The organism is Streptomyces sp. HB132 (assembly GCF_016909575.1).
Classification (GTDB): Bacteria; Actinomycetota; Actinomycetes; order Streptomycetales; family Streptomycetaceae; genus Streptomyces.
The window spans coordinates 1-57,671 of sequence record NZ_JAFBGA010000021.1; the positions used below are offsets into that span (position 1 = coordinate 1).

The 57,671-nt window shown below is 71.6% G+C and carries 32 protein-coding genes and 3 pseudogenes (1 of these 35 running past the window's edge); 23 read left to right on the forward strand and 12 right to left on the reverse strand.

Annotated elements, in window-relative coordinates:
* Positions 1-9: 9 nt before the first annotated feature.
* The 8 genes and pseudogenes from JOC24_RS34300 to JOC24_RS30235 all read left to right on the forward strand — a co-directional run.
* Positions 10-162 (forward strand): annotated as a pseudogene (locus JOC24_RS34300) (KR domain-containing protein); the annotation flags it as partial.
* Between the two features lie 81 nt (positions 163-243).
* Positions 244-936, forward strand: coding sequence for a phosphopantetheine-binding protein (locus tag JOC24_RS30205; protein WP_239581199.1), 693 nt, complete (start codon positions 244-246; stop codon positions 934-936).
* Between the two features lie 48 nt (positions 937-984).
* Positions 985-9,918 (forward strand): annotated as a pseudogene (locus JOC24_RS30210) (type I polyketide synthase); the annotation flags it as partial.
* A 56-nt stretch (positions 9,919-9,974) separates the two neighbouring features.
* Positions 9,975-11,762 carry a carbamoyltransferase family protein gene (locus tag JOC24_RS30215; protein ID WP_205023614.1) on the forward strand — a complete coding sequence of 596 codons (1,788 nt, stop codon included), beginning with the start codon at positions 9,975-9,977 and terminating at the stop codon, positions 11,760-11,762.
* The gene (locus tag JOC24_RS30220) at positions 11,759-13,306 is read left to right on the forward strand and encodes an ABC transporter ATP-binding protein/permease (RefSeq protein WP_205023615.1); all 1,548 of its coding nucleotides are present in this window, start codon (positions 11,759-11,761) and stop codon (positions 13,304-13,306) included. The genes JOC24_RS30215 and JOC24_RS30220 overlap by 4 nt, the downstream gene beginning before the upstream one ends.
* The gene (locus JOC24_RS30225) at positions 13,303-14,904 is read left to right on the forward strand and encodes an ABC transporter ATP-binding protein (RefSeq protein WP_205023616.1); all 1,602 of its coding nucleotides are present in this window, start codon (positions 13,303-13,305) and stop codon (positions 14,902-14,904) included. Before JOC24_RS30220 ends, JOC24_RS30225 begins: the two co-directional genes overlap by 4 nt.
* A 2-nt stretch (positions 14,905-14,906) precedes the next feature.
* Positions 14,907-15,203: a hypothetical protein gene (locus tag JOC24_RS30230; RefSeq protein ID WP_205023617.1), complete on the forward strand. Its 297-nt coding sequence runs from the start codon at positions 14,907-14,909 to the stop codon at positions 15,201-15,203.
* Between the two features lie 94 nt (positions 15,204-15,297).
* Positions 15,298-16,065 carry a thioesterase II family protein gene (locus tag JOC24_RS30235; RefSeq protein ID WP_205023618.1) on the forward strand — a complete coding sequence of 256 codons (768 nt, stop codon included), beginning with the start codon at positions 15,298-15,300 and terminating at the stop codon, positions 16,063-16,065.
* Positions 16,066-16,098: 33 nt separating this feature from the next.
* Here the strand turns inward: JOC24_RS30235 and JOC24_RS30240 are convergent, their stop codons facing one another.
* The 4 genes from JOC24_RS30240 to JOC24_RS30255 all read right to left on the reverse strand — a co-directional run bounded on the left by JOC24_RS30240 (position 16,099) and on the right by JOC24_RS30255 (position 30,868).
* Positions 16,099-26,946, reverse strand: a complete 10,848-nt coding sequence (locus JOC24_RS30240; RefSeq protein WP_205023619.1) for a non-ribosomal peptide synthetase/type I polyketide synthase — start codon at positions 26,944-26,946, stop codon at positions 16,099-16,101.
* Positions 26,906-28,192, reverse strand: coding sequence for an MFS transporter (locus tag JOC24_RS30245; RefSeq protein WP_374104544.1), 1,287 nt, complete (start codon positions 28,190-28,192; stop codon positions 26,906-26,908). The genes JOC24_RS30240 and JOC24_RS30245 overlap by 41 nt, the downstream gene beginning before the upstream one ends.
* A gap of 99 nt (positions 28,193-28,291) precedes the next feature.
* Positions 28,292-29,572 carry a valine--pyruvate transaminase gene (locus JOC24_RS30250; RefSeq protein ID WP_205023621.1) on the reverse strand — a complete coding sequence of 427 codons (1,281 nt, stop codon included), beginning with the start codon at positions 29,570-29,572 and terminating at the stop codon, positions 28,292-28,294.
* Positions 29,573-30,577: 1,005 nt separating this feature from the next.
* Positions 30,578-30,868 carry a hypothetical protein gene (locus JOC24_RS30255; RefSeq protein ID WP_205023696.1) on the reverse strand — a complete coding sequence of 97 codons (291 nt, stop codon included), beginning with the start codon at positions 30,866-30,868 and terminating at the stop codon, positions 30,578-30,580.
* A 148-nt stretch (positions 30,869-31,016) separates the two neighbouring features.
* Between JOC24_RS30255 and JOC24_RS30260 the strand changes: the two genes are divergently transcribed.
* From JOC24_RS30260 to JOC24_RS30290, 7 genes are all read left to right on the forward strand, one after another.
* The gene (locus tag JOC24_RS30260; protein ID WP_307792784.1) at positions 31,017-32,474 is read left to right on the forward strand and encodes an amino acid adenylation domain-containing protein; all 1,458 of its coding nucleotides are present in this window, start codon (positions 31,017-31,019) and stop codon (positions 32,472-32,474) included.
* A gap of 157 nt (positions 32,475-32,631) precedes the next feature.
* Complete coding sequence (locus tag JOC24_RS30265) at positions 32,632-33,960, forward strand: condensation domain-containing protein (protein ID WP_307792786.1); 1,329 nt, start codon at positions 32,632-32,634, stop codon at positions 33,958-33,960.
* Positions 33,953-35,197 (forward strand): cytochrome P450, encoded by a 1,245-nt coding sequence (locus JOC24_RS30270; RefSeq protein WP_205023624.1) that lies wholly within the window; start codon positions 33,953-33,955, stop codon positions 35,195-35,197. Before JOC24_RS30265 ends, JOC24_RS30270 begins: the two co-directional genes overlap by 8 nt.
* Entirely contained in the window at positions 35,187-38,297 is a 3,111-nt protein-coding gene (locus tag JOC24_RS30275; protein ID WP_205023625.1) for a non-ribosomal peptide synthetase, read from the forward strand. Before JOC24_RS30270 ends, JOC24_RS30275 begins: the two co-directional genes overlap by 11 nt.
* 32 nt (positions 38,298-38,329) lie before the next feature.
* Positions 38,330-40,105, forward strand: a complete 1,776-nt coding sequence (locus JOC24_RS30280; RefSeq protein ID WP_205023626.1) for a non-ribosomal peptide synthetase — start codon at positions 38,330-38,332, stop codon at positions 40,103-40,105.
* A 4-nt stretch (positions 40,106-40,109) separates the two neighbouring features.
* The gene (locus JOC24_RS30285; RefSeq protein ID WP_205023627.1) at positions 40,110-40,883 is read left to right on the forward strand and encodes a hypothetical protein; all 774 of its coding nucleotides are present in this window, start codon (positions 40,110-40,112) and stop codon (positions 40,881-40,883) included.
* Entirely contained in the window at positions 40,865-41,920 is a 1,056-nt protein-coding gene (locus JOC24_RS30290) for a phosphopantetheine-binding protein (protein ID WP_205023628.1), read from the forward strand. The genes JOC24_RS30285 and JOC24_RS30290 overlap by 19 nt, the downstream gene beginning before the upstream one ends.
* A gap of 11 nt (positions 41,921-41,931) precedes the next feature.
* Here the strand turns inward: JOC24_RS30290 and JOC24_RS30295 are convergent, their stop codons facing one another.
* Both JOC24_RS30295 and JOC24_RS30300 read right to left on the reverse strand, forming a co-directional pair.
* Positions 41,932-42,711, reverse strand: coding sequence for a thioesterase II family protein (locus JOC24_RS30295; RefSeq protein ID WP_205023629.1), 780 nt, complete (start codon positions 42,709-42,711; stop codon positions 41,932-41,934).
* A gap of 691 nt (positions 42,712-43,402) precedes the next feature.
* Positions 43,403-43,903: a GNAT family N-acetyltransferase gene (locus JOC24_RS30300; RefSeq protein WP_205023630.1), complete on the reverse strand. Its 501-nt coding sequence runs from the start codon at positions 43,901-43,903 to the stop codon at positions 43,403-43,405.
* A gap of 216 nt (positions 43,904-44,119) precedes the next feature.
* Between JOC24_RS30300 and JOC24_RS33600 the strand changes: the two are divergent.
* The 3 genes and pseudogenes from JOC24_RS33600 to JOC24_RS30310 all read left to right on the forward strand — a co-directional run.
* A pseudogene (locus JOC24_RS33600) lies at positions 44,120-44,324 on the forward strand (transposase); the annotation flags it as partial.
* Between the two features lie 613 nt (positions 44,325-44,937).
* On the forward strand, positions 44,938-45,591 hold the full coding sequence (locus JOC24_RS30305; protein WP_205023631.1) for a 4'-phosphopantetheinyl transferase family protein: 654 nt from the start codon (positions 44,938-44,940) through the stop codon (positions 45,589-45,591).
* Between the two features lie 754 nt (positions 45,592-46,345).
* The gene (locus JOC24_RS30310) at positions 46,346-46,906 is read left to right on the forward strand and encodes a hypothetical protein (RefSeq protein WP_205023632.1); all 561 of its coding nucleotides are present in this window, start codon (positions 46,346-46,348) and stop codon (positions 46,904-46,906) included.
* Positions 46,907-47,205: 299 nt separating this feature from the next.
* Here JOC24_RS30310 and JOC24_RS30315 read toward each other — a convergent pair whose 3' ends face one another.
* Entirely contained in the window at positions 47,206-47,667 is a 462-nt protein-coding gene (locus JOC24_RS30315) for a DUF5709 domain-containing protein (RefSeq protein ID WP_205023633.1), read from the reverse strand.
* A 387-nt stretch (positions 47,668-48,054) separates the two neighbouring features.
* Here JOC24_RS30315 and JOC24_RS30320 point away from each other — a divergent pair, with 387 nt between their 5' ends.
* The 4 genes from JOC24_RS30320 to JOC24_RS30335 are packed head-to-tail and all read left to right on the forward strand — an operon-like array spanning position 48,055 to position 52,213.
* Positions 48,055-49,809 (forward strand): bifunctional phosphatase PAP2/diacylglycerol kinase family protein, encoded by a 1,755-nt coding sequence (locus tag JOC24_RS30320; RefSeq protein ID WP_205023634.1) that lies wholly within the window; start codon positions 48,055-48,057, stop codon positions 49,807-49,809.
* 1 nt (position 49,810) lies between these two features.
* Positions 49,811-50,764 (forward strand): YihY/virulence factor BrkB family protein, encoded by a 954-nt coding sequence (locus JOC24_RS30325; RefSeq protein WP_205023635.1) that lies wholly within the window; start codon positions 49,811-49,813, stop codon positions 50,762-50,764.
* The gene (locus JOC24_RS30330; RefSeq protein ID WP_205023636.1) at positions 50,765-51,550 is read left to right on the forward strand and encodes a phosphatase PAP2 family protein; all 786 of its coding nucleotides are present in this window, start codon (positions 50,765-50,767) and stop codon (positions 51,548-51,550) included.
* A gap of 36 nt (positions 51,551-51,586) precedes the next feature.
* Positions 51,587-52,213 carry an alpha-ketoglutarate-dependent dioxygenase AlkB gene (locus JOC24_RS30335; protein WP_205023637.1) on the forward strand — a complete coding sequence of 209 codons (627 nt, stop codon included), beginning with the start codon at positions 51,587-51,589 and terminating at the stop codon, positions 52,211-52,213.
* A 41-nt stretch (positions 52,214-52,254) separates the two neighbouring features.
* Here the strand turns inward: JOC24_RS30335 and JOC24_RS30340 are convergent, their stop codons facing one another.
* The 4 genes from JOC24_RS30340 to JOC24_RS30355 form a co-directional block, all read right to left on the reverse strand.
* Positions 52,255-53,610, reverse strand: coding sequence for an MFS transporter (locus JOC24_RS30340; RefSeq protein ID WP_205023638.1), 1,356 nt, complete (start codon positions 53,608-53,610; stop codon positions 52,255-52,257).
* A 43-nt stretch (positions 53,611-53,653) separates the two neighbouring features.
* Positions 53,654-54,574, reverse strand: a complete 921-nt coding sequence (locus tag JOC24_RS30345) for an amidohydrolase family protein (protein ID WP_205023639.1) — start codon at positions 54,572-54,574, stop codon at positions 53,654-53,656.
* Positions 54,575-54,710: 136 nt separating this feature from the next.
* Positions 54,711-55,394 carry a 4-carboxy-4-hydroxy-2-oxoadipate aldolase/oxaloacetate decarboxylase gene (gene ligK, locus JOC24_RS30350; protein ID WP_205023689.1) on the reverse strand — a complete coding sequence of 228 codons (684 nt, stop codon included), beginning with the start codon at positions 55,392-55,394 and terminating at the stop codon, positions 54,711-54,713.
* 26 nt (positions 55,395-55,420) lie between these two features.
* Positions 55,421-56,446, reverse strand: coding sequence for an amidohydrolase family protein (locus tag JOC24_RS30355; protein WP_205023640.1), 1,026 nt, complete (start codon positions 56,444-56,446; stop codon positions 55,421-55,423).
* A gap of 220 nt (positions 56,447-56,666) precedes the next feature.
* Between JOC24_RS30355 and JOC24_RS30360 the strand changes: the two genes are divergently transcribed.
* Complete coding sequence (locus JOC24_RS30360; RefSeq protein WP_205023641.1) at positions 56,667-57,335, forward strand: GntR family transcriptional regulator; 669 nt, start codon at positions 56,667-56,669, stop codon at positions 57,333-57,335.
* Positions 57,336-57,429: 94 nt separating this feature from the next.
* Here the strand turns inward: JOC24_RS30360 and JOC24_RS30365 are convergent, their stop codons facing one another.
* Positions 57,430-57,671: the 3' portion of an SHOCT domain-containing protein gene (locus tag JOC24_RS30365; protein ID WP_205023642.1), read on the reverse strand. It continues 166 nt past the right edge of the window; 242 of the gene's 408 nt are visible here — the last part of the coding sequence; the start codon falls outside the window, past its right edge; its stop codon occupies positions 57,430-57,432.

The window sequence follows — 57,671 nt, forward strand, 5'->3', positions numbered from 1 at the left end:
ACTCGGGGGTTGGAGCTGGATCTGTTCGTGGTGTTCTCGTCGGCGGCGGGGGTGTTCGGTACTCCGGGGCAGGCGAATTATGCGGCGGCCAATGCCTTTGTGGACGCGTTGGTGTCGGAGCGGCGGGCGGGTGGTCTGCCGGGTCATTCGTTGTCGTGGGGGTTGTGGGAGGAGACGAGTGGGCTGACGGCGTCCTTGGACGAGGGGGGCCGGGACCGGTTGAGTCGTGGTGGTGTTCGTGCGTTGAGCACGTCCGATGGGCTGGCACTCCTTGACCGTGCGTTGGCTTCGGACGAGGCTCATACGGTTCCCGTCGGGCTGGATCTCGCGAGCCTGCGGGAGGGTGGGTCTGTACCCGCGTTGTTGCAGGGGCTGGTACGCAAACCCCCACGCCGAACAGCCACGGCTGACGCGGGATCGCTGCGCGACAGGCTGCTGGCGCTTCCCGGGGCTGAGCGTGCGGACGTCCTGCTCGACGTGGTCCGCGAAAACGTCGCTGCCGTCCTGCGGTACGCCACGGCCACGGGGATCGCCCCCACCCAGTCCTTCGCCACGCTCGGATTCGACTCACTCACCGCCGTCGAACTGCGCAACCGGCTCGCCTCCGTCGTCGGCAGCAGGCTGCCCACCTCGCTCGTCTTCGACTACCCCACCCCCGTCCTGCTGAGCGGACATCTCCTCGGACTGCTCCTGCCGGCGACGGACCCGGCCGAGCGGAGCGCGGAGACGCTCGACCGGCTCGAGGCGATGCTCGCCGAGGAGTGGGACGGCGCCGAGGCCAGCAGGGTCACGGCCCGCCTGGAGACCCTGCTGGTGCGCTGGCGGGACCGGGCCAAGGCCGTCGTCGGCAGTGTGTCCGACGGTGACGACGACCTCGACTCGGCGACGGACGACGAAGTCCTCCGCTACATCGACGACGAACTCGGGCTCAGCTGATGGCCGCCGCGACCACGCGTGTGTGTCACTCCAAGAAAGGTTCTGAGCATGGCTGACAAGGTGCAGGTCGTCGAATACCTGAAGCGGGTGACGGCAGACCTGAAACGGACCAGGCAGCGTGTCCGGGACCTGGAGGACGCGCATCGCGAGCCGATGGCCATCGTGGGGATGAGCTGCCGGTTCCCCGGACACGCGGGCACCCCCGAAGCGTTCTGGGACTTCGTGCGGGACGGCGGTGATGCCATGGGCCGGTATCCGGACGACCGCGGATGGCTGCTGGACAACGAGCAGGACCCGGACGGGACGGAGCCCCTCAGGCAGGGCGGGTTCATCGACGCGGCCGCCGATTTCGACGCGGGTTTCTTCGGCATCTCCCCCCGCGAGGCCATGGAGATGGACCCGCAGCAACGCGTGCTGCTGGAAGCCTCCTGGGAAGCGTTCGAACGTGCCGGCATCGACCCGACGACCCTTCAGGGCAGCCGGACCGGAGTGTTCGTCGGAGTGAACGGTGCCGACTACGGGGCCCTGCTCAACCATTCCCGGCACGAGTCGCACGGATATGTGCTGACCGGCACCGCGTCGAGCGTGGTCTCGGGCCGCGTCGCCTTCACCTACGGCTTCGAAGGGCCCGCGGTCACGGTCGACACCGCGTGTTCTTCGTCGCTGGTGGCGCTGCACCTCGCCGCTCAGGCGCTGAGGGCCGGTGACTGCCCGCTCGCGGTGGTGAGCGGGGTGACCGTGATGTCGACCCCCGGCGTGTTCGCGGAGTTCGGCAAACAGCGCGGGCTGGCGGCCGACGGCCGGTGCAAGGCGTTCGCCGCCTCGGCCGACGGCACGGCCTGGGGCGAGGGCGTCGGCGTGCTGCTTGTGGAGCGGCTGTCGGACGCGCGCCGCAACGGTCACCGCGTCCTCGCCGTGGTGAAGGGCTCCGCCGTGAACCAGGACGGCGCGTCGAACGGGCTGACCGCGCCGAACGGCCCCTCCCAGCAACGTGTGATCAGGGACGCGCTGGCCAACGCCGGAGTCGCGTCGAGTGACGTGGACGTGGTGGAGGCGCACGGTACGGGGACGTCGCTGGGCGATCCGATCGAGGCGCAGGCGCTCCTCGCGACGTACGGGCAGGGGCGCCCGGACGGGCGGCCGGTGCTGCTGGGCTCGGTGAAGTCCAACATCGGGCACACCCAGGCTGCGGCGGGCGTCGCCGGGATCATCAAGATGGTCCTGGCACTGCGGCATCAGGAGGTGCCGCCGACCCTGCACGTGGACGAGCCCAGCCCGCACATCGACTGGTCGTCCGGCGCCGTCGAGCTGGCGACCGAGGCAATGCCCTGGCCGGAGACGGACAGGCCGCGCCGCGCGGCCGTGTCGTCCTTCGGGATCAGCGGCACCAACGCCCACGTCATCCTGGAAGAGGCCCTGGAAGAACCCGTCGCCGGCGAACCGGTCGCGGCGGGCGGGGTCCTGCCCTGGGTGCTCTCCGCCAAGACGGCCGACGCCCTGCGGGGCCAGGCGGAACGGCTCCGCGACTACGCCGGTGTGGCCAGGGAGAACGCTGCCACGGCCCAGGACGCCGGCGCGGTCGCCATGGAACTGGCCTCCTCCCGGGCGGCGTTCGACCACCGCGCGGTGGTCCTCGGCGAGGACTTCGAAGGGTTCGAGCAGCTGCTGGGCACGCTGGCGGGCCAGGACCGGGCGGCAACCGGACGGCACATGGTGTCGGCCGCGGTGCGCCCCGGAGCCAAGGTGGCCTTCGTCTTCGCCGGGCAGGGAGCCCAGTGGGCGGGCATGGGCCGACAGTGGCACGACGAACTCCCCGCCTTCGCAGCGGCGTTCGACGCGGTGTGCGAGGAGGCCGACAGAGGGCTCGAGGTCCCGCTGGCGGACGTCGTCCTCGCCCCGGAGCACTCCGCCCACGCGAACCTGATCGACCGGACCGAGTACACCCAGGTCGCCATGTTCGCGATCGAGGTCGCGCTGTTCCGCACGCTGGAAGCCTGGGGGGTGCGCCCGGACGTCGTGATGGGCCACTCGATCGGAGAGATCGCCGCGGCCCACGTGGCCGGGGTGCTGTCGCTGTCCGACGCCGTGAGGCTGACGGTCGCCCGCGGCAGGCTCATGCAGCAACTGCCCGACGGCGGGACCATGCTGGCGGTCGAAGCCGGTGAGGCCGAGGTCGAGGAGTGGCTTCGGAGCACCTCCGGGCGCCAGGTGTCGATCGCGGCGGTGAACGGCCCGACGGCCGTCGTCGTCTCGGGCGCGGCCGATGACGTGCGGAGCCTCGCCGAGGCCGCCGAACGGGCCGGGCGCCGTACCCGCGGGCTGCGGGTCAGCCACGCCTTCCACTCACCGCTCATGGAGCCGATGCTCGCCGAGTTCCACACCGTCCTCGACGGGCTGGCCTGGGCGCCGCCGACGATCCCCATGGTGTCCACAGTCACCGGCGCCGCGGTGTCCACGGAGGAGCTGACCTCACCGGGGTACTGGGTACGCCACGCGCGCGAGGCGGTCCGGTTCCAGGACGCCGTCCGTTCCCTGGAGGGACGCGTCGACGCCTTCCTCGAACTCGGCCCGCACACGGTGCTGACCAGGCAGATCGAGGACAGTCTGCGCGAAGGGGAGCCGGTCGTCACCTCGGTCGCCCACCGGGAACGGCCCCAGGTCGCGAGTCTGCTGCGCGCCGTGGGGACGCTGTGGACCCGGGGGATCGACGTGGACTGGGCCTCTGTGCTGCCCGCTCCGGCAGGCCGGCCCGACCTGCCCACCTACGCCTTCGAACGGCAGCGCTTCTGGCCCCGGATGTCGCCGCGCGGCCTCGCCGGTGACGCTGCGGCTGCCGGCCTCACCGGTATCGAACACCCGCTGTTGGGCGCGGCGGTCAGCGTGGCGCAGGGCGACACAGTCGTCCTCACCGGGCGGCTCTCCCTCGCGACGCACCCCTGGCTGGCCGACCACGCCGTGCTGGGCGCAGTGCTGTTACCGGGTACCGCCTTCGTGGAACTGGCCCTGCGCGCCGGACAGGACGTGGGACTCGGGCAGCTGGCTGACCTGACGCTGGAGACTCCGCTGGTGCTCGAGGCATCGGGCGCCACCCAGATCCAGGTGATCGTGGAGCAGGCCGACTCCACCGGTTGCCGGTCGCTCACCATCCACTCGCGCCCCGAACCCGCCGCCGACGCCACAGGGCCCGGATCGGTGGAGTGGACCCGACACGCTCGCGCCGTGATCGAGGCACTGCCCAACGGACCGAACGTCACCGACTTCGGTGCGGTGACCGGGACCGTCTGGCCGCCGCGGGGTGCCACCGGCATCGACATCGAGGACTTCTACCCGGCGCTGGCCCGCCAGTCCTACGCCTACGGCCCTACGTTCCAGGGACTGCGCGCCGTCTGGCGGCGCGGTGACGACGTCTTCGCCGAGGTGGCCCTGCCCGACGGCGCGACGGCCGACGCATTCGGAATCCACCCGGCACTGCTGGACGCGGCGCTGCACACGGTCGGGCTCGGCGTGCTGCCCGACGAGGCAGGCGATGCGGCGAGACTGCCGTTCACGTGGTCCGGAGTGCGGCTGTGGGCGAGCGGTGCACGGTCGGTCAGGGTCTGGCTGTCGGCCGCCGGTACCGCGGCGGTCCGGGTCCGGGCCGCCGACGAGGCCGGTGCCCCGGTCATGGGGATCGACGAACTGGTGTTGCGCCCGGCGTCGACGGCCCGGGTCGCGCGGCCCGTGGTGGCGGAGTCGCTGTTCATACCGCGGTGGGAGCGGTGGGAGCAGGCAGCCACGCCCGGCGGGAAGCCACCGCTGCTGTGGGCCGACGGCGTGAGTGCCGCCGACCTCGCGGCCGAGGAGCCGGATCTCGTGCTGCTGGACGGCGCGAGCCGGTCGGGATCCGGCCGGCACATGCCGGATCAGGCCCTGGAAGCGGTGACCACCGTGCTGGAACGGGTGCGGGAGTGGCTGACGCACGACGGTCTCGCGAGTGCGCTGCTGGTCGTGCTGACCCGGGGCGGGACCCGGGTGACCGCCGCTGACGGCATCGATCCGGCGCAGGCGTCGACGCACGGACTGGTGCGCTCGGCGTGCTCGGAGCACCCGGACCGGTTCGTGCTGCTCGACACCGACACCGACGAGGTGCCGGTGGCCCCGCTGCGAGCGGCGATCGAGGCGGGCGAGACGGAGATCGCCGTCCGCGGCGGCGCGGTGTTCGTACCCCGGCTGGTCCGTGGCGCCGTACCCGCCCAGGCTTCGACCGCTCCCCGGCCGGGCGGCGGCACGGTGCTCGTCACCGGCGGCACCGGCGTCATGGGCTCCGCCGTCGCCCGGCACCTCGTCACCGCGCACGGAGTCACCGACCTGGTGCTGGCCGGCCGTCGTGGCCCCGACGCCCCCGACGCCGCCGAGCAGGCCGAACGGCTGCGGGAACTCGGTGCCACCGTGCGGCTGGAGGCCTGCGACGTCGGCGACAGGGACGCGGTCGCGGAACTGCTGGCGGGGATCCCCGGCCTCCGTGGCGTGGTGCACGCGGCCGGGGTCCTGGACGACGGGGTGATCACGTCGCAGACGCCGGAGCGCGTGGCGACGGTCTTCCGGCCGAAGGCCGCCGCCGCGTGGCACCTTCACGAACTGACCCGGGACATGGACCTCGACCTGTTCGTGATGTTCTCCTCCGCCGCCGGGATCTTCGGCTCCCCGGGGCAGGCCAACTACGCCGCCGCCAACAGCTTCCTCGACGCGCTGGCCCGGCACCGTCACGCCGAGGGCCTGCCCGCCCACTCGCTGGCCTGGGGACTCTGGGCCGAAACCAGCGCGATGACCGGCACCCTGAGCGACACCGACCTAGGCCGGATCAACCGCAGCGGTCTGCGGGCGTTCTCCGAGGAGGAGGGACTGGCGCTGTTCGACGCCGCGACCCGGTTGTCCGAACCGGTCGTCCTCCCGGTACGCCTCGACCTGCGTGGCCGGAACGACCCGCCCCCACTGCTGCGCGGGCTGGTCACCGCCCCCCGGCGCAAGGCGTCCGCCGGCTCCGGCGCGCCGGCCGAGCAGGGCTGGCATGACCGGCTGACGGGACTGACGGCCGCCGAACGCTCCCACACACTGGTCGAGTTGGTGCGCGGACACGTAGCCGCGGTGCTGGGCCACGCCACTGCCACCGACATCGGGCCCGAGCAGTCCTTCGCCACGCTCGGCTTCGACTCCCTGACGGCCGTGGAACTGCGTAACCAACTGGCCGCGATCACCGGTGTGCGGCTGCCCACGACCCTCGTTTTCGACTACCCCAGTCCGGAGGCGCTGGCCGGGTTCCTCGGCTCGGTCCTGGTCGGTCGGGAGGAGACGGGGGAGCGGGCGGAGCGGCCGGCCGTGACGGCCGACGAGCCGATCGCGATCATCGGTATGAGCTGTCGGTATCCGGGCGACGTGGGCTCCCCGGAGGACCTGTGGGACCTGGTGGTCGACAACCGTGAGGGCATCGCCGGATTTCCCACCGACCGCGGCTGGGACCTGGAGGCCCTCTACGACGCCGACGGCACCACCCCGGGCACGACCTATGTGCGGGAGAGCGGCTTCCTCTACGGCGCGGCCGACTTCGACGCGGGCTTCTTCGGCGTCGGGCCCCGAGAGGCACTGGCGATGGATCCGCAGCACCGGCTGCTGCTGGAGCTCTCCTGGGAGGTGCTGGAGCGGGCCGGCCTCGAGACGACGAGCCTGCGGGGCAGCAGCACAGGTGTCTTCTCGGGTCTGATGCACCACGACTACGTGGCCCGGCTGCAGTCGGTCCCCGAAGAGGTCGCGGGGTATCTGAGCAACGGGAACGCGGGCAGCGTGGCGTCGGGCCGGGTGGCCTACACGTTCGGCTTCGAAGGGCCTGCGGTGACCGTCGACACGGCGTGCTCCTCGTCGCTGGTCGCGCTGGACATGGCCGTGTCGGCGCTGCAGCGAGGATCCTGCGACCTGGCGCTCGCGGGAGGAGTCGCCGTCGTCTCGACCCCGGCGGCGTTCACCGAGTTCACCATGCAGCGCGGACTGGCGGCCGACGGCCGCTGCAAGGCGTTCGCCGGCTCGGCGGACGGCACGGCCTGGAGCGAGGGCGTCGGGGTGCTCCTGGTGGAGCGGCTGTCCGACGCGCGCCGCAACGGTCACCGCGTCCTGGCCGTGGTGCGGGGTTCGGCGGTCAACCAGGACGGTGCGTCCAACGGGATGACCGCGCCCAACGGCCCCTCCCAGCAACGGGTCATCCGCCAGGCGCTGGCCAACGCCGGACTGGCTCCGTCCGACGTGGACGTGGTGGAGGCACACGGCACCGGCACGACGCTGGGCGATCCGATCGAGGCCCAGGCGCTGATCGCGACGTACGGGCAGGACCGGCCGAGGGAGCGGCCGGTCCTGCTGGGGTCCGTCAAGTCGAACCTCGGGCACACCCAGGCCGCCGCGGGCGTGGCCGGCATCATCAAGATGGTCATGGCGATGCGGCACGGCACGGTGCCCGCCACGCTGCACGTGGACGAGCCGAGCCCGCACGTCGACTGGTCGGCGGGCGCAGTCGAGCTGGCGACCGAGGCGCTGCCGTGGCCGGAGACGGACAGGCCGCGCCGCGCGGCCGTGTCGTCCTTCGGTATCAGCGGCACCAACGCGCACGTCATCCTGGAACAGGCCCCGGATGAGACCCGGGCCGCCGGTCCGGTCGCGGAGCCGGTCATCGCCGGAGGCGCCCGGCCGTGGGTGCTGTCGGCGAAGTCTGCCACCGCCCTGCGCGGCCAGGCGGAGCGACTGCGGGAGTTCACGCTCGGTCCGGTGGGCGCCGGGGCGCCGGTGAACGACGTCGCGGGCGCGCTGGCGGGTTCCCGCACGGTGTTCGGCCACCGAGCGGTGGTGCTCGCCGCCGACCGCGCCGGATTCACCGAAGGGCTCGCCGTCCTCTCGGGTACGGGTTCCGGCGGCACGACGGAAGTGGTGCAAGGGGTGGCGCGGCCCGGTGCGAAGGTCGCGTTCGTCTTCCCGGGCGGGCAGCCGGCGTGGGCGGGCGTGGCGACCGGGCTGCTGGACTCCTCCCCGGTCTTCGCCGAGTCCCTGGCGCAGTGCGCGGAAGCACTTGCTCCGCACACCGGCTGGGATCTGCTCGACGTCCTCCGTGACCGGCCGGCCACGCTGGAGGACCCGGGCACGGCCCGGCCGGTGAGCTGGGCCGTCATGGTCGCGCTGGCCGCGCTTTGGCGTTCGGTCGGTGTGACCCCCGCCGCCGTGGTCGGCCTGGCCGAGGGAGAGATCTCCGCCGCCTGCGTGGCCGGCACCGTCTCACTGGCCGACGGGGCGGCCCTGGTCTCGTCCCCGCTCGCGCCGTCGCCCCTCGGGGCGCAGGCTCTTCCCCCGAGCGGTTCCCTCCCCGTCCACGCGGCGACCGCCGCTGACGCGGACCGGGGGAGCGAGGGCGGACCGCCGCCACTCACCGAGGTGCTGGACCTGCTGTTCGGGGAGGGTGTGGACACCTTCGTCGAGGTCAGCCCGCACCCCGTTACCACGGCCGTCGTCGAGGAAGCGGCAGCCGCCGCCGGACGCGAGGTGGTCGTGGTCGGTTCCCTGCTGCGTGGCCAGGACGAGCGGACCGCGCTGGTGCGGTCCGCCGCGGTGCTCTGGTCGGGCGGGGTGGGCGTGGACTGGCCGCTGCTGGTGCCCCCGCCCGGGAACGCGGTCGACTTGCCGACGTACGCCTTCCAGCACAAGCGCTACTGGCTGGATGCCCCCGAGGCCCCCGGCGACGGCCAGGCCCGGAAGCCCGCCGCGCGTGAGCTGCCACGGTCCGAGCCGGCGGAGGACGTCCTCGCCCTGGTGCGGGAGGCCGCTCCGGACAAGCGCCGTCGGCTGCTGGAAGACGTCATCCGGACCGAGGTCGCCGCCGTCCTGAGCCACGAGGACGCCGGGGACATCGCCCTGGACATCGAGTTCCTCCACCTCGGGGTCGATTCACTCGCGGGCCTCATCCTGCGCGACCGGCTCGAGGAACTGCTGGAGGTGGAGCTCGGGGCGACGGCGATGTTCGACCATCCGACCACGGCCCGGCTCGCGGGCCGGCTGGCGGAACTCGTCGGGGACGGGGCGGTGGAGGCCGTCAAGGCGCCGGCGGCTCCCGGGGCCTTCGACAGCATCGAGGCGCTCTACCGGGAGTCGTACGCCCTCGGGCAGGCAGGGTCCGCGGGCATGGACCTCGTCCAGGCGGCGGCGCGGATCCGGCCTTCCTTCACCACCGGGAGTGCTGCCGAGCACGTCCAGCCCCCCGTCCGGCTGTCCCGGGGGGACGGCAGCCGGGCAGCCCTGATCTGCCTGCCGGCCATCACGGCCACCGCCGGGCCGGTGCAGTACGCAAAGCTGTCGCAACGGGTGCAGAGCGGACGAGAGGTCGTCGTGCTGACCAACCCCGGTTACGCGGAAGGGCAGTTGGTTCCCGAGACCTTCGAGAGCTTCATCGAGCAGCGGATAGCGGCGTTGCGCGCGTCCGTCGGAACGGACCGCTTCGTACTTCTCGGTCACTCGGCGGGCGGGCTGATCGCCCACGCCATGGCGATGCGGGCCGAGCAGGTGGGGCTCGCCCCCTCCGGGGTCGTGCTCATCGACACGTTCCAGGCGGGCGACCGGTTCTCCCAGAAGACGACCAACGCGATGATGGACGGCCTGTTCGCCCGCGAACACCTCCTCGGTTCCGATGCGTTGAGTGGCGTCCGGCTGACGGCCATGGGGCGCTACCACACGCTGATGGCCGAGTGCGAGATCGCCCCGATCGAGAGCCCGACCCTCTTCCTGCGCGCGGCCGACCCTCTGCCGCACCAAGCCGAAGGTCCCGACGGCGACGGTTCGGCCGAGGGTGACTGGCGGCCTTCGTGGCCCTTCCGGCACACGCTCGCCACCACGCCCGGCGACCACTTCACGATCATGGAGGACAACATTGCCGTGACAACCGAAGCCATCGAGCGGTGGCTTACCGACCAGGGGATCTGACCCCCTCCGTCCGCACCACGCCCGCAATCCGGCACGCCAGCCTGTGAAGGACAGTAATGATCATTCTTGGATACAACGGCTTCTCCCGAATCGCCGAGCTCTTCGGCAAGCACTACGGCTACACCGCTGACAGCGTCGACCGGCACAGCTTCCTCGGCCACGACGCGGCGGCCGCCCTGTTCATCGACGGCGAGCTGGTGGCCGCCGTGGAGGAGGAGCGGATGAACCGGCAGAAGAAGACGACGGCCTTCCCCGTCAACGCCATGAACTGGTGCCTTGAGAAGGCCGGGATCACCTACGAGGACGTGGACCGCTTCGCGTTCGGATGGAACTTCTCCGAGGAGTTCGCCGACACGGCCATCAAGGCCATCGCCAACGCTCCGATACCCCCCGAGTACAAGTTCCAGACGCTGGGCTCCTTCGGTGAGATCTACACCGGAGCGTTCAGCCGCCCCGCGCTGATCGAGGACTTCACGCGCAGCACCGGATTCGCCCTGCCGGACGAGAAGCTGATCACCGTTCCGCACCACCGGGCGCATCTGGCCTGCGGCCGGTTGTTCGCCGGGTTCGAGGACGCGGCCTTCTTCATCAGCGACGGCCAGTCCGAGAAGGACAGCGCGATCATGGGCGAGGTGCGTGACGGCAAGGTCGAGGTCTTCGACCAGTACACCATCGACTCCGCCAACTCGATCGCCCAGCTGTTCGCCGAGGTCACCCGCTACCTCGGATTCACCCCCAACAACGACGAGTACAAGGTCATGGGCCTGGCCGGTTTCGGTACGCCGGTGGAGCAGAACCCGTTCCTTGACCGGATCGTCACCCTTGAGGAGGCCGGCAGGTATTCACTGGTCCTGGCGCACGACCCGCGTGGCCCCCGGGCCTACCACGGCCTGTTCGACGAGATGTTCGACGGTAATGACGGCAACCGCAACGACTTCGAGTTCCGGTTCAAGGTCGCCCGAGCCGCCCAGCACATGGTCGAGGTGGTGACCGAGCACCAGCTGCGCGCGCTCGCCGAGGCCACCGACCTCCGCGACCTGATCTTCGAGGGCGGGCTTGCACTGAACTGCGTCAACAACACCAAGCTGTTCGAGAACCTGCCCTTCGAGCGGGTCGAGGTCAGCTTCGGCGCCAGCGACCCGGGTGTCTCCATCGGAGCCGCGGCACACGCCGCCGTGGCCGAATCCGAAAAGCTCGCACCCGCCGGGTCGCCCTACCTCGGTCCGGAGTACGGCACCGAGGAGATACGCACGACGCTGGGCGGGTACGAATCTTCGGTCACCTGGCAGGAGATGCCGACCGACGAGATCGTGAAGAAGACCGCGGAACTGCTGCAGGACCGGACCGTCATCGCCTGGTTCCAGGGCCGCACCGAGTACGGCCCCCGGGCGCTCGGCAACCGGAGCATTCTCGCCAACCCCGCACACGCGGACATGAAGGACATCATCAACACCCGGGTCAAGCACCGGGAGGAGTTCCGGCCGTTCGCCCCGATCGTGCTGGAGGAGGACGCGGCGCGGGTGTTCGAGCTGGGCAAGAAGGAGCGCTCGCCCTACATGACCTTCGTCTTCCCGGTGCGGCCCGAATTCCAGGACAAGATCGCGGCAGCCACGCATGTGGACGCCACCTCGCGGATCCAGACGGTGACCGAGGACGGCAACCCGCTGCTGGCCGAGCTCCTGCGCGAGTTCACCGCCCGTACGGGAGTGCCCTGCCTGGTGAACACCTCGTTCAACGTCGCGGGCGAACCGATCGTCTGCTCGCCGAAGGACGCGGTCGAGTGCTTCCTGGGTACCGACATCGACCACCTGGTCATCGGTGACTTCCTGGTCTCCAAGCGATGAGCGGGCCAAGAGCGGGGGACACCGTGCCCGGGCAGGGCGTCGTGTGGCGCACCCGCGGGGCGCTCCTGCTGGAGGCGGTGGGTGCCGTGGCGACCGTCGCCTCGGTGATCGCCGTCGTCGAGGTCTGCCGGGAGCTGCTCACCGGGAACGCGACCGAGAGCCGCCTGCTGTGGCTGGTGGTCACCGCCGCCGGCGCGGCGGTGACCGGGCTCACCGTGCAGACGGCGGGCCGGTTACTGAGCCGGGAGGCGGCCGTCCGCAGCCAGGAGTTCTATCGTGCCGGGGTAGCCTCCCGGCTGCGCGGCGACCCCGACGCCAGGCCGCTGCACAAGGCATGGCAGGCGCACGGCACCGCCTTGGGCCGCGACCTCGTCGCGGCCGGGCTGATGGTCGGCCGAGCCGGCTCGGAACTCCTGTCGGCCGTCCTGCTGTCCGTGCTGTCGATCGGATACCTGTTCTGGGTGGACTGGCGGATGGCGCTGGTCACGCTGACCCCCATCCTGCTGGGATTCGTCACCTTCGGCGTCATCTCCGCCCGCTTCTTCCGCGAGATGAAGGACGACTACGAATCGAGCATCGGCGCCGTCAACGTCGTGGGCCCGCGGATCGGCCTGGACGCGAGGATCAACCGCGCCGGCTCGCGGGGCCGCACAGCTGCCGAGACCAGGGAATCCGCCCTCCGGCTGGCCGATGTCACCGACGAGTTCAGCGGTTTCTTCATCACACGCATCGGCACCCTGCTGGGCGGAAGGGCACTCGCCGAGATCGCCTTCTCACCCCTGACCGTCCTCGTCTTCGTCCTCGTCGGAGGCGTGCCCATGGTCCGGGCGGGCTGGCTCGCGCCGGCCGACCTGGTCCCGTTCGTGCTGGTGGGGGCCGGACTGGCGGCACCGTTGCTGGCCATCACCTACGCGGCGGAGGAGGCCGGCGAAGGCAAGAAGGCGACGACGCAGCTGACCGCGTTCGCCACCGGCGCCAAGGCGGCGCCCGATGCGGAGGAGACTCCGCCGGAGCTGCCCGACCGGGGGGTGCTGACGGTCGTCGAACCCGAACCCGGGGCCGCGGACCGGTTGATCGACCGGATCGCCGCCGGCGTGCCCCACGAGCGGTTCGCGGCGGTGGGGGCGGAACCGGCAGTCGTGATCGGACCGGTCCTCGCGTACATCACCGCCGACTGCCCGGACGGCCGCTTGGAGGAGGCGGAGCGTGCGGCCAGGATCGCCGGGGTGCACGACGTGATCTCGTCGCTCCCCCGTGGGTACGCCTCGGTCGTGGGTGCCGAGGCTTCGCTGTCACGTCCGGAGCTTCAGCGCATCGCGCTGGCGAGGGTGCTCGCCGGGAACCGCGACACAATCCTGCTCGACGAGCGGGCCTTCCCCGGCGACCCGGACGTGCTCAGGGCGGCGGTGGAGGACCTGCGCGAGCGGGCGGCCGTGGTCGTCGTGTCCGCCGGGGCGCCCGGGACCATCGCGGCGGATCTCGCCCTGACGACCGCCGGGCACCCTGCCCGGACCTCAGCACCATCCGGGGAGCCCAGCCGATGAGACCCGTACTGAACCGCTTCCTGTCCCTGTCCGGCTCCGGCCGCCAGCAGGTGGTGGCCCTGATGCTGTTCCTCGTCCTGGGCGCGGTCACCCAGGGCATCGCCTTCGCCCTCGTCGTGCCGATCACCGACGGCGTCTTCGCCCGGAGCGGTCCGGTGCCCTGGGGGTGGATCGCCACCCTGGTGGCCATCGCCGCCGTACAAGCGGTCCTGCACCACCGGAGCGTGCCGATGGGCAACCGGCTGGGCGCCGACCTGGTCACCACTCTGCACCGGGCCGTCGCCGAGCGGGCGTCGGTGCTGCCCGCCAGGTCCCTCGGCCCGGCCCACGCCGACCGGATCGCCTCACTGGACGGCACGGCGGTGGTCGTGCTGATGGGTCTGCCCGCGCACGTCCTGCGCCCGCTGGTGGCCGCGGTCGCCACCCCGCTGACGGTGATCCTGATCACGGCGTTCGTCGAGATCCGCTTCGCGGCGGGGCTGGCTGTCGGTCTGGTCCTGATGGTGGCGGCCTCCTTCGGCGTGGTCCGGCTGCTCACCCGGACCGAGGAGACCGACAGCGCCGAGTGGCTCCGGCGGGTCTTCACACAGCCCGCCGCCGCGGAGCACGCCCCCGAGGCGGAGAACCGTGCTCCGTCGGCGCTCCCGCACGCGGTGGGGGAGGTGCTGCTGTGGCGCGTCGTCGAGATCGCGCTCTGCCCCGCCGTCGCGGCCTGCGTGGTGCTGACGACCACGGACGATCTGTCGCCCGGGACGGCCGTCGCCCTCGTCGTACTGGCGGTGCTGACCTTCCGCCCGGTCATGGAGGCGGCGCTGCTGAGCAGCACCGTCATGAAGTCCCGTGGGGTGCTGACCACGATCGGCAGACTGCTCGACGCCGGTGACGCCGAACCTCCCCGAGCCGACTGGCCGGAACACGGCGACATCGAGTTCGACGACGTCGGTCTGCTCGTCGGGCGGACGACGGTGCTCGCCGGAGTCTCGTTCCGGCTCCCCGCGGGCACCACCACGGTGATCACCGGCACTCCTGACGGCAACCGCCTGGTACTGGGCGACCTCCTGGCCGGAGACGTACGTCCGACCTCGGGGCAGGTGCGGATCGGAGGGGTGGACGTCGGCCTGATCGCCGCTTCCGAGACCGCCCGGCGCCTTTGCAGGGTCTCCCCGGCGGACCCCGCTCTCACCCGGGAGGAGGCGGCCCGGTTCCTCGGCTCCCCCGAGGGATCCGGGCTGCCGGATCTGCCGGGCGTGGCCGACGCGCTGGACCGACTGCGCGCAACGGTGTCCGCCCCCTCCGAGGACGTCGGCCCGCCGCTGTCCGGCCCCGACCTGTGGCGGCTCGCCCTGCTGCGCGCGGTCTCGGCCGACCCTGCCGCAGCCGTGGTGGACGCGACCGCCGGCGAGGACCTGTTCACCGGCGACCCGGAACTGGCGGAGCTGCTGTCGGCCTTCACCCGTGGCCGCACCTGCTGGCTGGTCCTCGGCGCCGGGCACACACCACCGCCCTGCGGAGCGTCCCTGACCGTGGACGGCTCCCACGTCTCCAGCGGCACACAGCACGGCATCACCTGGAAAGAAACCGAGATGCGGAGGAATTGACGATGACCACGGAACAGGTTGCGGGAGTGGACGTGCTGGTCCACGGGCTCCGCCGGTACGTCGAGTCGCTGCAGGTATCGGCCGGTGACTCGGTGGCGGTGCGCAGACTGATGAACGACCTCGACCGGCTGGAGCTGGACCTCGGGGACCTACGCCTCCCGCAGGACGCCGTTCCGCCGCAGTCGCCCGTGGAAAGGGGCGTCGAGGTGATCAGGGTTCCGGACGCCGTGGGCGATCCCGGGCAGTGGCACGGCGTGGACGACGAGGGCATCGGAGGTCACCGACGTCACCACGCGTGACCCCCCACAGCTGCGCGGACGGGGCCCCTCGGGCCCCGTCGCCGGCCTGCTCACCTCCGCACCCGCACACCTCCGACGGACGGATCACACACCCATGACCTCACCCACGTCTACGCAGGACCCGTGGATCCGGGCCTTCCACCCGGCTCCGCAGGCATCCCGCCGGCTGATCTGCTTCCCGCACGCGGGCGGCTCGGCCAGCTTCTACTTCCCCGTCTCGGCGGCGCTGGCCCCCGACGTGGACGTGCTTGCCGTGCAGTATCCGGGCAGGCAGGACCGCCGCCACGAGCCGGGCATCGTCGACATCGGCGTCATGGCGGACCAGGCGGCCGAGGCGCTGCTCCCGTACGCGGACCGGAGCCCGCTCACCCTCTTCGGTCACAGCATGGGAGCATGCGTGGCCTTCGAGGTGGCCCGCCGCCTGGAACAGGCCGGCCGGGGCCCGGACCACGTCTTCGCCTCCGGCCGCCGTGCTCCCTCCAGCTACCGCGACGAGACCGTGCACCAGCGCGACGACGACGGCATCGTGGCCGAGATGCGGGCGATGAGCGGCACCGATGCGCGGGTCCTGGGCGACGAGGAACTGCTGCGCATGGTGCTGCCCGCCATCCGCAGCGACTACCGGGCGGTCGAGACCTACCTTGCCGACCCCGGCGCCGCGGTGACCTGCCCTGTCACCGCCCTGACCGGGGACGCCGACCCCTGGACCACGCACGAGGAGGCCCGCGCGTGGGAGAAGCACACGACGGGCCCGTTCGAACTCAAGGTCTTCTCCGGAGGCCACTTCTACCTCAGCAGCCGCGCCCGCGAGGTCATGGCTGTCCTGGAGGACCATTTCGCCTCCGGAGGAGCACCCCGGTGAGGCGTCCACCGCCCGGCGCGTACGTCCCACGCGTCAGGGGACGCGCGGGACGGGCAGCGGGCGGTGCGGGGCCTGTGTGACGTGGTGGAGGTGCTCGCCGAAGGCCAGGGCCCAGGACCTGATGGTGGACCCGTCGAAGAGATCCGTCGAGTACTCGAAGGTGACGGCGATCGTGTCGGGGCCGGGCACCAGGACCACGTACAGCTCGTTGCGGGCCACACCCGATGTCGGGAGGTCGCGTACCGACGCCGAGATCGACCGCATGTCCAGGGTGGACGGCGGGGTGGTGACCACGGTGAAGAGCACGGTCGGGAAGAGCGAGGCGCCCGTCTCCGGTGAGACCAGCTCCACCACGTCGGTCAGGGGCAGTTCCTGGTGGTCGAGCGCGGTGAAGAGCGTCGAGCCGAGCTGCTTCACGAGGTCGGCGAACGTGGCGGCCTCGCCCAGCCGGGCACGCAACAGGACCGCGTCACCCAGGAGCCCGACCACGCCGGACCGGTCGCGGCGGGTGCGGTTCGCGCTGGACGCGGCCAGCACCACGTCCGTGAGCCCGCCGCACAGTCCGGACGCCCAGCTCGCGAACGCCGCGGCCAGGACGGTGTAGGGCGTCGTCCCCAGGCGGGTCGCCGTCTCCGCGAGCCGCCCGGGGACGTCCCCGTCGATGGCCCATGTGTGCAGCGCGCCCCTGCCGGAGAGCTTCGCGGGGCGCGGCCGGTCGTACGGCAACGGCAACCGCAGCGGTACGCCGTCGAGTTCGGTACGCCAGAACCGGCTCAGTTCCGCCCTGCGCTCTGCGCCCAGCTCGTTCTCCATACGGGCGTAGTCGGTGAACTGTATTTCAGGCAGGGGGAGTCGACTGTCGACGCCTTGGTGCCGGGCGTCGTGGAGCTCCTGCAGTTCGTGCCAGATGACGCCCATGGACCAGCCGTCGCAGACGGCGTGGTGGAACACGGTGACCAGCACCCAGCGATCCCGCCCGAGCCGAGCGAGCCGGAAGCGGAAGAGCGGCGCGCTGTCCATCGCCAGCGGGCGCGTGGCCTCGTCCCGGCACCACCGCTCGACCGCGTCGGCGTCGTCGCCGTGCGCGGTCAGGTCGTCCACCGGCAGGTCCACGGGCACCTGGGACAGCACCTCGACCAGGTACCGCCCGTCGCGGTGCACGGCTCTGCTCCGCAGCGCGTGATGGCGACCGACCAGGTCCTCCAGAGCACCCGCCAGGTGCCGGGGGTCGAGCTCGCCGTTCAGGTCGATGCGGTGAGCGACGTTGTAGACCCCGGGGTCGGAGTGCTCGTGGTGCCGGTGCCACAGTCTGCGCAGCGTGGAGGGCATCGGCGCGGTGTCCACCACCGGCCCGGCGGGAGCGGGCCGCTCACCGCGGCCCGCGACGCCACGGATCGTGGGGTCGAGGAAGAACTCGGCCATGGACAGCTCGATGCCCAGCTGGTCCGCCGTGCGGTTGAGGAGCCTGATCGCGCTGAGGGAGTGACCGCCGAGCTCGAAGAACGACTCGGTGACCGGGATCTGGCGCGAACCGAGCTCGTCGCACCACAGCTCGTGCAGGGACTTCTCCAGCCTGGTCGAGGGCTGCGCGTCCGTGCCCCGTGCCGTGCCGTCCGGCTCAGGTTCGGGCAGCCGGCCCCGGTCCAGCTTCCCCGCGGTGTTCACCGGGAGCCGGTCCAGGCACACCCAGCGGCGCGGCACCAGATGGTCGGGGAGCTCCGCGGACAGCGCGTCTCGCAGCCCGCGCAGGTCCGCCGCCGGAGCGGCAGGGACCACGTAGGCGACCAGCTCCTTCTCGCCGTGCTGGTCGTGGCGGGACACGACGGCAGCGTCCCGTACCCCGGGTAGGGCGCTCAACGCCCCCTGCACCTCGGCCGGTTCCACCCGATGGCCCCGGATCTTCACCTGATCGTCCGTACGGCCGCAGTACTGCAGGGAGCCGTCCGTGCGCCAGCGTCCGAGGTCCCCCGTCCGGTACGACAGAGAACCCGCGCCGTCCGGCAGGAAGGCGCCGGCCGTCTCGGCCGGGCGGGCGTGGTAGCCGTGCGCGACCGGCGCGCCTCCCACGTGGATCTCGCCGACCGCACCCGGAAGCACCTCGTGCCCCGCACCGTCCAGCAGGACGATCCGCGCTCCCGGCACCGGCGTGCCGATCGGCGGCCACTCCTCGCCACCGGGGTCGACCCGGTGCGAGGTGACGATGACGGAGGTCTCCGTCGGCCCGTACTGGTTGTACAGCGCGCACCGGGTGTGTGCCGCGAGGAAGCGGCGGAAGGAGTCGGTGAGCTGAAGCGCCTCACCTGCGGAGAACAGCTCGCGCAGCGAGGGCAGTTCGGGCCGCGTCTCCATCAGATACCTGAGCGGCGTGGAGGGCATGAACATCCGCTGCACCTCGTGACGGCGCACCGCCTCCGCGACCGCCACGGGGTCGTGCCGCACCTCGTCGTCGATCAGCACCAGCGTCGCCCCGGAGCACAGCGTCGTGAAGATCTCCTGCACGCTGACGTCGAACGAGGGCGATGTCCACTGCAGGGTGCGGAGCCCGACGTGGGCGTCCAGGTGGCCCCGTACGAGGTTGACCGGACCGCGGTGCGGCACGACGACGCCCTTGGAACGGCCGGTCGAGCCCGAGGTGTAGATGCAGTACGCGGGGTCCTCGGGCCTCGCTCCGTCGGCAGGGGGTTCTGCCTCGGGGGCGCCGTCGACCTCGTCCAGGAGCCTCACCGGCAGCCCTGGCCGGAGCCCGGGATGACGCGCGAGGACGGCGGCTGAGGTCAGCAGCAGGACGGGCGCGCCGTCGTCGAGGAGCGCTGCGAGCCGTGGCGAGGGCATGGAAGGGTCGAGCGGCAGATACGCGGCGCCGCTCCTGAACACCCCCAGCACGGCGGCGACCAGCTCCGGGCCGCGCGGCAGCAGCAGAGCCACACGTTCTCCGCGCACGGCTCCACGGGCGCGCAGGTCGTGGGCGAGAGTGTTCGCGCGGACGTCCAGTTCCCGGTACCGGACGCTCTCCGCACCGTGCACCAGGGCGACGGCGTCGGGTGTCCTGTGCACCTGCTGCTCGAACAGCCCGTGCAGGGTGTCCTCGACCGCGGGTGTCGGCTCCTCCAGACGTCCCAGCCTCGCGAGGGACGTACGGTCGGCCGCGGTCACCGCGGTCAGATCGCGCAGCGGCGCGCCGGGAGCGTCGAGAGCGCGGCGCAACACCTGCTCCACGTGGTGCGTGAAGCGACGCACCGTGGCCTCGTCGAACAGCGCGGTGTCGTACTCGACCATGAACCGCACCCCGTCACGGTGGTGCGTGAAGTAGACGCTCAGGTCGAAGGGGGCGCGCGCGCTCGGTACGTCGAGCAGCGTCGCCGCCAGCCGGGGCGGGTCGAACGTCACCTCGCCCTCGTTCTCGTACTCCACCATCACCTGGAAGAGCGGGTTGCGTCCCGGGTCCCGGCGTGGGTTGAGCTCCCCGACCAGCTCGTCGAAGGGGACACCGGTGTGCTCGTACGCGGCTGTGCTGCTGGCGCGCACCCGGTGCAGCAGCGTCGGGAAGTCCGGGTCGCCGGCCAGATCCAGACGCAGGGGAACGGTGTCGAGGAACAGGCCGATGTGGTGCTCCGCGCCGGCGGGCCGGGCGGCGACAGCGGTGCCGAGGACCACGTCGTGCTGCCCGCTCAACCGGCCGAGCACCGCCGCGACGGCACCGGTGAGTGCCATGAACGGAGTTGCCCGGTGGCCGGCCGCGAAAGCCTTCAGCGCGCCGGTGAGTTCGGCGTCCAGCTCGTGGGTCAGGCTCGCGCCCGCCCCCGACCTGACAGGGGGACGGGGCCGGTCCGTGGGCAGGTCGAGCTCAGGGGCCCCGGCGAGCTCACGCCGCCAGAAGCCGAGGGACTCGGCGTGGTCCTCCGCCGTGCGGGCCGGGGCCACCTCCGGCAGGGGCGGCGGCCCGGGGGCCCCGGGTTCGACGGCGCGGTAGCAGGCGGCCAGGTCTCGGACGAGCACCGCCGTGGAGGCCGAGTCGAAGACGATGTGGTGTGCCAGCAGGAAGAGCAGATGCCGCTCCTCGGACAGCCGCAGCAGCCTCGCCGTCACCAGCGGCCCCTCGCGCAGGCCGAGTACCCGGCGCCCCTCCGTCCCGAGCGTGGCGCGCAGCGCCTCGTCCTCCGACGCCCCTGTGTGGTCGTCGACCGGACAGTCGATCCGCACCCGGTCACGTATCTCCTGGTACGGCACCCCGCCGGAGTCGAGGAACGTCGTCCGAAGCGCCGGATGCCTGTCGGCGACCTGCTGGAGGGCCCGCTGCAGTGCGGGTACGTTCAGCGGACCGTCCAGGCGGATCGCCTTGGGCTCGTGGTACATGCTGGTCCTCGGATGCAGCTGCTCCAGGAACCAGATGCGGCGCTGCGCCGGTGACAACGGCACCCGCTTCGGATCGGGCGCCGTCTGCTCCGGAGCGCCGAGCTGCTCGCGGCGGCGGACCCGGTCGAGCAACGGCAGAGCATCCAGGACCCGCTCCGTCGGCACGCCGAAGTCCACGAAACAGGCGATCTCGTCCGTGCCGGCGTCCACCAGACGGCGTACGGTCTCGGCCGCCGTGTGCTCGTCGCCGATCAGGGCGCGCGTGGCGCAGTAGCGTTCGTACGCCCTCTCCAGGAGGAACTCGACGTCCTCCTCGGGAGTGTTGTCGAGGTCCGCCGTGAAGCCCAGGCTGTTGGTGACCTGACCGAAGAGGGACAGGGAGGAACGCAGGTACGACACGAACGGCCGGTACGCCTCCGCCCGTGCGCGGTCCGCGTCCTCACCGAGGTACGTGTGCACGAGCACCACCACCCGGCCCGCAGCCGGGTCGAGCCCGTGCTCGGCACGGGTACGCCGGTACAACGCGATGTTCTCCGCCAGTTGCTCCACGGTCTGCGTCATCAGGTTGGTGACCACGCCCAGGCCCTCGACCGCCGCCCGGCGGTAGCTGTCCGGGTTGCTCACCACCGCTACGTACAGGGGGATCTCCCGCTGCAGGGGGCGGGGGTGGAGGCTGATCTCGACGGGCTCGCCGTCACCGGCGGTCGTCGGCACGGACTGCCCCGACCAGAGCTGCCGCACGGTCTCCAACTGCTCGTACATCAGTTCGCGATGCCGGCCGAAGTGCTGCGGGGCGAGCGAGAAGTCGGTGGCGTGCCAGCCGCCGGCGACGCACAGACCCGCCCGGCCGCCGGAGATGTTGTCGACGACCGACCACTCCTCGGCGACCCGCACCGGATGGTGGAGCGGGAGGACGACCGAGCCCGCGTGCAGCCGGATGCGGCTGGTGTGGGCCGCGAGCGCGGCGGCCAGCACGGAGGGGTTGGGGAAGAGCGCGCCGAAGGAGTTGAAATGGCGCTCCGGGAGCCACAGGGCGTGGAATCCGTTCTCGTCCGCGTACTTCGAAGCCGCCATGATCAGCGCGTACTTGTCACGGTCGGCGTCCTGGGGATAGTCGCCGAAGAAGTACAGGCTGAAATCGCACCCGGCGGCGGGGGCGGGCAAGGGCTGCCCCTGCTCGCGAACCGGCTCGGGGGGCTGCGACGGGAGGGGCGGGCTGTGGGCCTGGGTGTGGGCCCGGACCGGCGTCGGCGTCGGGGCTGCCGTCGGCACGGGGGCCGGGGCCCGGACCGGAGTCGGCGCGGGGCTCGGTGCCGGTATCGGGGGAGCGGCGGGCGGCGCGGACGCGAGTACGTCCAGTTGGCGGGACATCACTCCGGTGACCTGGTCGACGAGATGCTCGGCCAGTTTCAGCTGCTGCCCCAGCAGTTCGTGAAGCCCGGAGGGCGCTTCGGCAGCCGGTTCCGGTGCTGCCACGGGCGCCGGTACGGCCTCCGGTGCCGGTGCCGGTGCCGGTGCCGGTGTCTGCGCCGGCACCTGGTCCGGCTGCCGCTCGTCCGCCTCCCGGCGTGGTTCCCGGCGCGGCTCCCCAGTCACCCCCACCGAACCGGCGGCCGTCCCCTTCCCCAGCTCCGCCAGACGTACGGCCAGCGCGCGCGGGGTGTCCGCCGAGGCGAACAGCTCCCGTACCGGGACACGTACGCCGTACCGCTGCTCGAGCTCCGCCGTCATGCCCATCAGGGAGAGCGAGTCCGCGCCGAGCTCGAAGAACGAGGAGTCCGGTGCGACGTCGGCAGCCGGGCGGCCCAGTTTCTCGGAGGTCAGCCGCCTCACCTCGGCGAGCAGTTCGTCCGGCACGGTGCGCTCCTTCACAGGGGTGGCCGACGTTTCCGCCGGGTGGTGCGAAGCCTGAGCCGGCGAGCCGGTCAGCGGCGCCACGGGGCGCCTGCGCAGGGGGTGCCCCGGCAGGGGCACCCTGTTCCCGCCGGCGTTGACCGCGCTCCACTCCAGGTCGGCCCCCCTGCGGTACAGCGCGGCCAGTGACATGAGGAGCCCGTGCGTCTGGTCGGTACCCCGGGGGGCCGAGCCCTGCCCTGCGAGCCAGCGGCTCTCCGGTACGCAGTGCCGGCCGAGGCCGGTGAGGGTGTCCCCGGCACCGATCTCCAGGAAGTCCAGACACCCCTGCCCCGTCGCCGCGGCCATGGCCAGATCGAAGCGGACCGGCTGCCGCGCCTGGCGGCCCAGGTAGTCGGCGTCGAGGATCCAGCCCACCGGGCGCACCCGGCCGTCGGCGGTGGTCACCAGCGGCGTACGCAGCGGACCGTACGTCACCCGCTCGGCCCGCGACCGGAAGTCGCGCAACGCGGGCTCGACCGCGGCGGAGTGGAACGCCCTGTCGACGGGCAACGTCCGCCACCGCAGGCCCTCCCCGTCCAGCAGCCGCGCCGCCTCCGCGAGAGCGTCCGGCGGACCGGAGATCACCTGGGACCGCGGTCCGTTGAACGCCGCGAGTTCGGCCCCGGCGGCCCGCGCGATCCGCTCCGTGTCCTCCGGCCGGGCGCGGACAGCGAGCATGCCGCCCGGAGGGCAGGCGGTGTGCATCAGCCGCCCGCGCCACGCAGTGAGCCGCAGTCCGTCGTCGAGAGTGACGGCGCCGCCCGCGTAGAGGGCCGCGTACTCGCCGACGCTGTGGCTGAGCAGCAGCGCGGGGCGCACGCCGACGGCACGCCACACGTCGGTGAGCGCGGCCTGGTGGGCGAACAGGGCGGCCTGGGCCGTCTCGGTGGGCCAGACGCCGTCGTCGGCGGACTCGTCGACCAGCAGGGGGAGCAGGGTGCCGCCGAACTCGTCGGCGTAGACCTCCTCGCACCGTTCCAGTGTCCGCCGGGCGACGGGATGCGCGGCGTAGAGGCCCCCGGCCATGCCCCGGCGTCCGCTGCCCTGCCCGGAGAAGGCGAAGGCGAGCGGTCCGAGCGGACCGGACGGTGCGGGCCGGGGCTCGTCCAGGGCGTCCGCGAGCTCCGCGGCGGTCCTGCCGACCGCCGCGTCCCGTGCCGCCCGGTGCGGCCTGCCGAGCGCCAAGGTGGCCGCCACGTCCGCCGCCGCCGGACCCGGTTGCTGCCGCAGCCGGTCGCGGAGCAGACCGGTGTATTCCTCCAGGGCCTGGGTGTCGCGGGCCGACACCGGCACGAGGACGGGAAGCCCGGACGTGTGGGCCGCGGGTCGCACGGGCGCCTCCTCCAGTACCACATGGGCATTGGTGCCGCCGACCCCCAGCGCGCTGACCCCGGCCCGGCGCGGCACGCCGTCCTGCGCCGGCCAGGGCCGCAGCTCGGTGCCGAGGACCAGCGGGCCGCCCTCCAGGCGCAGTTCGGGGTTGGGCCGCGTCAGATGGAGGGTGGGGACCAGCGTGCGGTGCCTGAGCATGAGGACCGTCTTGAGCAGACCGGCCATCCCGGCACAGCTGTCGAGGTGTCCGATGCTCGGCTTCACCGACCCGACGGTGCAGAACCCCGTACGCCGCGTACCCTCCCCGAGTGCCCTGCCGAGCGCCTCCAGTTCCACCGGATCGCCGAGCGGGGTGCCCGTCCCGTGCGCCTCCACGTACGAGATCGAGTCGGCGGGTACGGCCGCTCTGCGCAGAGCCTCCCGCACGACCTCCACCTGGCCCGCGACGCCCGGCGCGCTGAACCCGACCTTGGCCGCCCCGTCGTTGTTGACGGCGGAGCCCAGGATCACCGCGTGCACGGTGTCGCCGTCGGCGAGTGCCCGGTCGAGACGCTTGAGCAGCACGGCCGCCACGCCGTTGCCGCCCACGGTGCCGTCGGCCTCCGCGTCGAAGGCGCGGCAGCGTCCGGTGGGCGACAGGATGGAGCCGGGGTGGCTGCGGTAGCCAGTCTCCTGGGGGAGGTGCACGGCAGCGGCTCCCGCGAGCGCCAGGTCCGCGTCGCCGGTGAGCAGGGCCTGTACGGCGAGGTGCGTGGCGACCAGCGAGGTGGAGCACGCGGTCTGCACGCCGATGGCGGGCCCGGTGAGCCCGAGCCGGTAGGCGACACGGGAGGCGAGGAAGTCGGGCTGCAGCCCGATGGCTGACTGCATGCCGTCAGCCGGGTCGTCCGGAACACCCGTCGCAGGCGGCTGCTGATGGTCGTAGAGGTTCATGCCGGTCCCGGCGAACACCCCCACCCTGGTCCCCTGTCCGGTCACCGCGTAACCGCCGTCCTCGAGGGCCTCGTGGCAGCACTCCAGGAACAGCCGGTGCGCGGGGTGGGTGAGCCCGGCCTCCTTGGGGCTCATCCCGAAGAAGTCCCCGTCGAACGCGTCGACACCGTCGATGACCCCCGCGACCGGCACCATGCCGGGCGCGCGCCGCTGCTCCGGGGAGAGGCCGGCCGACGCGAGCTCCTCCTCGCCGAAGACCCGGACGCTGTCCACGCCGTCGCGCAGATTGGCCCAGTACCGCTCCACCGAGTCCGCGCCGGGGAAGCGCAGCGACAGACCGATGACCGCGACGCGCTGGTCGGCCGTGTCCTTCGAGGCGGTGCCCAGGGGCTGCGGCTGTTCCCCGGGGGTGGCGGCCGCCAGATGCGAGGCCAGCGCCATGGCCGTCGGATGTTCGAAGAACGCGGCCTGGGCGATCGGCGTCGCGAGCCGCTGCTCCAGACGCGATCGCAGGCGGGTGAGGAGAAGCGAGTTCAGCCCCAGCTCGTAGAACCGTTCGTGCACGTCCACCGCGTGCCCCAGCAGGGCGGCGATCTCCTCCCTCACCACCTGTGCCACTTCGCCGGAGCGGAGGTCGTCCGGCGGGGCCGAGTGGGCAGGGGGACCACCCGCGACGAGCCGCTGCCGAAGTTCGGCGCGGCGTACCTTCCCCGCGGGGGTCCTCGGGAAGTCGTCGTGCGGTACGGGCAGGACATGGGAGACGGTCAGACGGAGCCGGGAGAACAGCGCCGCCTTCACCTCCCTCACGATCCGCGCGTCCTCGTCGGCCGAGCGGCTGACGAAGAACACGGCCAGCCGCTCGGTGCCGCTGTCCGGGTCCGGGACGCCGCAGGCGGCCACTTCCCCCTGTCTGACGCCTGCGACGGCGGTCGCCGCCTCCTCGACCTCGTGGCAGTAGACGTTGTGCCCGTTGAGAATGATCAGGTCCTTGCGCCGCCCGGTGATCACGACCTGTCCGGCGTCGAGGAAGGCCAGGTCGCCCGTGTCCAGCCAGTCCCGGCCGGCCGGGTACGCCTCGGCGTCCGCCTCAGGATTGTTCACGTAACCAGGGGTGAGGCGGGTGGGCGTGTGCACCTGCAGCCGGCCGATCCTGCCCGCGGGTGTCGGCTCGCCGCGATCGTCCACGACGCGCAGGGTGACGCCGTGCACCGGCGAGCCGGCCGCGACGAAGGTGACGCAGTCGTCCTCCGGGGTCCGGGCGTCGGCCCTTACCAGATCGCCGCCCAGACTGCTCTTCAGCAGGCGGTGCACGGTGCCGGGGCGGTCCAGTCGTCCGTGCGTGACGGCCGTGACCGTCTCGGCCATCCCCCACACCGGCACGATGTGCCCCTCCCGCACCCCCGACGCGGCGGTTGCGTCGAGGAAGCGGCGCAGCACCGGCAGTACGATCTGCTCGCCGCCGCACAGCAGCGACTTGAGGCCGCCCAGGTCGCGTACGCGGTGCGGCTGCTCGGCGAGCGCGTCGGCTGTCAGCCCGTAGGCGAACGTCGGGGCCCAGCTGTGTTGCGCCCCGTGCTCCTCGATGAGGTCGAGCCAGCGCAACGGCTCGGCCAGCACACGCTCGGTCGGCGCGTGGACGTTGGTACAGCCCACGAATACCGCCAGCAGGTGGTACAGGAGGAACGCGCCGCTGTGATCGACCGGCAACCAGTTCACCATGGTGTCGTCCGGCCGCACGTCCATGATCCGCCGGGAGCTCGCGGCGAAGTCCGCCAGGCCGGCGTGGGTGAGCCGCGCCGCCTTGGGGACGCCCGTGCTGCCGGAGGACAGCATCAACAGCGCGACGTCGGACCCGGCCGGCTCCACGTGGGCGTCCGCGGGCTCAGCGTCCAGGCAGTCCCGCGCGACCGCGGCCCGCAACTCGGGGGCCGCCGTGGCCAGGGCCTTGACCCCGGCGGCGTCACTGAGCACCAACGGTTGGTCCAGCACCGCACAGGCGTGCAGCAGGCGTTCGTACGCGGGCGAGCCCGGCACGGCGCGGTCCGCGAGGGCCGCGGGCAGAGCACCACCCAGCAGACAGGCCCAGAAGGCGGGGAAGAACTCACTCAGCGGCAGCCCGCACAGAATCACCGGGTCACCGGGGCGCAGCCCACGCTCCCGCAGTCCGGCCAGCATCCGGGCGGCCTGCGACAGCAGTTCGCGATACGGCAGGGTGGTCGTGGAACCGTCCGGGGCGACGGCGACGACGGCTGCCCCGTCGTCCGACTCCGCGGCACGCAGGAGTGCCTGCACGGCATCGCGCGGGTCGCTCTCCGTGTACTCCGGCTCAGGACCCCGGCAGAGAGTCTGCCCCTGCACGTGTTCCATGCGTATCCCCTTCTTTTCCACTCGTGGACGAGCGCGACCGGGCGCGCCCGGTGACGAAGAACAGCAGAACCAGTGCTCCGCACACGGCCGCCCCGTGGAACACGCCGACGACCGTCAGGGCGGGCAGTGCTTCGAGAGCTGCCGCGGCGAGTACGGTGCCCAGCGCGAACCCGGCCGTCTCCGCCGTGGCGGACAGCCCGAACAGCCTGGTGCGCTGCCGGTCGGGGGCCGCCTGGAGGCGTGCGGTGTAGACCGTCTCGGCCCAGCCGTCGGCGAATCCCGCGCACGCTGCGGCCGCCATGAGAGCCGCGGCTGGCAGGCCGGTGAACGCGGCCACGAAGGAGACCGACATGCCCAACGTGCACAGGGCGAAAGCCCGTTCACCCCACGACGAGGCCCCCCGCGTGCGCCGGATCACCATTTGGGCGGCGATGGTGCCCACCGCCCACGCCGCCCAGAACCGGGTCATGAAGAGCGCCGGGTCGGACGGTGCGGAGGCGTTCGCGACCACGGGCAGTGCGACATTGTGCGAGGAGGACGCGAGGGCGTCGATCCCTCTGAGCAGGATCATGCCGAGCAGCAGCGCGGGAAGACCGGCCATGCCGTGCCACACGCGCGGACGCCCCGGGCGGACAGCGCCCTTCCCCCAGCCGTCCTCCTCCGGTACGGCCTCCTCCTCGCCGTCCGTACGCGGGCGCAGGACGAGCAGCGCACCCGCCGACACCGCGAAGCTCGCGGCGTTGACGGTGAACGCGGTGCCGTAGCCGCCCAACGCGATGACGGGAGCGGCGGAGGCGAAGCCCAGGACCGTGGCGATCGACCGTGCCGTGACCAGCAGTCCGGTCGCCCTGGTACGGGACTCCTGGCCGACCATCGCGGGAACCGCGCTGCGCAGGGCGACGGTGAAGTACGTGTTCCCCGCGCCCATGACGACGACCGTGCCGCACAGCAGCCACATCGGCGTGCGGGCCGCGCACAGGGCCAGAACGGACAGGACCAGGCACTGGGCGAGGTCCGTGCACACCATCGTCCTCAGCCGGGTCGTCCTGGCCGCCAGAGCCGCGGCGGTGAGTCCCGCGACGAAGCCGGAGAGCAGGCGCAGCGCCATCACCACGCCTACCCCGAAGGCCGTGCCGGTGACCTGGTACGAGAACAGGCTCATCGCGATCAGGTTCAGGAAGTTGCCGTAGCCGGAGACCGCGTACGCGCAGACGAGAGCACGGAACCGCCTGTCCACACCCCCCACTACGACCCCTCTCCGCGCGTGGCCGCGCTCACCGGACCGCGTCCGACGGCCGCGTCGGGCACCCGCTCGTCCTCGCGGAGACCGGCGGAGGCGGGACGGTCACGTGTCTGCCGAAACCGCTGAAGCACGCATCTCCCTCAGTACGTCGGCCACATGACGGATGCCCTCGGAGAGCACCTTCTCCTCGGTGCTGAGACTGATGCGGAAGCAGCGGGTCGCGTGGCCGTCCAGGCCGGGGGAGGAGAGCGGGTCCACGAAGAAGTGCCGTCCCGGCACGACGAACACGCGTCTCTCCTTCAGCCTGCGGTAGAGGTCGAGATCGTCGAACCACGGGTGGTCCACCCACAGCCAGCAGAACATGCCGCCGACGCCCGAGTGCATCCGCCAGTCCATGTCCGGCGGCATCGCCTCCGCCAGCAGGCCCGCGGCGAAGCGCCGCTTCTCCCGGTAGTAGGGCGTGATCGCCTCGCGGGTGACGCGGTCCAGCCGGCCGTCCCCCAGGACGCGCGCAAGGGCGGCCTGTGGCAGTTGCGGGGCGTGCAGGACGGAGTTGGACATGAACGACGCCAGCGCGTCGATGTACTTCGGCGGGCCGATCGCGAACCCGACGCGTTCTCCGGGAAGCCCGGCCTTGGACGCCGAGAAGCAGTTGATCAGGTGGTCGTGCAGAACAGGCTCGGTGTGCACCTCGGCGATCCTGGGGAACGGGGAGCCGTACGCCTGGTCCAGGAGAAGCGGAACGTCCCGTTCGGCGGCCAGTGCGGTCAGCGCGTCCAGCTCGGCCCGGTCCAGGGCGCGCCCGGTCGGGTTGCCGGGGCTGGAGACCAGCATCATCCCGATGTCCGGCTGCCGCCTGAGAGCGTCGATGTCCAGTGCGTACCGGAAGCTGTGTTCGCCCTGCCGCTCTATCAGGGGCGGTACTCCCACGATGCCCCCGTCGTGCATGCACAGGCCCTGGTAGCCGGTGTAGTCGGGAACCATGGGCAGGACCATCTTCCTGTCGCCCAGCCTGCCCGGCCCCGCGAAGAGGGCGGCCGCGGCGAAGCACAGCATCTGGCTGCCGGGCCCGATCACGACGTTCTGCGGGCCGAGCTGCCAGCCGTACGTCCGGTTGAAGTACTCCACGACGGCCCCGATCAGGACCTGGCTGCCGCGGGAAGGGCCGTAGTGGCAGCCGGCCCGCTCGAAGTCCTCGGCCAGTGAGTCCGTCAGGGCGGCCCGCCACATCTCGCCGGCGTCCGCGATGGTGGCCGGATTGCCCACGCTGAGGTTGAGCCACTCGCCGGCCGACGCGTCCGCCGTGCTGGCGGCCACATCGTCCATGATGCTGCGGAGGCCGGAGACGCCGGCCATCTTGGTGCCACTCAGTGACAACTCCATGCGGTTCTCCTGGAACTCGAGTGATGAGTGCCAGCGCGCGGCGCGCGCGGGAGCACGCGCGCCCAGGGGTGCGGGCCGGGGAGGGCAGGGTGGCGAGGTGCGCACCATCCGGGCGCGGTGCGGTGATACTGCCGCACCGGCTGGAGGCGGCGAGTGGACGCGAAGTCACCCGACGGTCCCGCAGGCGGGGGCCTCGGCCGGAGGCGCGCACAGGAAGCACAGCGTGTCGTTCATGTTCTTAGCGCCGGGCGATTCTGTCAACGCCCTTGATCGACAGGGCCCCCGCCGACGGACGCGCTCACGGCGCGGGTGTGCGTGCGGACGATGCCCAGATCGAGGGGAACTGTCCGATAGTCAATGCGATGCCCCAACAGTCGAATTACTCCGTACGTCGAATTGACCAAAGTGGTACGGACCTCTGACGGATACTCAAGACAGGTGTGTGCAGAGAAAGATGATCAACTCTTCCCTGATTCGGTCCCACCCCATACAGTGAGGTCGTCCTTCGGGGCCCCTCGTGGTAGATGTGGTGCATATCCGATGCGCCGCTCGGTCGTACACGAGGCGGGCAGCACACCCCTGGCTGTTGCCGAGGGTGAATCGCTGCCGTCGTATGCTGCCGGCCCGGCGCGAGAGGGGAGACGGGGATGCGGGGCGCAGTCTGCTGTGGCGTCAGGACGACGTGCGGTGCCGCCGTGTGACGGCGGGCGCCGGCACGTGTCGTGCCCGGAAGCAGCGCGGAGGGACGAGGCCCTGACCTCGGCTGTCGGCCGTATGCCGTGATGGCGGGGACCGCCCCGCCGCGCGTGGGACCGGACCGTGGCGGCGCTGTCGCCGTGGGACGGCGCAACCGTGAACGAGCCCGGGCCGTCAGGTGGGAACCGCGCCGGGGCCGGGGGACGTACATCAAGGAGCGGAATGTCCGACGCCGTTGTGGGGCTGGTCGACAGCGTACTGGAAGAAGCGGCGGGGAGTTCGGGCCGTACTTCGTCGTCACTCGGCGATTCATTCGTGGACCTTCGGCCGAACTCCGTCGCACTTCCGCACGTGACGACCGCTTCCGCGGACCCGCACGACATCCCGGTTGATTCGGCCGACCTGATTCAGGCCGGTTCGGTGGGTGATCCCGTCGAAATACTCGGGCTCTTGCGAATCGTCGGAAAGGGGAATGAAGTGGGAAGCGGAATAGAGACTTCTTTCCGGTGGCACACCGCCGATGTGGACCGCGGGCGGCAGGGTCGCCGCGGAGGGCAGGCGCAGCACCGCCGGGCCGGTGAGCCGCTCACCGCCGCCCACGCGGACACCCTCCGCGAACGGTCCGGCCGCCGTGCTCCCGGGCCCGGGGGACGCATCCCCTCCCGTCCGTCCGGGACGGGCGAGCGGCGGGGCCCGGCTCACGGCCGACTCCCCGGCCGTACCTGTTCCGGTGCGAAGTAGGCGGCGCGTGGAGACGATTCGAGACACCTTCGACGCTCAGGCCGCGCGGACCCCTGGCGCGGTGGCCGTGCGCGCCACCCGGACCTTCACCTATCGCGAACTGTCGGAGACGGCGGCCGCCCTCGGCGAGGAGATCCTCGCGCACACCCCGGCCGGCTCGCTGGTCGCCCTCGACGCCGCCGGCCCGGCCGGCGGGGTCATCGGCATCCTCGCCGCGGCCGGCAGCGGGTGCGCCGTACTGCCGCTGAACCGGGAGAGTCCCCCCGCGCACCGCCGGCGGATCCTCGCGGACGCCCGCCCGTCCCTCGTCCTGCGCGAGACCGCCGAGTGCGCGTTCACCGTCGAGCCCGTCCTGGCTGCCGGGGGACCCTTCGTTCCCCGCGGGCCGGACATGGCCGATGTCGCCTACGTCATGTACACCTCGGGGTCGACCGGGCGTCCCAAGGGCGTCATGGTCCCGCACACGGCGCTGCTCGACCGGCTCGCGGGGTTGGCGTCGACGCCCGGGCTCGCGGCGGGCGAGACGATGGTCGCGGCGACCGCTCTGTCCTTCGACATCTCGATGGCGGAGATGCTGCTGCCGCTGACGGTCGGCGCGTCCTTGCTCGTCGTGCCGGGCGAGGTGCGCTTCGACCCGTACTGCTTCCAGGACTTCCTGGGCGAACACGCACCCCAGGTCATCCAGGCCACGCCCAGCTTCTGGCGCATGCTCCTCTCGGCGGAGTGGGCCGGCCTCGAGGGCGCCAGGCTCTGGTGCGGCGGAGAGGCCCTCACCCCGGAACTGGCGCGTCGTCTCATACCCCTGGGCGCGGAGCTCTGGAACCTGTACGGCCCCACGGAGGCCACGATCTGGGCCACCGCCGCACACGTCGAATCACCGGACGTCATCTCCCTGGGGCGCCCCCTGAAGGGCACCGGCCTCTATCTCGCGGCCGTGGACGACGACGGCGCGACGCATCTGGAGGAGGCCGTCACCGAGCCCGGTACGGACGGCGAGATCGTGCTGTACGGAGCGGGAATCGCGCTGGGCTACCTGGACAGGGACGACCTGACCGCCGAGCGGTTCCCCGTCGGGACGACGCCCGACGGCGGCGGACGGCTCTACCGCACGGGCGACCGTGCCAGACACCGGGCGGACGGCTCCCTGGAGTACCTCGGACGTGCCGACGACCAGATCAAACTGCGCGGCCACCGCATCGAACTCGGTGAGATCGAGGCCGTCCTGGAGGAGCACCCGGCAGTCGCCGCCGCAGTCGCCGTCCTGCGCGACGCCGACCGGCCGGAGCGCGCGTCGATCACCGCTCATGTCGCCTCCGGAGGGGACGGCGCCTCCGTCAAGGAGATCCAGGACTGGCTGCGCGAACGGCTCCCCGCCAGCCACTGCCCGAGCCGGATCGTCGTTCGCGACACCCTTCCGCGGACCACCGCCGGAAAAGTCGACCGGGTACTTCTGGCGAACGAGTAGGGGATGCGGCCGGAACGCCGTGGACGCACTGCCGTGAGCGGTTCCACCGGCGCCGCCGCACCCGCACCGGGCGCCCCGGGCCGCCGTACGGGCGCACATGGCGCCGTCCGGCATCCGGGGACACCAACAAGCCTATGGAGGAAACGAGTTGAGTCAGGTGAAGACCGCGCCGCTGACCTTCGGCCAGCTGTCGGTGCTGAGGGACCTCGACCTGTCGGGGCCCGAAGAGCAGAGCGACGGCAATCTCCCCCTCGTCCTCGACGTCCCCTCCGGCGCGGGCGTGGACCAGGTGACCGAGGCCTGGGCGAGGCTGGTCGAGCGGCACGAGGCGCTGCGGACCGTGTACGACCGCCGGGCCGCTGAGCCCACCCAGACGGTCCACCCCTTCCTGGGCCTGGAACTCGACACGACCGAGCTGTCCGACCCCACCCGTGAAGCGGCCCTGGCCGTCGCCGAGGAATGGGCACAGCAGGAGATCCACTTCGACGTGGATCACTCGTGGCGCGCCGCCGTCGCAGTCCACCGAGGTGTCGTCACCCACCTGGTGTGCGTCGTGCACCACCTGGCCGCCGACAGCGCGGCCTGCACCCTGGTGGAGGACGAGTTCCACACCCTCGTGTCCGGGGGCACCCTCGCCCCCGACCCGCCGCAGCCCGTCGAGCTCGCCCTGGAACAGCACCGGGACGAACAGCAGCGCCACAGGACCATCGAGTTCTGGCTCGACGAATGGCGGGGCTTCGTCGACGAGGACCGGCAGGGCGGCGACACGAGCCGGCGGTACCGGGCCGTGCTGTACTCCGAGCGCGCCCAGACCGCCGCTCGCGCGGTCTCCGAGCGCCTCTCCGTGTCCGTCCAGTCCGTGATCCTCGGCGCGGCATCCCTCGCACTCTTCGACCTGAACGGCCGTGACCGGGCCACGTTCGGGCTGCTCGCCGGAAACCGCATAGCCAAGCGCTGGCAGACTCTGCTCAGCAGCATGAACCAGCTCGCCCCGGTCACTGTGGCCGCCGACCGGGACGCCTCACCCGAGGCGTTCCTGCGCACGCTCTACATGGGCAGCCTGGAGCGCCTGCTCCACGGCTCGTACAGCGTCGACGAACTCCGTACCCGGCTCGTGGAGGCCGGCAGCGTCAACCCCGACCCTCTGCAGTTCGACTGCTACTTCAACTACCTCGGGGAGATCGCCCTGCCCCCGGACGAGGGATCACCGGCACACGACGGTGTCGAGTGGTTCGCCGACGCCTGGCAGGGCGGGCCGCGCTTCAATCTCAGAGTCGCCATGGGATCAGGTCTGCACCTGTCGCTGACCGCGAGCGAGGACTACCTCGGCGGCGAGGCGACCGGCCGATACCTCGCCTCCGTCGAGACCGCGCTGATGAGCCTCGCCGACGGCGCGCCCGGCACCGTGGGTGCCGTCGACCTGGCGCCGCTGCGGAAGATCAGCCCCCCGCCGCGCGGGGAGGACGGAGGTACCGCCGATGAGTGACGCACAGCGGACGGCGCAGGGCGCCGCCCCCCGTACGGGCCGTTGCCCCTACCACGTGCCCGGCCGAGCGCAGGCGGACCCCTGCACGGACTACCTCCACCTGCGGGACGACGAGTCCGTCCGCTGGGACGAGGACCTCGGAGTATGGCTCGTCACCGGATTCCGCGAGGTGACCGAACTCCTGCGCCACCCGTCCCTCTCGGCGGCCTGGCCCGAGCAGGGCAGGAGCAAGCTGCACACCCCAGCGGAGGGCGGGAGCGGCGACGGGAGCCGCACCTCCGAACTGGTGCGCAGGTGGTTCATGTTCAACGACGACCCCGCGCACGCCGACGCCCGGAAGATCGTCGCCCCGCTCTTCTCGGCCGAACGCCTGGCCGCGGCACGCCCCGTCGTGGAGAAGCTCGTGGACGAACTCCTCGCGCCCGAGCGTGACGTGCTCGACGTCATGGAGGACCTCGCGGTTCCTCTGTCGAGCCGGGTCATCTGCCACATCCTCGGGCTGCCCGACGACGTGGCACCCCGCCTCGCCGTGTGGGCGCCCGACATCGCGGCTCTGCTCGTCGCGGACTACCTCCCCGAGGTGGTCACCCGCGGGTACCAGGCACTGCACGAGGTGACCGCGGCCGTCGACGACGCGCTTCGGGGCGAGGTGCCCGAGGGGTCGGGCCTGTGGCTGCTGGCACAGGCGCACAGGAGAGGTGAGATCGAGCTACAGGACGTCTGGGCCACCGCGAGCCTGCTCATCTACGCCGGCTTCGAGACGACCTCGACCTTCATAGGCAAGGCCGTACGGGCCGCCCTGCACGCGGGGGCCTGGGCGGAGGTCCTGGAGGCCGGGCCGACCGCCGCCGTGGAGGAGCTGCTGCGCTTCGACACCTCGGTCCAGCAGCTCGCGCGCTTCGCGACCGCCCCGGTCGACGTCGCCGGGCACCGCATCGAGGCCGGCGACCTCGTGCTGATCATGCTCGGTGCGGCCAACCGCAGCCCGGCCGTCTTCGACGACCCCGACCACCTCCGGCCCGGTCGGGAGATCAGACGGCACCTCACGTTCGGATTCGGCGCGCACTACTGCCTGGGAGCCGGACTGGCACGTCTGGAGACCGAGGTCGTCCTGCGCAGGCTCGGCGCCCGCTGGGACGTCGTCGAGGAGGCCGCCGTGCCCGTGACCCGTTCGCACTACGGCCTCACCGTTCTGGAACACCTCAAGGTCAGAGGGGGAACCCGTAATGACGCGTGACGCCGCAACCAGCTCCTGGGAACACGGCCGGCTCATCCACGAGGCCGTCGTCCGCCGGGCCCGCGCGCATCCCGGCGCCCTCGCCGTCGTACAGGGCGAAACCCGTCTCACGTACGGGGAACTGGACGCGGCCAGCGACGACTACGCCGCGGAGCTGCGCGCCCTGGGCGTCACCGAGGGGCACCGGGTGCCCGTACTGATGAGCCGCTCACCCCAGTACGTGGCCGTCGTGCTCGCCGTCCTCAAGTGCGGGGCCGCCTACGCCGCTCTGGACCCGAGCTGGCCCGAGGAACGGCTGGCCTCCATCCTCGGTCGGCTCGAACCGCCGCTCGCGGTGGTGGAGGAGCCCCGGCACCTCGATGTGCCCGCCTGGTCCGCGTCGGACCACCCCGTCGCCGAAGCGGTCCGACGCCGGCGCCCCGCCCCCGTCGCCGCCTGCGACGGCGGAAGCGCGGCCACCGTCTTCTTCACCTCGGGCAGCACCGGCGTCCCCAAGGGCGTGGTCACCCCGCACCGTGCCACCGCGCGGCTCTTCCAGCCCGGAGGCTTCGCCGACCTCGGTCCCGGGCATGTCATGCTCGCGTCGGTGGCGTTGCCGTGGGACGTCGCCAGCCTAGAGCTGTGGGGGCCTCTGGCCTGCGGCGGCACGGTGGCGCTCGTGGAGGACGAGTACCTGCTCCCCTCCGGGCTCGCCGGGCTCGTACGCGACCGGAACGTGGACACGGCATGGCTGACCACGTCCCTCTTCAACGCGTTCGTGGACGAGGACCCCTCCTGCTTCCTCGGGCTGCGGCACGTGCTGACAGGCGGGGAGCGGCTGTCGCCGCACCATGTCCGCCGCTTCCTGGACGCCCACCCCACGGTGCGGCTGACCAACGGTTACGGACCCGTCGAGTCGTGCGTCTTCACCACCACGCACGACGTGGCGCGGCAGGACACGGAACGCCCGCACGGCATCCCCATCGGCAGGCCCGTGCCGCACACGACCGTCCACGTGCTGCGGGACGGCCGCACGTGTCCGCCTGGGGAGACCGGAGAGATCTGCATCGGCGGGGACGGACTCGCCCTCGAGTACCTGGGCATGCCCGAGGACACCGCCGAACGCTTCGCGGACACCGTCGTCGACGGAGACACCGTCCGCATCTACCGGACCGGGGACCTGGGGTTCGCCGACCCCGACGGGCTGCTCCACTACATCGGCCGGGCCGACCGGCAGGTGAAGATCCGAGGACGTCGGATCGAGCCGCTGGAGATCGAGAACGTCTGCCTCTCGCTGCCCCAGGTCAAGCAGGCGGTCGCGGTGCCGGTGGCCGGCCAGGACGGCTCCTACACCTCCATGGTGCTCTTCTACGTCGCTGAGCCGGGAGCAGCCGGGGGGAACACCGTCCCGGCTGCCGTACACGACCAACTCGTGGCCGGGCTGCCGCCCCACAGCGTCCCCGACGACCTGCGGCGCGTCGACGCGATCCCGTTGTCGGCCACCGGGAAGACGGACACCGCGCGTCTGCTGTCGATGTCCCGTGCGGCCCCCGACGACGCATCGGCCGAGACGCCCGCGCCCGGCGCGACCGCACAGCCCGAAGGCCGGTGGACGGCTGTCGTCCGGGAGGAACTCCGCGCACTCCTGGGAACAGAGGCGGCGCCCGACGTGCCGTTCGCGATGCTGGGAGGCACGTCCCTCGACGCCATCCGCCTCTGCGCGCGGCTCTCCGACCGTACGGGTGTCTCCGTGCCCGTCTCCGGCTTCCTGCGCAACTCGACGGCCAACGGGCTGGTACACCTCCTGGAGACCGGCTCCGCCCCCGAACCGCCCATGACGACGGGTCGCGACGACCGGGTCCGACTCGACGGCATCCAGGCCCACTTCGGCCTGCTCCACGAGCTGGACCCGAGCGATTCCGCGGCCCTCTGCCACCTGCTGTGGGAGGTCACCGGCCCGCTGGACACCGCCGTCCTGGAGCAGGCCCTCAACGACCTCCAGCAGCGCCACGAGGCCCTCAGGACCGCGTACCGCCTCGACCCCGAGCCGGTGGCCGTCGCACCGGACGCCGTGCACCCCGTCCGCGTCGAGACGCTCAGCGCCGACGACGGGCCGGGGGCCGCGCGGCTGGAAGAGGCGCTGAACCGGCCCCTGCCCGTCGAGGACGGGCGGGTCTGGCGGTGCGTGCACGTTCCGGTGGACGAAGCCAGGGCGCTGCTGGGCGTCACCGTCCACCACATCGCCTTCGACGGGTGGTCGCAGGATCTCCTCGTCGCAGAGCTGACGCACGCCTACGAGGCCCGCGGCCGCGGCGCCGCACCGCGCTTCGAGCACCCCGCGCCGACCCTGCGTCAGGTCGCCGACGAGGCCGCGCGGTTCGGGGCACCCGAAGAGGCCGCCGCTCAACTGGCGTACTGGACGGAGCATCTCCAGAACCTGCCGGAACTCACCGTGCCCGTACCCGGGCCGGAGGAGGAGCGGCCGGTCACGAACCTGGGGTTCACCCTCGACGCGGCGGTCACCGACCGCCTCCGCGCCGAGGCCGGACAGCTGGGATCGACCCTGTTCCTGCCTCTCGTGGCCGGGTACGCGGCCGCACTCGCGGAGGTGACAGGGCAGGACGACTTCGGCATCGGCGTACCCCTGGTGCGCCGTTCCGGACCCGACTCGATGGCAGCAGTGTCCTGCCTGGTGGACGTCGTGTGCCTGCGCCTTTCCGGAAGGGAGGGCGCGCCCGCGCTCGCAGACCTGGCGAAGGTGGCACGTCCCGTCGTCGACGAGGCATTCGCCCGCCAGGACGTGGCCTTCGCCGAGGTGGCCCGGGCGGTCCGGCCGCCCCGGACCGGCCGCAACCCGCTCTACCAGACCATGTTCGCCATGCAGAGCTCCGCGCCCGTGGAGCTCGCGCTCACCGGGTGTGAGGTGCGACGCCTGCCGATGGAGCCGCCGACAGCCATGCACGAGATCGTCTGCGAGGTCTGGCCGACGGCGGGCGGCGGGCTGCGCGTGGACGTCTCCTTCCAGGCGGACCGTGTCGTCTCCGGCACCGGACACCGCCTGGCCCGCGTCTACGAGGAGCTGCTGGTCTCCGGCGAGCTGCCGGCCTCTCCGCGCCCGTGAACAGCCACCACCCGAAGGGATCCCACCTCCACATGCAGGACATTCCAGAGGAACGGACGGTCGTGCGCCTGCTGCGGCGCTTCGTCGAGGAGAACCCGGACTCGACGGCGATCGAGTGCGGCAAGGACGTGCTGACCTACCGCCGTCTGTGGGACGAGGCAGGCACCGTGGCGGCGCGTCTCCAGGAGACGGAGGGATTCGAGCCCGACTGCCTGTTCGCCGTCCTCTTCGATCGGGGCGTACCCGGCGTGGTCGCCCAGCTGGCGGCCTGGCGCGCCGGGGCCGCCTACCTCCCGCTCGACCCCGCCCTGCCGGACGGGCGCATCGAGTCGGTCCTCGACGACGCACGGCCGCTCGCCGCACTGGCGCAGCCCGACCTGCGGCACCGGATACCGCGGACGGTACCCGTGCCGCCGGGTGCTCTCCCCGGCCCGACCGGGGAACCGAAGCGGGTCGGGACCACGCTCGCCTACGTCATCTACACGTCCGGTTCCACCGGGACGCCGAAGGGCGTCGAGGTCGCGCACGCCAGCCTGTCGAACCTGCTGGACTGGCACCGTGAGACGTACGGGACAGGGCCCGGCACGCGCGTGGCCGCCTTCGCCGGCCTGGGGTTCGACGCCTCGGTCTGGGAGACCTGGGCGGCGCTCGCCAACGGCGCGACCCTCGTCCTGCCTGCCGAGCCACTGGGCGGCGACGTCGCGGCCATCGCGGACTTCCTCCAGGAGAACGCGATCGAGCAGTGCTTCCTGAGCACTCCGCTGGCCGAGGAGCTGATCGGTTCGGAGACGCCGCCGCAGTCCCTGCGGGTCCTCCTCACCGGAGGCGACCGGCTGCGGGTACGGCCCGGCGGGTCGTTCCCCGCCGCGGTCCACAACCACTACGGCCCGACCGAGGCCACCGTCGTCACGACCGCCAGCCGCGACCTGCGCGGAACCGACGAGCCCGGCCGGCCTCCGGTCATCGGGAAGCCCATCACCGGCGCGCGCGTCCGTCTGGTCGACGCACGGGGCCTGGACGTGGACGGGCCCGGCGCGACAGGTGAACTCCTCATCTCGGGGGCGGTCCTGGCGTCCGGTTACCGCAACGACCCCACCCTCACCGGGGAGAAGTTCGTACGTACGGCCCCCGCGGCCGCGGGTGGCCCCGAAAGCCACGGCGGGAACACCGCCGGCACGTCCGACCGGTGGTACGCCTCCGGGGACGTCTGCCGTTGGACCGACTCCGGCGACCTCGAGTTCGTGGAACGACGCGACACCCAGCTCAGCGTTCGCGGCAACCGGGTCGAACCGGCCGAGATCGAGCACGCCATGCTGGTGGTGGCGGACGTCAGCCAGTCGGCCGTCGTGCTGTGCGACGACGGCTCGGGCGGCTCGCTGGTCGCCTTCTACACCGGCGAGGCCACCGCGGAGGCGCTGCAGGAGGCGCTGGCGGCAAGGCTGCCCCGGTACATGGTCCCCTCCCGCGTCCAGCGGTTGGACGCCATGCCGCTGACCCCGAACGGCAAGATCGACCGCAACGCCCTGCTGGACGCGCGCGCCGAGCCGGCCACGCAGTCCGAGGCGGCCTTCCGACCCGGCTCCGTCGAGGAGGGCATCGCGGAGATCTGGACCGATCTGACCGGCATCGTGCCGGGCGCCCGCGACAACTTCTTCGACGTCGGCGGGCATTCGCTGCTCGCGGCACGCATGATCGGCAAGGTACGTGACCGGTTCGGCGTGAAGGTCGGGCTGCGGGCCGTCTTCGATCACCCGGTCCTCGAGGACCTCGCTGCCGAGGTCGACGCAGCCTCGAAGAACGGAGACTGAACGGATGTCAGGCAACACGACCACCCACGCCGGGCCGATCGTCGTCATCGAGTTCGGCAACGAGATACCTCAGCGCAGCTTCGACCCCGTCCTCCCGCCGGAACTGCACGCGCACCGCATCAGGATCGACCCGCTGCGGTACCCCGGACTGGCCGAGAAGGTCCCCGACCTGGCGGCACAGGCGCGGCACTGGGCAGCCGAGATCGCGGCGGCCGGCCCCCCACGGGCCGTGTTCGCCTACTGCACCGCCGCCGAACTCGCGACACTGCTCGTCGACGAACTGCCCGCGCCGGGCACGCCGCTCGTCGTCTTCGACCCGGTGGTCCCCGACCCCGGAACGCCCCGGGAACTGCTGCTGGACCTCGCCCTGGGCATGGACGACACACTGGAGCCGTCGGAAGTGCCGGACATCACCGGCCTCCCGGCGTCCGACGCCCTGCGGCTGGCCAGTTCCTTCCTCCGTTCCCTCGTCACCCGGGCCGCACCCGACCTGGACGACGAGATCGCCGACGAACTGACGGAGGGCCAGCGGGCCTGGCTCGGCTTCACGCTGTCCGCCGCGGCCGAGCGCACCACCCTTCCGCAGCTGGGTCGCGTCGTCCTCAGCAGGGACTCCGAATGGGCGGAGGCCGACGCGCACTCGGTGCACCGGACGGGGCTGAACGTGCAGGAACTGTTCGGGACACCGGCGGTGACACCTCTGGTGGCGGAATTCCTCTCGGCTCCCGAGGCCGGAGAAATTCAGGGGGAGGAAGAGCCGTGCAGTCGCAATTCGTAGAACGAGACGCCACCGAGGCCGTCGTCGCCGCCCAGTGGTCGCGGGTGCTGGGCCGGCCGCCCGCGTCCCTGGACACGGACTTCTTCGGCTCGGGTGGGTCCTCCCTGCTGGCAGCGAAGCTGGTCTCCGCGCTGCGGGGCGCCCTCGGCACCCGGATCCCCCTGCAGACGCTGTTCGAGGCCTCGACGTTCGGGGGTCTCAGCGCCCGGATCAGGAACGACACCCCGGGATCCGGTGGCCGGCTGCTGACCCTCAACCCCAAGGGCACCGGCGCGACTCTGCTCCTGGTGCCGGCGGCCAGCGGTGGGGTCATCGGGCTCCACCGGTTCGGCGGCGACCCGATCGACCGTCCGGTGCTCGGCCTCCAGGCCCGGGGCCTCGACCCGGCTGAGGGCGAACCCTGCCGGACCCGGGCGGAGATCGTCGACGACTTCATCGGCGTCCTGGAGAAGGCGGACGCGCCGCGCAGCCTGCACCTGGCCGGATACTGCGTGGGAGGCATCCTCGCCTACGAACTGGCCGCCGGGCTCCGCCTGCGGGGCTGGGACGTGCGGTCCGTCATCCTGCTCAACACCTCGCTGTACTGCCCGCCGCTGTCCGTGAGCGACGCCGCCCGGGAGAAGCTCGTGTCCGTCGCGGGGGAGGCGGGCATGGTCATCCCCGAGGGTGAGGAGCCGGACGCGGCAGCGGTGTTCCGGGCGGTGAGCTCGATGGGACCCGACCCCATCGAGACCGACTTCGCCGAATTCGAGGCCGGCTTGCGGGTCTTCGGCTCCGTGGGGTCCGCGGTGTCCGGCTACGTGCCCGAGCCGGGCGACTTCGCCGTGCGCCTGTTCTCGACGGATGACAGGGACGATCCGTCGGACATCGAGCGCACCACGCACCCGGTCACCGACTGGCCGGACCTGGGGCTCGCCGATTACCAGCAGCACCACGTGCCCGTCGACCATTTCGAGATGATCGTGCACGAGCCGACCCTCAAGGCCGTCGAGAACGCCATGAAAGACATCGACGACGGCCGAGAGGATCGGAGCTGACCGCGCGAGGACTACCGGCCGGACGACTGACCGGATCCGGCGATACGATTCGCTATCTCCTCGAGAAGCTGTTTCCTGGACTCATGCAGGAAGAAGTGGTCTCCGGGCAGGACCACCGCGTCGAGTTCACCCTCGACCAACTCTGACCACTGCTGGAGATGGTCCATTCCGACGGCCGGGTCGCTCGTGCCGCCGAATACCGTGACCGGTGCGCCCGGAGGCTTCTGCGGCAGAAAGGAGTAACGCGAGAGCATCGCATAGTCCGCGCGCACCGCAGGAAGCAGGATCCGCATGAAGTCGGCACTCCGGAGAATCTCCTCCGGAGTGCCGTTCATTCGCCTCAGTTCCTCGATCAGTTCCGCTTCGGGAAGCGTGTGCAGGTCCCGCCGTCCGTCGTGAACGGCCGGCAGCGCACGGATTCCCGAAAGGAACATATGGACCGGTTCGACATCGTGGTCCTCGCGCAGGACACGGGCCGCCTCCCAGCAGACGATCGCCCCGAGGCTGTGTCCGAACAGGGCGAAGGGCTCCTTCGAGTATTCCAGCAGAGCCGGGACGACGGCGTCCAGGGCCGCTTCCAGGGTGTCGACCGGATCCTCGAACAACCGCTCCTCACGGCCCGGCGGCTGAATGGCGTGGACGTCGATCTCGTCCGGCAGCAGATCGGCCCAGCCGCGGAATGAAGAAGCGCCGCCGCCGGCGTAGGGGAAACAGAACAGCCTTATGCCCCCCGGCGGGTCGGTCTTCGACAGTCGTTGGACCCAGGGCTGCGTGGGCGGAATTCCGTGCATGTGCGTCCTCGTCTTCGTTTCCGGTCCAACTCGTCGGCCAGAACAGCCTGCCACAGTGCCGCCTGCGGGGCGAGCTTCCACAGCGAATTCCATGCTGCTTCACCGGGTGTCGCGTTCGTCACGGTGAATGCATTGTGGCCGGTGCAGACCTGAGTCGGTGTCACCGCGGGTCCGCACGGGATACGACCCCGGGAGACGGGTCGTCGAGCCGCATTGATTTCCCGCACCCTCGGTATTCCCGGGCGCAGTCCCGGGTGATCGGGTGCGGTGCGGGGCGATGTACGTCGAGGGGGCCGACACTTCCCTGACGGGTTCCCCGGAGAACGTGCGCTGCGACTGTCGCGTCGTCGAGCCAGCCGCTGCGCGACGCGGCCGCCCCGGCGGCGTCGAGTGACCGAGCCCGACGGCTGGTGCCGTTCTCGCGGCTGTCCGTGGGCGTCTCTCAGCAGCGTGCCGCGCGGACGCACGTCCACTCGGTCGGCGGACGACGATCCCGCGCGTCCGCATCCGCCGCCACCGCTGTTCGGACTGCGGGCAGGGGACGTCGTGGCCGTGGCCGCCGCGCTGGGGTGAAGTGTCGCCGAACGCCGCGAGCGTGCTCGCGTTCCCGGCGGGAAGGGGATCCGTCGGGCGGACGCCCGCTCGCCGTGCTTGCATCACCGAGCGACCCGGGTGAACTGACCGCGTTCCCTCAGCTGATGGTCAGGTCCTTGACCAACACCCGTCTCGTGCTCGTGCCATCAGGCAGGAGATCACCCGGCACGCCGGTGTCCGTGAACCCGTGGCGCTCGTAGAGGGCGGCAGCCCTCTTGTTGTCCGGCATCACGGACAAGCGCAGAGACTTGGCACCCCGCTCGGCAGCCCACCGTGCGACGTCCCGGATCAGGCAGTCGCCGACCCCCCTGCCCCGGACCGTGGGACTGACCCACATCGAGATCAGTTCAACGCTGTCCTCTGCCTGCTCGACCGGAACGCCACTGGCCATCCCCGCAGGACGACCGTCGACCACCGCAATGGCATGGTGTGCACCGGGGATCTCCAGACGGGAACGCCAGCGACCTTCGTGATCGCCAGGGCCCTGCCACTGGGCAAGCGTCGAACCGAACGCATAAGGCGCCTCCGCCAGGGCCGCCTGCCGCAGTTCTCGCCAGATCGGCCAGTCGTCTGGTTCCAGAGTGCGTACTTCAAGCATGACGCAGACCCTGCCCCGCTTACGAAGCAACGGCAACGGGATAACGTCCGATCTTCGTGCCACACCGGTGAAGGTGTCACTTCGCCGTTCATGCCGGCGATGCGCCGTACCCCATGCCGCCGACGCATCCAGCGAAAGACGCCCGCGGGCACCGAGGTCGGGTCGGTGATCCGTTCTACGGCATCCGCAGCGCGCTGCGCACCCGCCCTCGACCCGCTCGGCAGGACGCTGACGCGACGTGCCGCAGACATTCTCGCCGAACTCCGACCGAAAGGGCACGTCCAGCGGCCTGACCGAGGCAGTCAACGGCCGACTCGGACACCTCCGTGGCATCGCCCCCGGCTTCCGTGATCCGGCCGGCCATATCTCCCGGAGCCCGCTCGGCACCGACGGCTTCAGGCGCCGACCATGCTCTCTGTGATGCGCCCGTTTCGGGCTCTCCGCCTTCGTTTTCGGGAGCTCACCGGGAGCGGGGGCCGGCAGCGTCGATGAAATGCCGCCGGACCGCACGTGTGCGTCGAGCCGTCGAACGACGCGATCGGGCGACGGTCCGGCCGAGGGCGCTGCCATCCGACCGGAGAGGCAAGACATTCACGTCGAATTGTCCAACAGTGGCCATGGCTGATCTCCTGTCGCCGTGCTCGGTCCAGGTTTCTCCGGTATGCACGGCCGTACATCCTGCCGTGGCGAGGGAAGTCATCTCCCGCACCGAACTGCCGAATGCCCCAAAAGCCTTCCCCCCGAGCCGGGCGGGCTGTCCAACTCGCCCTCGATGTCGGGTAAGTCGGCGTACGGAGTTGTGTGCGGAATGGGCGGCCGAGGGCAGTTCCGGGTTTCCTCCGAATCGCTTGCCGGTGCACTGCGGCTGACGTAGCGTGGCTCGGGCCGGGCGTGATCGCAAAGGGCCGGTGTTCGCTGATGGTTCGGCCGAATCCGCGCCGTCGGCAACGAGGTCGCTCCCGCTCCGGAAACCCCGCGCGAGAAGCGGCCTCGGGACGGGTGGGTCGTAAGACCCACCGCACGGGGGAGCGCTGATGATCGAAAAGCTGTTGCCGCCTTCGGTGGCCGTCGCCGAGACGTACGGCGACCCGCCCCATGCTCCGTTCCTGCACGGGGAGCTGGAGGTCGTGAGCGGTGCCGTGGAGGGGCGAAGACGGGAGTTCGCCGCCGTCCGATGGTGTGCCCGCAGGGCGCTCGCGGATCTGGGTATCGGACCGGCGGCCATCCTCCCCGGTGAGCGCGGTAGCCCCGTGTGGCCGGATGGCGTCGTCGGCAGCATGACGCACTGCGACGGATACCGGGGAGCCGCTGTCGGCCAAGTGCCCGGCGTGCTTGCGTTAGGGATCGACGCCGAGCCCCATCTGCCCCTGCCGGAAGGGGTGCTGAACATCACGGCGCTCCCTGCCGAGCAGCGGCGGATCACGGACATGGGGGGACTCGCTCCCGAGATCTGCTGGGACCGGCTGCTGTTCAGCATGAAGGAAGCCGTCTACAAGGCGTGGTTCCCGCTCACCCGCCGTTGGCTGGGTTTCGAACAGGCGGACATCACGATCGGCCACGACGGGACCTTCTCGGCCCACCTGCTCGCGGACGACCCCGCGGTCCCCTCCGACGGGTTCGCGGGCCGATGGCTCGTGGAGGAGGGGCTCATGGTCACCGCCGTCGCGGTCACGGCGCAGCGGCACTGACGGCGGCGCGCCGGCGTACGGGCATTCACCGCGGGCCCGATGTCGGCATGGCCGCCCTGTTGGCGCCTCCGGCCGGACGCCGCTCGGTGACATTGCTCCTTCGATCCGATTCGACGTATTCACTGGTGATTCAGGTCACTGATGGCTCCATTGATGATGTTCATGCCTGTGTAATAATCAGGGATCGAAAGGATTTATTCGGTGGCGATGGGCCGACTTGGGGGGTGGGGGTGGTCGGATTTCCCTTTCGGGCCACGACTCCGAATTTCTGTGTACCGGGGTCCGGTGGCCGCTGTGCGGCGTGGAAAGCCAACAGGTTCGGCCGCGTGAGCTTGCAATATCCTGCGGATCCTGTTCGCGCCGGCCGCATTGGGTGCCGAGCGGCCTTGCACGCCGGGGCTTCAGGCGTTGTGGGCCTGAGGGTCTTATCTCCTTCTTCTCGAGCGAACCTGCAGTGTGTGGTGGCGGAAAGCGGTACAGGGATTTTCCAATGGTGACGACGGGAATCGATGTGTCGAGTGAAGTGCAGCGGGGCGAGCGATGTCGAAATTGCGATGATGACGTCGCCAGGATGCGGCAGGCCGGCCAGGACCGGCTGCGCGTGTGCGGAAAGTGTTTCGATCAGTTCAGGCAGGATCTGAAAGCCCTTCCGCGACTCTATCGCCAGTGCGAGGAAATGCTGACTGTATCGCCACAGAAGGGCGAAAAGGTATCTCACCAGCTGGGTCGCGGAATTTCACTCAATTCCCGAGCCGTGGACGCCCGTGATTCCCTCCGGGTATGTCTGCTCGCCTGGTCCGACCTGGTCGCCGCCGAGCGGGCCTGCGCCGCCCCCGACCGGTCGGTCGACGCGATGGCGGCCTTTCTCCACGGCCATGCCCGGTGGCTCTGCGCACACACGGCAGCAGGCGACGTCGTCGCCGAGATCACCGAGACGACAGCCACTGCGAGACGGGCCGCCTATCCGAGCCGCACCCGCAAGTTCAGGGTCGGCTCGTGCGTCGAGCCGCAGTGCGGCGGCTCCCTGGTCGCCGTGATCCAGCCCCATGAGCAACTCCTGCCGAGCGAACTGCGCTGCGACATCGCTCCCGAGCACACCTGGCCCGCGCACCGCTGGCGTGAACTGGACCGGCGGGTGAGCCGGCAGAACGCCTCGGGCGGCGAGCGGTGGCTCACCGTCGTGGAGGTCTCCAAGCTGTGGGGGCTGTCCACCAGCAACGTCTACCGCCTGGCGTCGGTGAACAGCTGGCGGCGGCGTGCGAACGGCCGCCGCGTCTACTACTACGAGGCCGACGTGCTCCAGTCGGTGGGGTGACGAAGCGCCGTCGAGGCGGGGGACAGGGCCGGTCGGCGCATGACCTCAGGTCGGACGGCGGGGAGTCCGGGAACCGGCGCGTTCCTGCCCCCGCCGCCGGGCGCCCCTGAACCGGTCCGCGTTCCCGTCCCTGCGGGGCGCCCCTGAACCACCCGTCACCCGAGGGCGGTTCAGGCACCGCTCCGCAGTGCGCACCGTTGGGCTGTCGCCTGAAACCGTTCCGGCCGTTTCCGGGCACAGGCCCCCCGTGTCGGCAGGAGGCAGGCCGCCTGCCCGTTCCCGGCCGCCCCGACGGATGCTCAGGGCCCTTCGTCGTCCTGGATGTGCACCGCCGCCTCCTCGGCGGACGCCGCGCCTCCGTCGATGCCGACGTCGCGGCCGAGCACCCTGTTGTTGCGTACGGCCCCCGGTTCCTCGTCGGCGGCGGCGACGCGTCCGGCGCGCTCGTCCCCGGCGTCGTCCTCCTCGGGGCCGTTGTCCTCGGGTTCGTCGTCGGCCCGGCCCTCCAGGACCGGGTCCTCCTCGGGCACCTCCTGCGCGAGGCGCCGGTCGAGCGACTCACCCTCCCGCTGCTCCTCACCGGTGGTGCCGTACTTCGACACGCCGAGGGGCTTCTCCGGCGGGGAGTAACCCGTGTCCAGCATGTCGTCGAGGTCGGGCTCGTCGATCACGTTCTCCGGGTCGAGGTCGTCCGTCGGCCGGTTGTCCGCGTCGGACCCGTCCGGCTGGTAGACGTCGTCACCGCGTCCTGCTTCCGTCATCGGGCCGCTCCTTCCCTTGAGGTGTGCCGTACCCGCCGCCGCCCTGCGCGGGCCGTGCGGCGTCGTTGCTCTCCTGCCCACGTACACGCGTCTCAGTGATGCGGTTTCCCGACGGACGCTCGCCCCTGTGGGCACACGCGGTACGGCTGCCGGGCTGAGGGGAAGTCCTGGTCAGGCCCATTCCGGTCGGCCCCGGCAGCTTATGACCGATCCCCGGCCGCTGCGACCGGGGCGGGCCGCCGACCGGCAGCGGAGGGCGGTCGTGGGAAAAGCGGGACAGTGCCGGACCGCAGGTCTGGAGCGCCGTGGAGAGGGAAGACGGCGAAACGCCGGGGTGAGACCCGGTCTCACTCGCAGCCCCAAGGGCATCGAAACGACGGGAAAGCCATGCCGACCGACATACCGGAAAGACCCGCAGTCCTTCCCGGCACGCACGGCGCCGACGTGCCGCCCCCTGCCGCAGGGCACCCGCCGTCCCGTCCCGGCCCCGAGTGCTCGCCCGGCACACCGGAGACCGCCGGGGGCATGGGCCGGGCCGTGGGAATCATCGTCTCGGCGGCGGTCTGCCAAGCCGCCCTGATGGTGGGGCTCGGGCTCCTGATCACGGGGCCGGCGGCCCGGTTCCGTCCCCTGGCATCCGAGGACGAGGTCACCGACGCACTGGAGCGGGCCCGCACGGGCACTCGCGACACGGTGTCCCTCGTCGTGTCCGAGGCGGGCAACACCGTCACGGTCGTCGTCGGCACACTCCTCGCCTGCCTCGTCCTGCTGCTGGTCCCGAGGCTGCCCCGGTGGCGCGACGCGCTCTTCCTCGCCGTCGCCGTCTCCCTCCAGTCCCTGGTCTTCCTGGTCATCACCGAAGCGGTGGACCGGAACCGGCCCGATGTGGAACGCCTCGACACCTCGCCCCCCACCTCCAGCTACACCTCAGGACACACCGGCGCGGCGACAGCCCTCTACGCGGGCCTCGCCGTCCTCGTCCTGCACCGGACCAAGGGGCCGTGGCGCAGAGTCGTGGCGGCCCTGCTGCTCCTCCTGCCCCTGCTGGTGGGTGTCGCCAGGGCATACCGCGGGATGCACCATCCGACGGACGTCGCCGGGGGTCTGCTCAACGGGGGGCTGTCCCTGCTGATCGTCGGCCGCGCGCTCCTGGCGGGACCACATGTGCCGGCCGCCGCGCCCGTCGTTACGGAGGCCCGCGAGGAATCGGCCGGTACGGAACCCGGCCGCACCGTCGTCGTCTTCAACCCCACCGTCACAGACGAGGCGGCCCGCGCCGGTCTACGGCGGGTCCTCGAGGACCATGGCCACCGCGCGGCGGAGTTCGTGCCGACCACGGCCGACGACCCGGGCGAGGGGCAGACGGCACGGGCGGTGCGGGAGGGTGCGTCGCTCGTCGTGGTGTGCGGTGGTGACGGGACGGTCCGCGCGGCCGCGGAGGCACTCGCCGGCACGGGCATACCGCTCGCGGTGGTGCCCTGCGGCACGGGCAACCTGCTCGCCCGCAACCTCGGTCTGCCGGTGAAGCCGGCGGAGGCGCTGGCAGGCGCGCTGCGCGGGGCTCCGCACCGCATCGACCTCGGGCGCGTCGAGGGTGACGGCATGGCGCCCGCGCACTTCACCGTGATGTCCGGCGCAGGGCTCGACGCCGCCATGCTGGAGAGCACCGGAGACCGCGCCAAGGCCCTCCTCGGCTGGCCCGCCTACGTGGTGGCGGGCCTGCGGGAGCTGCGGGCGCCCCGGATGCGCCTGACGGTCGGCCTCGACGGGGCGCCGCCCCTGCGACGCACCGCCCGGATGGTACTGGTCGCCAACACCGGCAAGGTGCAGGGCGGCACCGCGCTGGTCCCGGCGGCCCGGCCGGACGACGGCCTGCTCGACCTCATGATCCTCGACCCGCGCGGACCCGCGGGCTGGCTGAGCGCCGCAACCACCCTGGTGCGCCGCCGGCCGGACGGCGGGGCCGGCCGGACGGACGGGCCCCCTGCCGTGGAGTACTTCACCTTCCGCCGGGCGGACGTCCTCTTCGACGCACCGCAGCAGCGCGAGCTGGACGGCGACACCGTGGCGCCCGGCCGACGACTCACCGCCGAGGTCAGGCCCGGTGCGCTGACCGTGCTCATGCCCGTACGAGGAGACTGATATGGGCACCGCCACCAAGGTTCCGCAGACCCGCGACATGGTGGGCAGCGAGCTCTCCGGCGACGAGGCGCTGGTCACGCTCCGTCGCTACGGCCGCTGGCCCCTGCTGCGCGACTCCTTCGTCCGCTTCCGGTACGCCGACGGCTTCAGCCACTCCCGTGCGCTCGCACTGCAGACCGTGCTGGCCGTGGTGCCGCTGGTCATCGCCTTCGTGGGGCTGTCCACGGCCCTGCACACGGAGAACCTGGGAAGGGTCGCTGAACTGACCATCCACCGGATCACGGCAGGCCCCAGCGCCGCGGTGGTCGACGACGCACTGGACCGCAGCCGGCGGACGGCCGACGACGGTGCCCAGCTCGCCCTCTGGTTCGGACTGGTCTTCTCCCTGACCAACACCACCACGGCCATGTGCCAGATCGAGCGCGGCGCCAACCGCATCTACGGGGTAGAGCGTGACCGGGTCTTCCACCTGAAGTACCTGCGGGGTCTGGTGATGTCGCTGACCGCCGGGATCCCCCTCGGTGCCGGCTTCGTCGCGATGGTGGCCGGAGGCGACCTCGTGGCGGCCGTGGTCGACGTGTACGACCTCGGTGCCGGTGCCCGGTCCGCCTGGGACATGCTGCGCTGGCCCGCAGGGGTGGTCCTCGTGATCCTCTCGGCGAGCGCGATCTTCCGCTGCTCGCCGAGGCGCCGCCAGCCCGGCTACACCTGGCTGGCCTTCGGCGCCGCCGTCTATCTGGTGCTCTGGACCACGCTGACATGGCTCCTCAGCCTCTATCTGCAGGTCAGCGGTTCGTTCGACACCGTGTACGGGCCGCTCACAGCCTTCATGTCCCTGCTGCTGTGGGCCTACCTCACCTCCATCGCCCTCTTCCTCGGACTCTCCTTCGCCGCTCAGCTGGAAGCGGTGCGGGCCAAGGTGTCCGATCCCGTACAACCCGACCCGGGAGCCTGAATGACCGCCCGACCCGCTGACCCGGCCCGACGACGGAGCCGCCGCGACGTCGACCGCAGATTCGGGATCCGGCTGTTCGGTTCGGCTGCCGTGGCCGCGGTCGCCGCCGTCCTCTTCGGCCTGCTGCTCGTCCTCGTGGAGAGCGGGTGGCAACCGCTGCGGCGCCTCGACGCGGGCGCGGCCCGGTGGCTGAACCGTGCCGCCCTCGACCACCCCGCCTGGACCGGCACCCTGCGCTTCTTCTCCGACGTGGTGTGGGACCCCGTGACCCTGCGTGCGGCGGTCGCGGTGCTCACCCTGTGGCTGGTGTACCGCCGTGCCTGGCGGCTGGCCGCGTGGTCGGCCGTCACGGCGGTGGCCGGAGGGCTGACGGGGCTGCTGGTGAAGATCGTCGTCGAGCGTGCGAGGCCTGTCCTCCCCGAACCGGTGGCGCACGCCCCCGGCTTCTCCTTCCCCTCCGGCCACGCGATGGCGGCCACGACCTCGTTCGCGATCCTGCTGCTCGTCCTGCTGCCCTTCGTGCGCCGCGGTCTCCGTCCGCTGTGCTGGGCCGTCGCCGCCGTATCGGTGCTGGGCGTCGGCTTCACCCGCGTCGCGCTCGGCGTCCACTGGTTCAGCGACGTGGTCGGCGGCTGGACGCTCGGACTGGCGGTGGTGGCACTGACCGGGTGGTCCTTCAAGGCATGGCGCGCGGACGCGGGCCTGGGACGGACCGAGGTGGCCGAGGGCCTGGAGCCCGAGCTGAGCGGCGAAGACCCCGAGGCGGGGGGACCCACCCCTGGATAAGAACGTTTGTTCTAATGTCCGGGTAGACTGGCTCCCATGTCCGTTCATCTCCAGGGTTCGCTGTTCGACCAGGCCGACCGTCCGCACCTGGGCCGTCTCACCGGGCTGCGCAGGACGGTCCTCGGCGACGGCGCGTGGATCGACCTGTTGCCGGGCTGGCTGAGCGGCGCCGACGAGCTCTTCGCCGAACTGGCGGAAGCAGTGCCGTGGCGGGCCGAGCGGCGGCAGATGTACGACCGGACGGTCGACGTGCCCCGCCTTCTCGCCTTCTACCGTGCCGGGGACGCGCTGCCGGGCACGGTCCTGGACGAGGCCCGCGACGCGCTGTCCCGCCACTACGGCGACGAGTTGGGCGAGCCCTTCACCACGGCCGGTCTCTGCTACTACCGCGACGGGCGTGACAGCGTCGCCTGGCACGGCGACCTGACCGGACGAAGCTCACGCGAGGACACCATGGTGGCGATCCTCTCCCTCGGCGCCCCGCGTGATCTGCTCCTGCGGCCGTGCCGAGGCGGCGACACCGTACGCCGGCCGCTCGGCCACGGCGACCTGATCGTCATGGGCGGATCGTGCCAGCGCACCTGGCAGCACGCCGTTCCCAAGACCGCGCACGCCCGGGGGCCGCGGATCAGCGTCCAGTACCGCCCGCGCGGAGTGCGCTGAAACGGCCGGGTCTCCCCGTCGTGATGCCCAGGGCCGGTGGCTCACGAAGCGGGGGTGACCGTCGGCTTCGGCACTGAGGGACGGGGCGGCCGGGTGCGGGGGCCGAAGACGGCCAGGGCGACGGCGCCCACCATCCAGACGCCGGCGATGAAGTAGAAGACGCTCTGGTATCCGGTGCGGTTGTAGAGCGCCGCGATGATCAGCGGCCCGGCGGCGTTCGACAACCGGCCGATCCCGTAGGTGATTCCCGTCCCCAGGGAACGGCTCCGGGTGTCGAAGAGTTCGGGGGAGTAGGCGTACGCGAGGGCGGTGTAGCCGCGCTCGAACAGGTTCACCAGGAAGCCGAAGATCACGATCAGGATCGGGTCGAACGTCAGCCCGTACAGCAGACCGCACAGCGCGATCACCGTGCCGAAGGCGACGAGGCACCACTTGCGCTCGAACCGGTCGGTGACCAGGGAGGCCAGGAAGGAGCCGAGGGGCGCGCCGACCGTGGTGAGGGCGATGTAGAAGACGGACTTCTCGACGCTGAAGCCTTCCTTGGCGAGCAGGGTGGGCGCGAAGCTCGAGTATCCGAAGAAGCCGATGGTCTGGGTGACCCACAGGACAGTGAGCAGCAGCGTCGGTGCGAGGTACCTCTTCCGCAGCAGCAGACGCACCGGGGTCTTCACCGCCGGGGGCTCCTCGACGGGCTCCGCCGGTTCGGCCAGCGGCCCCTTCTCGGCGATCACCGATGCCTCGATCTCCCGCAGGACCGCGTCGGCCGCGGCGTGGTCACCCCTGTTCTCGTGCCAGCGGGGGGACTCCTTGAGCTGCTTGGAGAACAGCACGAGCAGGATTCCGAGCGCACCCCACAGGTACACCAGCCGCCAGGACCAGTCGGTGAGCGGAACGACGAGACTGGCGATCAGGTTGGTGGCCGGCGTACCGCAGATGCCGATGACCATGGCGTACGCCTGGTACTTGCCGCGGACGGCCGCCGGATACATCTCGTTGACGTAGATGACCGCCACGACGGTCATCGCCGACAGGCCCGCCGAGGTGAGCACCCGGAAGACGCCCAGCGAGAACACGTCCCACGAGAACACCGAGACGAATGAGAAGAAGCCGAAGAACACGGTGGTGCGGAGCAGCGTCTTCCGGCGGCCCCACCGGTCGGCGACGGCTCCCGCGACGATGGACCCGATGAACATGCCGACGAACGACAGCGAGGTCACGTATGCGACCTGATTGACCGTCACGCCCCAGAGTTCGATGAGCTTGGGGGCGGTCGTCGCGAAGCTGTTGATGTCCGCGAACTCGAAGAAGTAGGCGAAGGCGACGGCCAGCAGGGTCGTCTTGTGGAAGCGGGAGATCGGCAGCCGGTCCAGCCGGTTCGCCGCATTGGCGTGCTGCATGGGGACGGTCCCTGTCGGAGTGCGGGTGCGGGTGGGGAGGGGATCAGACGCCTTCGCCGGGCCAGTAGAGGCTCATCGGGTTGTCGACGAGGAGCCGGTGCTGCTGCCCGGAGGTGACCGCGACCTGCGGCACGTAGTCGACCAGGAGCCCGTCGTCGGGCATGTGGTCGGTGAGATTGGGGTGCGGCCAGTCCGTGCCCCAGAGCACCCGGTCCCCGAACTCCTCGACCACGCGGCGGCCGAAGGGCACGACATCGCGGTAGGCGTGCCTCTCACCGCCGAGGGCGGCGGGACCGCTCACGCTGAGGCGCTCGGGGCAGGACACCTTCACCCATACGTCGTTGGACGCGACGAAGCGGAGGAAGCGCGTGAACTGCGGGCCGCCCACCGGCAGCGTCACATCGGGCCGCCCCATGTGGTCCACCACGAGGGGGGTGGGCAGGGAGCCGAAGAAGCCCTCCAGCTCGGGGAGATCGGCGCTCTCGAAGTAGAGCACGATGTGCCAGCCCAGCGGCGCGACCTTCTCGGCGATCCTGGCCAGGTCCTCCTTCGGTGAGGTGCTGACAAGGCGGCGAAGGAAGTTGAAGCGCACCCCGCGGACCCCCGCCGCGTCCAGCGCGCGCAGTTCGGCGTCGGAGATGTCCGGACGGACGGTCGCGATCCCCCGCGCCCGCTCACCGGCCGCTCGCACCGCGTCGAGCATCGCCGTGTTGTCCGCGCCGTGGCAGGTGGCCTGGACGACGACGGCGCGGGCGACCCCGAGATGGTTGTGCAGGGAGGCGAGTGCGCTCTTCCCGGCGTCGCAGGGCGTGTACTTGCGCTCGGGGGCGAAGGGGAACTCGCCCTGCGGTCCGAACACGTGGCAGTGGGCGTCGACCGTGCCCGCCGGAAGCCGGAACGCGGGCACGGACGGATCCGGGTGCCAGTCCAGCCAGCCGGCTGACCTGGGGGAGCGAACACTCATGAGATCTCCTGGTGGTTCGGATGGGGGAGGGCGCGAGGGGCGCCGGTCCCTGAGCGCGGGCGTGCCGGGGGACGCGGTGTACACGGGGCCGGCCGGGCGGGCCGGCCCCGCGTCCGCTCGCCGTTCCCGCCCGCGGTCAGTCGACGTAGCGCAGCCCGGCGGCCTCGAGCGACTCGCGCATGCCGTACATGTCGAGGCCGAGCTCACCTGCGGCCAGGCGGCGGCGCTTGCTCTCCTCGTTGTCCTCCCGGCGCCGGGAGGCGGCCGCCACCTCGGCGACCCGCCCGGCCGGAACGACGGCCACACCGTCCGCGTCCGCCACCACGACGTCGCCCGGGTGGACCAGCGCGTTGGCGCACACGACCGGCACGTTCACCGAGCCGAGAGTCGCCTTGACGGTTCCCTTGGAGTTGACGGCACGGCTGAAGACGGGGAAGTCCATGTCCCGCAGCTCGCGGACGTCTCGGCATCCGCCGTCGATGACCAGACCCACACCGCCCCGGGCACGTACCGAGGTGGCGAGGAGTTCGCCGAAGAATCCGTCCTCGCACTCGGTGGTGCAGGCCGCCACGAGGACGTCGCCGGGCCGCAGTTGCTCCACGGCCACGTGCAGCATCCAGTTGTCGCCGGGCTGCAGGAGCACGGTGACCGCGGTACCGCTGAAGGCCGCCCCCGGATAGACGGGGCGGATGTAGGGGCGCATCAGACCGGTGCGGCCCATGGCCTCGTGGACGGTGCTGACGCCGAAGGGCTTCAGGGCCTCGAGGTCCGCGGCAGCGGGGCGTCCGACCGTGCGGTGGACCACTCCCAGTTCGTACATGGCTGTGCTCACTTCCTTCCGCGGGTTCAGCGGCCCTGGCGCTTCAGCAGGGCGTCCAGCCGCGGGTACACGGAGCGCGCGTTGTGCTCCTGGATGTCCGCCAGCCCGTCCGGGGAGAGCCCGGCGGCCTCGGCGTAGCGGCGTGTGTCGTCGAAGTGATGGCCGGTCCGGGGGTCTACGTCACGGACGGCGCCGATCATCTCCGAGGCGAAGAGGATGTTCCGGGTGGGCACGACGTCGAAGAGGAGATCCGAGCCGGGCTGGTGGTAGACGCACGTGTCGAAGAAGACGTTGCCCAGGACGTGCTCCTCCAGCGGTGGCTTCCCGAGCGCCATCGCCAGGCCGCGGAACCTGCCCCAGTGGTAGGGGACGGCGCCACCGCCATGGGGAATGACCAGCCTGAGCGTGGGGAAGTCCGTGAACAGGTCACCCTGCACGAGCTGCATGAACGCGGTGGTGTCGGCGTTCAGGTAGTGCGCCCCCGTGGTGTGGAACGCGGGGTTGACGCTCGTGCTGACATGGACCATCGCCGGGACGTCGTACTCGGCCATCTTCTCGTACAGGGGGTACCACGAGCGGTCCGTCAGGGGCGGGGCGGTCCAGTACCCCCCGGAGGGGTCGGGGTTGAGGTTCAGTGCGACGGCACCGTACTCCTCGACGCACCGGATGAGTTCCGGTATGCAGGTCGCGGGGTCGACGCCCGGGGACTGCGGAAGCATCGCGGCCGGGACGAATCGCTCCGGATACAGCCGGCTGACACGGAAGCACAGCTCGTTGCAGAGGGCCGCCCATTCGGCGGAGGTGCTGAAATCCCCTACGTGGTGGGCCATGAAGGAGGCCCTCGGCGAGAAGACCGTCATGTCGACGCCGCGCTCGTCCATCAGCCTCAGCTGGTTCGACTCGACGCTCTCACGCAGCTCGTCGTCGCTGATCTTCAGATCCGCCGTTCTCGGTGAGAGCGACGGGTCCCCGAGACCGGCGATCTGCTGGTGCCGCCACGCCTCCAGCGCGGGCGGGGCCGTCGTGTAGTGGCCGTGGCAGTCGATGATCATCTGTTCCTCTTCGAAGTGCCTGCGTGTGCTGCCTGGGAGTATCCGGCCGTCGGGCCGCTCCCGGGCCCGGCTCGCCCGGCCGGCTGTCACGCCACCGTAACCGTCGATGAAATTGTTGACAATATGCCTGACGAGAAAGTTTCAGGCATCATCGCTGAGGTCACCGTTTTCGTACGCGCGGCGGTGAGGAAGTTTTCGAAGACGAACGGAAGGCGGAGGAGTGACGTCTGATCAGGCCACCGGCCGGGCAGGCCGGAGCGCGGTCTCCAGCGGTATCCGGGAGGCGCTCGCGGCGGGCGACATGGTGCCGGGGCAGCGCCTCGTCGAGCAGGAGTTGTCCGAGGTCTTCCGGGCGACGCGGAGTTCGGTGCGGGAGGCGCTGCAGGATCTGGCCGCCGAAGGCCTCGTGGAGCTGATCCCCCGGCGCGGGGCGCGAGTGCGGGTGATCTCGGTCGAGGAGGCGGTCCAGATCACCGAGTGCCGCGCGCTGCTGGAGGGCCTGTGCGCACGGCGGGCGGCGGAGAACGCCTCGGACGAGGTGCGGCAGGAGCTGAAGGGCATCGGCTCGGCGATGAGCCGCGCTGTGGCGGAGGGCGACCCGGACGCCTACTCGGTGCTGAACCGCAGGCTGCACGAGTCCATCGGCGAGGTCAGCGATCAGAAGGTGGCCCAGGCCCTGCTCGAACGGATGAACGGCCAGATGGTGCGCTACCAGTTCCGTCTCGCGCTGCGCCCGGGCCGTCCGGCGAGGTCGCTGCCGCAGCACCTGGCGATCATCGACGCGGTGGTGGCGGGTGATGCCGACGCCGCGGAGGCGGCCGCCCGGGCACACGTCGAGAGCGTCGTCGAAGCGCTGCGGGAGACACCCACGCCCGCCCGCCTGGGCTGACGGACCTGTGACCCCGTGCGGGTGATCGGGGCGCGGGGCTCGTAGGCCGGCCTCCCGCCCGGGTCGTCGACCCGGGCGGGAGGCCGTGGCGGTCTCAGGCCAGCAGCTTCTCCTTGGCCTTCTCGTACTCCTCCTGGCTGAGGTGGCCCTTCTCCCTCAGCTCGGAGAGTTTGGCGAGGTCGGCCACATGGCCGCCGCCGGCCCCGGTGCCGCCGTCGTCGTGGGCGGCCTGCTTCACGTACTGCCGGAAGGCCGCCTCGCGGTTCTCCGCCTCCTTGACCTCGCGGCGCCCCATGCCCTTGCCCCGGGCGATCAGGTAGACGAGCACGCCCACAT

Bases quoted from the DNA above. Each gene is read 5' to 3' on its own strand.
- JOC24_RS30215 (WP_205023614.1), top strand. From the start codon at position 9,975: ATGATCATTCTTGGATACAACGGCTTCTCCCGAATCGCCGAGCTCTTC.
- JOC24_RS30220 (WP_205023615.1), top strand. From the start codon at position 11,759: ATGAGCGGGCCAAGAGCGGGGGACACCGTGCCCGGGCAGGGCGTCGTG.
- JOC24_RS30225 (WP_205023616.1), top strand. From the start codon at position 13,303: ATGAGACCCGTACTGAACCGCTTCCTGTCCCTGTCCGGCTCCGGCCGC.
- JOC24_RS30230 (WP_205023617.1), top strand. From the start codon at position 14,907: ATGACCACGGAACAGGTTGCGGGAGTGGACGTGCTGGTCCACGGGCTC.
- JOC24_RS30235 (WP_205023618.1), top strand. From the start codon at position 15,298: ATGACCTCACCCACGTCTACGCAGGACCCGTGGATCCGGGCCTTCCAC.
- JOC24_RS30240 (WP_205023619.1), bottom strand. From the start codon at position 26,946: ATGGAACACGTGCAGGGGCAGACTCTCTGCCGGGGTCCTGAGCCGGAG.
- JOC24_RS30250 (WP_205023621.1), bottom strand. From the start codon at position 29,572: ATGGAGTTGTCACTGAGTGGCACCAAGATGGCCGGCGTCTCCGGCCTC.
- JOC24_RS30270 (WP_205023624.1), top strand. From the start codon at position 33,953: ATGAGTGACGCACAGCGGACGGCGCAGGGCGCCGCCCCCCGTACGGGC.
- JOC24_RS30275 (WP_205023625.1), top strand. From the start codon at position 35,187: ATGACGCGTGACGCCGCAACCAGCTCCTGGGAACACGGCCGGCTCATC.
- JOC24_RS30280 (WP_205023626.1), top strand. From the start codon at position 38,330: ATGCAGGACATTCCAGAGGAACGGACGGTCGTGCGCCTGCTGCGGCGC.
- JOC24_RS30285 (WP_205023627.1), top strand. From the start codon at position 40,110: ATGTCAGGCAACACGACCACCCACGCCGGGCCGATCGTCGTCATCGAG.
- JOC24_RS30295 (WP_205023629.1), bottom strand. From the start codon at position 42,711: ATGCACGGAATTCCGCCCACGCAGCCCTGGGTCCAACGACTGTCGAAG.
- JOC24_RS30300 (WP_205023630.1), bottom strand. From the start codon at position 43,903: ATGCTTGAAGTACGCACTCTGGAACCAGACGACTGGCCGATCTGGCGA.
- JOC24_RS30305 (WP_205023631.1), top strand. From the start codon at position 44,938: ATGATCGAAAAGCTGTTGCCGCCTTCGGTGGCCGTCGCCGAGACGTAC.
- JOC24_RS30315 (WP_205023633.1), bottom strand. From the start codon at position 47,667: ATGACGGAAGCAGGACGCGGTGACGACGTCTACCAGCCGGACGGGTCC.
- JOC24_RS30320 (WP_205023634.1), top strand. From the start codon at position 48,055: ATGCCGACCGACATACCGGAAAGACCCGCAGTCCTTCCCGGCACGCAC.
- JOC24_RS30325 (WP_205023635.1), top strand. From the start codon at position 49,811: ATGGGCACCGCCACCAAGGTTCCGCAGACCCGCGACATGGTGGGCAGC.
- JOC24_RS30330 (WP_205023636.1), top strand. From the start codon at position 50,765: ATGACCGCCCGACCCGCTGACCCGGCCCGACGACGGAGCCGCCGCGAC.
- JOC24_RS30335 (WP_205023637.1), top strand. From the start codon at position 51,587: ATGTCCGTTCATCTCCAGGGTTCGCTGTTCGACCAGGCCGACCGTCCG.
- JOC24_RS30340 (WP_205023638.1), bottom strand. From the start codon at position 53,610: ATGCAGCACGCCAATGCGGCGAACCGGCTGGACCGGCTGCCGATCTCC.
- JOC24_RS30345 (WP_205023639.1), bottom strand. From the start codon at position 54,574: ATGAGTGTTCGCTCCCCCAGGTCAGCCGGCTGGCTGGACTGGCACCCG.
- ligK (WP_205023689.1), bottom strand. From the start codon at position 55,394: ATGTACGAACTGGGAGTGGTCCACCGCACGGTCGGACGCCCCGCTGCC.
- JOC24_RS30355 (WP_205023640.1), bottom strand. From the start codon at position 56,446: ATGATCATCGACTGCCACGGCCACTACACGACGGCCCCGCCCGCGCTG.